Source organism: Mycetohabitans sp. B46, from assembly GCF_037389205.1.
GTDB lineage: Bacteria > Pseudomonadota > Gammaproteobacteria > Burkholderiales > Burkholderiaceae > Mycetohabitans.
Genome location: NZ_JADBGL010000015.1, coordinates 1 through 57,156, shown reverse-complemented (window position 1 = coordinate 57,156; position 57,156 = coordinate 1). Strand labels below are relative to the sequence as shown.

The 57,156-nt window shown below is 62.9% G+C and carries 54 protein-coding genes and 1 pseudogene (1 of these 55 only partly in view); 6 read left to right on the top strand and 49 right to left on the bottom strand.

The features are described from left to right. Positions 1-27: the 3' end of a C40 family peptidase gene (locus tag IHE30_RS13950; protein ID WP_337691458.1), read on the top strand. Its footprint begins 1,014 nt before the window's first position; 27 of the gene's 1,041 nt are visible here — the last part of the coding sequence; the start codon falls outside the window, past its left edge; the stop codon is at positions 25-27. Between the two features lie 179 nt (positions 28-206). Here IHE30_RS13950 and IHE30_RS13945 read toward each other — a convergent pair whose 3' ends face one another. The 13 genes from IHE30_RS13945 to IHE30_RS13885 all read right to left on the bottom strand — a co-directional run bounded on the left by IHE30_RS13945 (position 207) and on the right by IHE30_RS13885 (position 11,496). Next, positions 207-1,217: an inorganic phosphate transporter gene (locus tag IHE30_RS13945; protein WP_337691456.1), complete on the bottom strand. Its 1,011-nt coding sequence runs from the start codon at positions 1,215-1,217 to the stop codon at positions 207-209. 12 nt (positions 1,218-1,229) lie between these two features. Continuing rightward, a complete protein-coding gene (locus IHE30_RS13940) occupies positions 1,230-1,856 on the bottom strand; it encodes a DUF47 domain-containing protein (RefSeq protein ID WP_337691454.1) in 627 nt (208 codons plus the stop codon). A gap of 166 nt (positions 1,857-2,022) precedes the next feature. Then, positions 2,023-3,411 carry a replicative DNA helicase gene (locus IHE30_RS13935; protein ID WP_337691452.1) on the bottom strand — a complete coding sequence of 463 codons (1,389 nt, stop codon included), beginning with the start codon at positions 3,409-3,411 and terminating at the stop codon, positions 2,023-2,025. Positions 3,412-3,523: 112 nt separating this feature from the next. Continuing rightward, positions 3,524-3,976, bottom strand: coding sequence for a 50S ribosomal protein L9 (gene rplI, locus IHE30_RS13930; protein ID WP_337691449.1), 453 nt, complete (start codon positions 3,974-3,976; stop codon positions 3,524-3,526). A 26-nt stretch (positions 3,977-4,002) separates the two neighbouring features. Next, entirely contained in the window at positions 4,003-4,278 is a 276-nt protein-coding gene (gene rpsR, locus IHE30_RS13925; RefSeq protein ID WP_076785003.1) for a 30S ribosomal protein S18, read from the bottom strand. 2 nt (positions 4,279-4,280) lie between these two features. Next, a complete protein-coding gene (gene priB / locus IHE30_RS13920; RefSeq protein ID WP_337691444.1) occupies positions 4,281-4,583 on the bottom strand; it encodes a primosomal replication protein N in 303 nt (100 codons plus the stop codon). 45 nt (positions 4,584-4,628) lie between these two features. After that, the gene (gene rpsF / locus IHE30_RS13915; protein ID WP_041753437.1) at positions 4,629-5,006 is read right to left on the bottom strand and encodes a 30S ribosomal protein S6; all 378 of its coding nucleotides are present in this window, start codon (positions 5,004-5,006) and stop codon (positions 4,629-4,631) included. A gap of 366 nt (positions 5,007-5,372) precedes the next feature. Beyond that, the gene (locus IHE30_RS13910; protein ID WP_337691439.1) at positions 5,373-7,199 is read right to left on the bottom strand and encodes a hypothetical protein; all 1,827 of its coding nucleotides are present in this window, start codon (positions 7,197-7,199) and stop codon (positions 5,373-5,375) included. A 358-nt stretch (positions 7,200-7,557) separates the two neighbouring features. Next, on the bottom strand, positions 7,558-8,658 hold the full coding sequence (locus IHE30_RS13905) for an asparaginase (RefSeq protein WP_443193678.1): 1,101 nt from the start codon (positions 8,656-8,658) through the stop codon (positions 7,558-7,560). After that, on the bottom strand, positions 8,615-10,207 hold the full coding sequence (locus IHE30_RS13900; protein ID WP_337691434.1) for an ABC-F family ATPase: 1,593 nt from the start codon (positions 10,205-10,207) through the stop codon (positions 8,615-8,617). Before IHE30_RS13900 ends, IHE30_RS13905 begins: the two co-directional genes overlap by 44 nt. Positions 10,208-10,217: 10 nt before the next feature. Then, on the bottom strand, positions 10,218-10,445 hold the full coding sequence (locus IHE30_RS13895; RefSeq protein ID WP_337691432.1) for a hypothetical protein: 228 nt from the start codon (positions 10,443-10,445) through the stop codon (positions 10,218-10,220). After that, positions 10,417-10,674, bottom strand: coding sequence for a hypothetical protein (locus tag IHE30_RS13890; RefSeq protein WP_337691431.1), 258 nt, complete (start codon positions 10,672-10,674; stop codon positions 10,417-10,419). Before IHE30_RS13890 ends, IHE30_RS13895 begins: the two co-directional genes overlap by 29 nt. A gap of 246 nt (positions 10,675-10,920) precedes the next feature. Continuing rightward, positions 10,921-11,496, bottom strand: coding sequence for a DUF6013 family protein (locus IHE30_RS13885; RefSeq protein ID WP_337691429.1), 576 nt, complete (start codon positions 11,494-11,496; stop codon positions 10,921-10,923). Between the two features lie 303 nt (positions 11,497-11,799). Between IHE30_RS13885 and serB the strand changes: the two genes are divergently transcribed. After that, on the top strand, positions 11,800-12,639 hold the full coding sequence (gene serB, locus IHE30_RS13880) for a phosphoserine phosphatase SerB (protein WP_337691428.1): 840 nt from the start codon (positions 11,800-11,802) through the stop codon (positions 12,637-12,639). 46 nt (positions 12,640-12,685) lie between these two features. Here the strand turns inward: serB and IHE30_RS13875 are convergent, their stop codons facing one another. Beyond that, entirely contained in the window at positions 12,686-13,891 is a 1,206-nt protein-coding gene (locus tag IHE30_RS13875) for a cystathionine beta-lyase (protein WP_337691427.1), read from the bottom strand. A gap of 17 nt (positions 13,892-13,908) precedes the next feature. Then, complete coding sequence (locus tag IHE30_RS13870) at positions 13,909-14,484, bottom strand: hypothetical protein (RefSeq protein WP_337691424.1); 576 nt, start codon at positions 14,482-14,484, stop codon at positions 13,909-13,911. A gap of 109 nt (positions 14,485-14,593) precedes the next feature. On the opposite strand from IHE30_RS13870, the gene IHE30_RS13865 reads away from it, so the two are divergent. Further along, positions 14,594-14,992 carry a hypothetical protein gene (locus IHE30_RS13865; RefSeq protein ID WP_337691423.1) on the top strand — a complete coding sequence of 133 codons (399 nt, stop codon included), beginning with the start codon at positions 14,594-14,596 and terminating at the stop codon, positions 14,990-14,992. 3 nt (positions 14,993-14,995) lie between these two features. Here IHE30_RS13865 and rimO read toward each other — a convergent pair whose 3' ends face one another. The 7 genes from rimO to IHE30_RS13830 all read right to left on the bottom strand — a co-directional run bounded on the left by rimO (position 14,996) and on the right by IHE30_RS13830 (position 23,921). Further along, positions 14,996-16,333, bottom strand: a complete 1,338-nt coding sequence (gene rimO, locus IHE30_RS13860; RefSeq protein WP_337691482.1) for a 30S ribosomal protein S12 methylthiotransferase RimO — start codon at positions 16,331-16,333, stop codon at positions 14,996-14,998. A gap of 572 nt (positions 16,334-16,905) precedes the next feature. Further along, the gene (gene phaR / locus IHE30_RS13855; protein WP_337691420.1) at positions 16,906-17,481 is read right to left on the bottom strand and encodes a polyhydroxyalkanoate synthesis repressor PhaR; all 576 of its coding nucleotides are present in this window, start codon (positions 17,479-17,481) and stop codon (positions 16,906-16,908) included. 110 nt (positions 17,482-17,591) lie between these two features. After that, positions 17,592-18,332: a 3-ketoacyl-ACP reductase gene (locus IHE30_RS13850; protein WP_337691419.1), complete on the bottom strand. Its 741-nt coding sequence runs from the start codon at positions 18,330-18,332 to the stop codon at positions 17,592-17,594. Positions 18,333-18,378: 46 nt separating this feature from the next. After that, complete coding sequence (locus IHE30_RS13845) at positions 18,379-19,560, bottom strand: acetyl-CoA C-acetyltransferase (RefSeq protein ID WP_337691417.1); 1,182 nt, start codon at positions 19,558-19,560, stop codon at positions 18,379-18,381. A 48-nt stretch (positions 19,561-19,608) separates the two neighbouring features. After that, positions 19,609-21,624 (bottom strand): class I poly(R)-hydroxyalkanoic acid synthase, encoded by a 2,016-nt coding sequence (gene phaC / locus IHE30_RS13840; protein ID WP_337691416.1) that lies wholly within the window; start codon positions 21,622-21,624, stop codon positions 19,609-19,611. Between the two features lie 273 nt (positions 21,625-21,897). Then, positions 21,898-22,803: a peptidoglycan editing factor PgeF gene (gene pgeF, locus IHE30_RS13835; protein ID WP_337691414.1), complete on the bottom strand. Its 906-nt coding sequence runs from the start codon at positions 22,801-22,803 to the stop codon at positions 21,898-21,900. After that, positions 22,800-23,921: an RluA family pseudouridine synthase gene (locus IHE30_RS13830; RefSeq protein WP_337691413.1), complete on the bottom strand. Its 1,122-nt coding sequence runs from the start codon at positions 23,919-23,921 to the stop codon at positions 22,800-22,802. The genes pgeF and IHE30_RS13830 overlap by 4 nt, the downstream gene beginning before the upstream one ends. A 16-nt stretch (positions 23,922-23,937) precedes the next feature. Here IHE30_RS13830 and IHE30_RS13825 point away from each other — a divergent pair, with 16 nt between their 5' ends. Beyond that, on the top strand, positions 23,938-24,747 hold the full coding sequence (locus tag IHE30_RS13825; RefSeq protein WP_337691410.1) for an outer membrane protein assembly factor BamD: 810 nt from the start codon (positions 23,938-23,940) through the stop codon (positions 24,745-24,747). A gap of 141 nt (positions 24,748-24,888) precedes the next feature. Here IHE30_RS13825 and IHE30_RS13820 read toward each other — a convergent pair whose 3' ends face one another. From IHE30_RS13820 to IHE30_RS13810, 3 genes are all read right to left on the bottom strand, one after another. Further along, a complete protein-coding gene (locus tag IHE30_RS13820; protein ID WP_337691408.1) occupies positions 24,889-27,204 on the bottom strand; it encodes an ATP-dependent DNA helicase in 2,316 nt (771 codons plus the stop codon). A gap of 93 nt (positions 27,205-27,297) precedes the next feature. Further along, a complete protein-coding gene (locus IHE30_RS13815; protein ID WP_337691480.1) occupies positions 27,298-27,513 on the bottom strand; it encodes a DUF465 domain-containing protein in 216 nt (71 codons plus the stop codon). Between the two features lie 132 nt (positions 27,514-27,645). After that, positions 27,646-28,680, bottom strand: coding sequence for a hypothetical protein (locus tag IHE30_RS13810; RefSeq protein ID WP_337691406.1), 1,035 nt, complete (start codon positions 28,678-28,680; stop codon positions 27,646-27,648). Positions 28,681-28,772: 92 nt separating this feature from the next. Here IHE30_RS13810 and IHE30_RS13805 point away from each other — a divergent pair, with 92 nt between their 5' ends. Further along, entirely contained in the window at positions 28,773-31,109 is a 2,337-nt protein-coding gene (locus tag IHE30_RS13805; protein WP_337691403.1) for a Tex family protein, read from the top strand. An 89-nt stretch (positions 31,110-31,198) separates the two neighbouring features. On the opposite strand, the gene IHE30_RS13800 is transcribed toward IHE30_RS13805, so the two are convergent. From IHE30_RS13800 to ndk, 17 genes are all read right to left on the bottom strand, one after another. After that, complete coding sequence (locus IHE30_RS13800; RefSeq protein ID WP_337691401.1) at positions 31,199-33,094, bottom strand: potassium transporter Kup; 1,896 nt, start codon at positions 33,092-33,094, stop codon at positions 31,199-31,201. Between the two features lie 232 nt (positions 33,095-33,326). After that, entirely contained in the window at positions 33,327-33,902 is a 576-nt protein-coding gene (locus tag IHE30_RS13795) for a phosphoribosyltransferase (RefSeq protein WP_337691400.1), read from the bottom strand. Between the two features lie 26 nt (positions 33,903-33,928). Beyond that, positions 33,929-35,290: an adenylosuccinate synthase gene (locus tag IHE30_RS13790; RefSeq protein WP_337691398.1), complete on the bottom strand. Its 1,362-nt coding sequence runs from the start codon at positions 35,288-35,290 to the stop codon at positions 33,929-33,931. Between the two features lie 89 nt (positions 35,291-35,379). Beyond that, complete coding sequence (locus tag IHE30_RS13785) at positions 35,380-36,528, bottom strand: ATP phosphoribosyltransferase regulatory subunit (protein WP_337691396.1); 1,149 nt, start codon at positions 36,526-36,528, stop codon at positions 35,380-35,382. 37 nt (positions 36,529-36,565) lie between these two features. Further along, entirely contained in the window at positions 36,566-36,751 is a 186-nt protein-coding gene (locus IHE30_RS13780) for a DUF2065 family protein (protein ID WP_337691395.1), read from the bottom strand. A 63-nt stretch (positions 36,752-36,814) separates the two neighbouring features. After that, positions 36,815-37,732, bottom strand: a complete 918-nt coding sequence (gene hflC / locus IHE30_RS13775) for a protease modulator HflC (protein ID WP_337691394.1) — start codon at positions 37,730-37,732, stop codon at positions 36,815-36,817. Between the two features lie 12 nt (positions 37,733-37,744). Then, complete coding sequence (gene hflK, locus IHE30_RS13770) at positions 37,745-39,109, bottom strand: FtsH protease activity modulator HflK (protein WP_337691393.1); 1,365 nt, start codon at positions 39,107-39,109, stop codon at positions 37,745-37,747. A gap of 30 nt (positions 39,110-39,139) precedes the next feature. Next, a complete protein-coding gene (gene hflX, locus IHE30_RS13765; RefSeq protein WP_337691391.1) occupies positions 39,140-40,387 on the bottom strand; it encodes a GTPase HflX in 1,248 nt (415 codons plus the stop codon). Positions 40,388-40,454: 67 nt separating this feature from the next. Further along, positions 40,455-40,691, bottom strand: a complete 237-nt coding sequence (gene hfq / locus IHE30_RS13760) for an RNA chaperone Hfq (RefSeq protein ID WP_007580427.1) — start codon at positions 40,689-40,691, stop codon at positions 40,455-40,457. 129 nt (positions 40,692-40,820) lie between these two features. Continuing rightward, entirely contained in the window at positions 40,821-42,155 is a 1,335-nt protein-coding gene (gene der / locus IHE30_RS13755) for a ribosome biogenesis GTPase Der (protein ID WP_337691365.1), read from the bottom strand. Positions 42,156-42,227: 72 nt separating this feature from the next. Beyond that, positions 42,228-43,370 carry an outer membrane protein assembly factor BamB gene (bamB, locus tag IHE30_RS13750; protein WP_337691364.1) on the bottom strand — a complete coding sequence of 381 codons (1,143 nt, stop codon included), beginning with the start codon at positions 43,368-43,370 and terminating at the stop codon, positions 42,228-42,230. 50 nt (positions 43,371-43,420) lie between these two features. After that, entirely contained in the window at positions 43,421-44,050 is a 630-nt protein-coding gene (locus IHE30_RS13745) for a YfgM family protein (protein ID WP_337691361.1), read from the bottom strand. 23 nt (positions 44,051-44,073) lie between these two features. Further along, a complete protein-coding gene (hisS, locus tag IHE30_RS13740; RefSeq protein WP_337691359.1) occupies positions 44,074-45,411 on the bottom strand; it encodes a histidine--tRNA ligase in 1,338 nt (445 codons plus the stop codon). Further along, positions 45,408-46,772 carry a flavodoxin-dependent (E)-4-hydroxy-3-methylbut-2-enyl-diphosphate synthase gene (gene ispG, locus IHE30_RS13735; RefSeq protein ID WP_337691358.1) on the bottom strand — a complete coding sequence of 455 codons (1,365 nt, stop codon included), beginning with the start codon at positions 46,770-46,772 and terminating at the stop codon, positions 45,408-45,410. The genes hisS and ispG overlap by 4 nt, the downstream gene beginning before the upstream one ends. A 118-nt stretch (positions 46,773-46,890) precedes the next feature. After that, complete coding sequence (locus IHE30_RS13730; protein ID WP_337691356.1) at positions 46,891-47,958, bottom strand: helix-turn-helix domain-containing protein; 1,068 nt, start codon at positions 47,956-47,958, stop codon at positions 46,891-46,893. A gap of 250 nt (positions 47,959-48,208) precedes the next feature. After that, the gene (gene rlmN, locus IHE30_RS13725) at positions 48,209-49,348 is read right to left on the bottom strand and encodes a 23S rRNA (adenine(2503)-C(2))-methyltransferase RlmN (RefSeq protein WP_337691354.1); all 1,140 of its coding nucleotides are present in this window, start codon (positions 49,346-49,348) and stop codon (positions 48,209-48,211) included. 102 nt (positions 49,349-49,450) lie between these two features. Next, entirely contained in the window at positions 49,451-49,876 is a 426-nt protein-coding gene (gene ndk, locus IHE30_RS13720; RefSeq protein ID WP_337691353.1) for a nucleoside-diphosphate kinase, read from the bottom strand. A gap of 212 nt (positions 49,877-50,088) precedes the next feature. On the opposite strand from ndk, the gene IHE30_RS13715 reads away from it, so the two are divergent. Further along, positions 50,089-50,790, top strand: coding sequence for a Bax inhibitor-1/YccA family protein (locus tag IHE30_RS13715; RefSeq protein WP_337691352.1), 702 nt, complete (start codon positions 50,089-50,091; stop codon positions 50,788-50,790). Positions 50,791-50,971: 181 nt separating this feature from the next. On the opposite strand, the gene rlmD is transcribed toward IHE30_RS13715, so the two are convergent. From rlmD to IHE30_RS15245, 7 genes and pseudogenes are all read right to left on the bottom strand, one after another. Next, a complete protein-coding gene (gene rlmD, locus IHE30_RS13710; RefSeq protein ID WP_337691351.1) occupies positions 50,972-52,495 on the bottom strand; it encodes a 23S rRNA (uracil(1939)-C(5))-methyltransferase RlmD in 1,524 nt (507 codons plus the stop codon). A 133-nt stretch (positions 52,496-52,628) separates the two neighbouring features. Then, positions 52,629-53,405, bottom strand: a complete 777-nt coding sequence (locus tag IHE30_RS13705) for a 3'-5' exonuclease (protein ID WP_337691349.1) — start codon at positions 53,403-53,405, stop codon at positions 52,629-52,631. Then, on the bottom strand, positions 53,402-54,478 hold the full coding sequence (gene rpoS, locus IHE30_RS13700; protein ID WP_337691347.1) for an RNA polymerase sigma factor RpoS: 1,077 nt from the start codon (positions 54,476-54,478) through the stop codon (positions 53,402-53,404). Before rpoS ends, IHE30_RS13705 begins: the two co-directional genes overlap by 4 nt. Before the next feature lie 11 nt (positions 54,479-54,489). Continuing rightward, a complete protein-coding gene (locus IHE30_RS13695; RefSeq protein ID WP_337691346.1) occupies positions 54,490-55,380 on the bottom strand; it encodes a peptidoglycan DD-metalloendopeptidase family protein in 891 nt (296 codons plus the stop codon). Between the two features lie 11 nt (positions 55,381-55,391). Continuing rightward, positions 55,392-56,039, bottom strand: a pseudogene (locus IHE30_RS13690) (protein-L-isoaspartate(D-aspartate) O-methyltransferase); the annotation flags it as partial. A 46-nt stretch (positions 56,040-56,085) separates the two neighbouring features. Beyond that, complete coding sequence (locus tag IHE30_RS15250; RefSeq protein WP_443193676.1) at positions 56,086-56,742, bottom strand: 5'/3'-nucleotidase SurE; 657 nt, start codon at positions 56,740-56,742, stop codon at positions 56,086-56,088. A gap of 90 nt (positions 56,743-56,832) precedes the next feature. Continuing rightward, positions 56,833-57,021, bottom strand: a complete 189-nt coding sequence (locus IHE30_RS15245; protein ID WP_443193675.1) for a 5'/3'-nucleotidase SurE — start codon at positions 57,019-57,021, stop codon at positions 56,833-56,835. Positions 57,022-57,156 lie beyond the last annotated feature (135 nt).

The following is a 57,156-nucleotide window of genomic DNA, read 5'->3' as shown; positions in this document are numbered from 1 at the left end:
GCCCGTTTCGCCCACGGCAATTTCTGAGCGCCAAGCCAGCCGATCAGCATGGCTCGCGCGCAGCCAGCCGCGGCTTGCGCTGGGCTGCTACGCGAGGTTGAACGACATCACCGACGTTGCGCTGTTCCTGGCCAGTGCGCGTGCCAATGACGTGAAAGGTACGATCCTCGCGATGGACGGGCGACAGCGCGGCAGTGATCTAAGCACTACAGCAGCCGCTGACCGAGCCACCAGCCGGCAGCAGACAGCGCGGCGGATGCCGGAATCGTCAGAATCCAGGCCCAGACAATATTGCCGGCGACACCCCAGCGTACGGCTGACAGTTTCTGCGTCGCCCCGACACCGACGATCGCACCAGTGATCGTGTGCGTCGTCGAGACCGGAATGCCAAGCCACGACGCCATGAACAGCGTAATCGCACCACCGGTCTCCGCGCAAAAACCACCGACCGGCTTGAGCCGCGTGATGCGCTGCCCCATCGTGCGCACGATCCGCCAGCCGCCGAACAACGTGCCCAGGCCCATTGACACGTAGCAGCCGGCAATCACCCATGTCGGCGGCGCGGCGGCGCTCACCGACGCGTAGCCGGTCGCGATCAGCAACATCCAAATGATGCCGATCGTCTTCTGCGCGTCGTTGCCTCCGTGCCCCAGGCTGTACAGCGACGCGGACACGAGTTGAAGCCGACGGAAACGCCGGTCAACGCGACTTGGCGGCGTGCGAAAGAAAAACCATGACACGAGCAGCATGAACAGCGACCCGAGCACGAAGCCGAGCAACGGCGACACGAAAATGAAGGCGATCGTCTTCGCCAGTCCATCTACGTTCAGCGCGCCCCACCCCGACTTGGCCAGCGCCGAGCCGACCAAGCCGCCGATCAGCGCATGCGACGAGCTTGATGGGATCCCGTAGTACCAAGTCACGATGTTCCAGCCGATCGCCCCTACCAGCGCGCCGAACACCACGTAGTGATCGATGATGCCGGGGTCGATTGTGCCCTTGCCGACCGTGGCCGCCACCTTCAGATGAAAAATGAAATACGCGACGACGTTGAAGCCGGCGGCAAACGCCACGGCCTGGTGTGGCTTGAGCACCCCGGTTGACACCACGGTCGCGATCGAGTTTGCCGCGTCGTGGAAACCGTTCATGAAATCGAATATCAGCGCGACGGCAACCAGCAGCGCGACCACCCATAGAGCAAGTTGGATCGAATGCATCAGCTGCCCTATCTATGCGTTCTCGAGCACAATGCCTTCGATGATGTTCGCGACATCCTCGCACTTGTCCGTTACGGCTTCAAGCAACTCGAAGATCGCCTTCAGTTTGATCAGCGTCTTGACGTCGTCCTCCTCGCGAAACAGCTTGGACATCGCCGAGCGCAGCAGGCGATCCGCATCGGATTCGTAGCGATCGATCTCCTCGCAGGCCTTCAGGATCGCAGTGGCGCGTTTCATGTCGTGCAGCAGGCCCACCGCCGTCTGCACGCGCTCGCACGTCAGCCGGCAGACATGCGCGAGTTCGTTCGCCTCAGAGGTTACTGCACGCACGTCATACAGCGACACCGCAGTGGCGACATCCTCCATTAAGTCGAGGATGTCGTCCATCGTCGTGATCAGCTTATGCACCTCGTCGCGGTCTAACGGCGTGATAAAGGTTTTGTGCAGCAAATCGATACATTCGTGCGTCAGCTTGTCGGCACGTTTCTCATTCGCTTGCACGTTCTGCTTGTGAACCTCCGCATTGGGCAGGTCTTCGATCAACCGCTCGAGTTCGAGACTGGCGTCGACCATGCATTTCGCGTGGGCGTTAAAAATTTCGAAAAACTTGCCTTCGGTAGGCATGAAGCGTCCGAACATGAATCCCTCGGAAGTAATGGGCGCTGACACAAAAGTGCAATATTGTACCTGGGCGTCGCCACCCTGCGCGATGTGTAATAGGCGTGCCGCTGTGACACGGCGCAGCACAAGCGTGGCGCGCGCGATTGAGCAGACATAAATAGGCGACGTTAAAGACACATCCGGGTTATTCGCTGTCGTAGAACGTCGACACGCCAGCGAAATTATCAAATTTTGTATACGGCCCCAGGAATGTGAGGCGAACGGGCCCAATCGGCCCGTTCCGCTGCTTACCGATAATGATCTCGGCCGTCCCCTTGTCGGGGCTGTCCGGGTTGTAAACCTCGTCGCGGTAAATAAACAAGATCACGTCCGCATCCTGCTCGATCGCGCCAGATTCGCGCAGATCCGACATGACTGGACGCTTGTTCGGCCGCTGCTCCAAGCCCCGGTTTAGCTGAGACAGCGCGATAACTGGCACGTCAAGCTCCTTGGCTAGGCTCTTGAGCGAGCGCGAAATCTCGGAGATCTCTGTCGCGCGGTTCTCACCCGGCGACGAGCCCGTCATCAGTTGCAGATAATCGACAATAATCAAGCCTAGCTTGCCGCACTGACGCGCAAGTCGCCGTGCCCGCGAGCGCAATTCCATCGGATTGAGCCCGCCCGTCTCGTCGATAAAGATCTGCGCTTCACTCATTTTCTGCACCGCGTGCGTGAGCTTAGGCCAATCCTCGTCGGTCAGCCGCCCGGTACGCATCCGGTGTTGGTCGAGCCGGCCAATCGAGCCGAGCATCCGCATCACGAGCTGCGTGCCCGGCATTTCCATCGAAAATACCGCGACTGGCAAACCGTACTCGACCGCGACATATTCCCCGATGTTCATCGAAAACGCGGTTTTACCCATCGATGGCCGTCCGGCAACGATGATCAACTCGCCGCCATGCATCCCAGAGGTCATCCGGTCCAGGTCGATGAAGCCGGTCGGCGTGCCGGTCACATCGCTCGGATTCGCCGTATGGTACAGCGTGTCGATCCGCTCGACCACTTGGGTCAACAACGGCCCGATTTCGAGAAATCCTTGCGTGCCGCGCTGACCCTCCTCCGCGATGGAGAAGACCTTTGCCTCGGCCTCGTCCAGCAGTTGCCGGACCTCCTTGCCCTGCGGATTGAACGCGTCACCGGCAATCTCGTCGGCAACGGTCACTAGCTTGCGCAACACCGCGCGGTCGCGAACGATCTCGGCATACCGTCGGATGTTCGCCGCGCTCGGCGTGTTCTGCGCGAGCGCATTCAGATAGGCAAGACCGCCGACATCGTCCGCCTTGCCCGCGCTGGATAGCGACTCAAACACCGTGATCACATCGGCAGGCCGCGACGTGGCAATCAGCTTGCCGATGTGCTCGTAGATCAGCCGGTGATCAAAGCGGTAGAAATCCTGGTGACCCAGGAAATCCGCAATCCGGTCCCACGCGCCGTTGTCGAGCAGCAAACCGCCAAGCACCGACTGTTCGGCCTCGATCGAATGCGGTGGGACCTTCAGTGACTCAAGTTGCGGATCGTGGTTTGAAGCGTTCATGGGCACCGATTATCGGTCATTCAGCCATTCGCGCAATGGCATGACACAAAAAAAGCAGGAACCGGTTGCCCGGATCCTGCTTGCATGCGACACCCGAAGGTGCGCAGCAGTCTTACGCGTGCTCGCCGAGCACCGACACCGTGATGTCCGTCACCACGTCGGTGTGCAGCGCCACTTGCACCGGATGGTCACCCACAATCTTCAGCGGACCTTGCGACAGGCGCACCTGTGCTTTCTCGACGTCAAAGCCTTGCTGCTTGAGCGCGACGGCGATGTCCTGATTCGTGACCGAGCCGAACAGACGACCATCGACACCCGACTTCTGCGTAATCTGCAGCGTCAGGCCGGCCAGCTTCTCGCCTTGGGCCTGCGCGGCGGCCAGCTTGTCGGCCGCGACCTTCTCGAGTTCCGCACGGCGCACTTCGAATTCGGCGATTGCGTCCTTCGTCGCACGGCGAGCCTTGCGCTGCGGAATCAGGAAGTTACGCGCGTAGCCGTCCTTGACCTTGACGATGTCGCCCAGATTACCGAGGTTGACAACCTTTTCCAACAGAATAACTTGCATTCGAATTCTCCTTGATCGACGCCGGCTTAGGCCTTGTGCAGGTCCGTGTACGGCAGCAGCGCGAGGAAGCGCGCCCGCTTGATCGCCGTGTCGAGCTGGCGTTGATAGTGAGCCTTCGTGCCAGTCAGGCGCGCCGGCGTGATCTTGCCGTTTTCGCCAATAAAGTCCTTCAGCGTCTCGATATCCTTGTAGTCGATATACTCGACGCCGGCTGCCGTGAAGCGGCAGAACTTCTTGCGCTTGAACAGCGGGTTCTGTTGCTGGCGACGCTTGTCAAATTTCTTACCAGTGGGACGAGCCATGATCAGTCCTTTTCTATATCCTGCAATGCTGTGATGTGAAATACCAGGGTTTTCGCGTTACGGTGTCTTCGGGCCAGAAAACCGTCGAAATGCGCGTGAACGCCCAATCCGCACGCCGCCACCTTGCCGCTAACGTCGCCGGCGGCCAACGCCGGAATCGTCAACTCGACGCGGCGGCTGACACCCGCCTCGACAACTTCCGACTCGTGCCGCAATACGCAATTGACGATCGGCACGCCGGCTGGCGTATAACGCACCGGATCGCGCTCGATAACGCTCGCCACGAGCTGCAACCGGTTCGACATGCGCGCGTGACGGCTTGCGCCTGTTCCCTGATATTGCCCGCTACGTTACGCCTGCGCTTCGGAAGCTTGCGGCTGTGCAGCCGCCTTCTTCGCTTCCTCACGCTGCACTTCCTTCATCATCGGCGACGGGCCGGTCTCGGCTTTTTTCATCTTGACGATCAAGTGGCGCAGCACCGCGTCGTTGAACTTGAACGCATGTTCCAGTTCGTCGAGCGTGGCCTGGTCACATTCGATGTTCATGCAGACGTAGTGCGCCTTCGCGAGCTTTTCGATCATGTAAGCCAACTGACGGCGGCCCCAGTCCTCGATACGGTGGATCTGGCCACCGTGGCTGGTGATCGTTGACTTGTACTTCTCGATCATTGCGGGCACCTGCTCGCTCTGGTCGGGGTGCACGATGAACGTGATTTCATAGTGACGCATAGACACTCCTTATGGATAGAAGCCACCCGAGCGTCGAACCGGTGTGGCAAGCGAGAAACGCGCAATTTTAGCCTAACTGCCCCGCATGCGCAATCAGCGCTTGGGTTTCTGACGCAATTTCAATAGGTTATCGCCGGTCGTGTCGTGTCGTGTCGTGTCGTGTCGTGTCGGGTCGGGTCGGGTCGTGTCGGGTCGTGTCGGGTCGGGTCGTGTCGTGTCGGGCCGGGCTGGGCTGTCGGCCATTCAGCCTAATCACGCACCGGCATCGGGCTTGCCATCAAGGCCCGGTTGGGCAGCGCTCACTGGCTCGGTCCGCGCAAGTGAAGTGGGGCCGCACCAGACAACCTGCGGACCCGACTACAAAGCTCAGACGACGACACGGCGCGCGCCATGATTCAGCGATTGCAACTGGCTGCGCACGTCAGGGCTCACCGGGTTGTCTTCCATGTTCAGCGAAGCAAGCCTGTAGGCACGCCTGTGTAGTACGCCGATCAACCGTAACGCGCCTTCGTCGTCGATCTCCGTGTCCGTCAGGTCCAACGACCTCAACCTGCAGTTTGCGAGCCCCAATGGGACGCCCAGATGTTCGACACCCTGCGCGCCGATAGCGTTAGAAGACAGGTTTAGTGACGTGACTTTACAATTCGGATTGGCTAGCGCCCGGCTCACCAGCTCAACCCCTCGGTGGTCGATTGCATTGAACGCAAGATTCAGCGACACAACCTTGCAATTTGCATCGCTGATCGCGCGGGCGATATGCTCTGCCCCGTCGTTGCCGATTGTATTGCTGCCGAGCCCAAGCGACACTAGCTTGCAATTGGGATGACTTAACAGATCGGCCACCTGCTTGGCGCCGTCAGCGCCGATCTGATTGCCCTGCAAATCCAGCGACGTGAGTTGACAACCTGCGTTGCCCAGCGCACGGCCCAAGTGTTCCGCACCTTGCGCACTCATACCATTGGATCCGACGTCAAGTGACGTCAGCTTGCAATTTGAATCAGTCAGCGCGCGCGCGATGTGCCGCACACCGCCATCCGCGATATTATTTTGTCTCAGGCTGAGCCCGACGAGCTTGCAATGTGGGTTGGCGAGCGCCTGCCCAATATGCTCGGCGCCCGCTTCACCGATGCGATTGTTGCCCAAATCCAGCGCCGTCAGACTGCCGCCGGGGTGGGTCAGCGCCGCGCACAGGGACTCAATACTGCGATCGCTGACGCCATTGTCGCGTAGACTCAGCATCGTGAGACCACAACGCTGGTTGGACAACATACGGGCCAAATGCGCAACACCTTCGTCATGGATGTGATTACTGCTCAGGTTCAGCGACACAAGCTTGCAAGCGGGATCGCCCAATACACGACTCAGTTGCGCCGCACTGGCTTCCTGCAGCAAATTGCGTCCCAGGTCGAGCGACTCAAGCTTGCAGTGTTCGTTAGCCAACGCTTGGATCACCGGCGCGGCGCCTTCGTCACCGGTCCGATTGGCGTACAAGCTCAGCGACTTCAACTTGCCATTCGGGTTGGTCAGCGCCCGCCCGAGATGTTGGGCACCTCGCCTGGAAATGCGGCAATGGTTTAGGTTCAACGACGTGAGTTGGCAGTTCGGATCACATAATGCGTCCGCCAGAAACTTCATGCTTTTTGCACTGATCGGATTGTGGCTTAGAACCAGCGAAGTGATCGTACAATCTGGACTACGTAGCAAATCAGTCAACCGTTGAACTTTTAATTCTCCGATGCAGCCTTTTTCGATGCAACCGTCACCAAAGCTCAACGCCTTAATCCGCGGATAACGCTGCTGTTGAATGTCTTTCAGCACCGTACCCATCTCGGACGCGTTCGAGACCGTTATGGAGCGCGTCATCGCGTCGGCGATCGCCATCAGTCGAGTATTTTTCGACCGCTGGAACGGCTGCAGCACATCGTGTCCGCCGACGCTCGCAATGTGATACAAAATCTCTGTTGGCAAGGCAGTCAACGAGCGCGGTTTTGATGACACGTTGCGCAGTGGCTTTTGCGCCAACACGCCACACCATTCGGCCGGCTCATGAGCGCGCGGCAACCCGTTGAGCAGGGAAGCAATGGGCCGCTCGGCGGCGCTGACCGACCCGCGACGCGTCTGCGGCAAGACAGCGGCATGGCTGTCGCCTTCAGCGTTCTGGGCGTGGCTCACGTGACTGATCTTACTGACCATAATAGCCTCCGTTGATAGGGCAGCTATGCAAGAAGCGGGAGCAGCAACCCATGCTCCGCCGATGCGAGCGGCTATTCGTCAGCCGTGGCCGGCGATTCGCTAGGTTTGCTTTGTCTGGCTGCATGCATTGCGCCTGTGCTGGCCGAACCGGTTGAGCCAGGCCCGAGTGCATGTCACCCATGCCCGGGCCGACCTTTGTCAAAGTACCGCAATGGCCGGCCCATCATCGTCGCTACGCGAACTTAGGACAGCACCAGCGACAGCAGCCACGCGCCGCCCGCACCGATAGACGGTGATTAGGATTACATATTGGATCGCGCGCAACAGGATCATCGATCGGTGCAGCACCGGCTAATCATCAGTACTGGTTGAACAGGCTCTGCAGCATCGCAGGCTCGCTCCAGCCGTGCGCGAGCGCGAGCATCAGCAGCACGCGTGCTTTGTACGGGTTCAGCGTGCCAGCGCTAACCAGGCCCAGCGCGTCATCCGGCGCAGCGCCGTTGCGCATCACATGCCCAGAGCCGACGCGCGACGAGCGCACTACCGCGACGCCGCGTGCACGCGCATCGGCCAGTGCCTGCTGCAACGTCGCGTGAATCGAACCATTGCCGGTTCCAGCCACGACGATGCCGCGCACGCCGGCGTCGACCAGCGCGTCAACCACCACCCGCGACGCGCCGGCATGACTGACGACAACCTGGACCGCCGGCAGCGTATGCTGTATATCGATGGCATCGAGCTTGAACACCGATTCAACCGTATGCGCACGTGTCACGCGCCGCTGGAATTCAACCCGCCCATCCTGAACCCAGCCCAGTACCCCACTTTCCGGCGACGCGAATGCGTCGACCGCATACGTGCTGACCTTCGTGATATCACGCGCGCCATGGATCCGGTTCGCGAACGCGACCAGCACGCCGTGCGACGCCGCACCCGGATACGCGGCGAGCGTCACCGCATTGAACACATTCAGGGGTCCGTCGGCCGACAACGCGGTAAACGGCCGCATCGCTGCGGTCAGCACGACCGGCTTCGTGCTCATCACGGTCAAGTGCAGCCAATACGCGGTCTCCTCCAGCGTATCGGTGCCATGCACGATCACAAGCCCATCGATGTCGTCCCGCGCGAGCAATGCATTGACACGGCGCGTCAGCACGATCCACAGCGCATCGTCGATGTCTTTGCTGTCGATGCTGACCACCTGCTCCGCACGGATTGTCGCAACGCTGTCCAGCCCCGGCACGGCAGCCAGCAGCCGGTCCACGCCAACCACGCCGGCCTTGTAGCCGACGGTCTGGGCCGCGTCGGCCGCCTCGCCGGCGATCGTGCCACCGGTCGCCAGTACGGCGACCGTGGGCTGTCTGCGGTACCCCGCCTCCAGGCTCATGCCCGTCTCCGATGCGCCGCGTCCACGCTTATTCGAGCCCCTGGCTGGCAAGGAACTCGTCGTAGCGGCCATTGAAGTCGACGATTTTGCCGTCCGGGCGGACCTCGATGATTCGGTCCGCCAGGCCATTAACGAATTCACGGTCGTGCGACACGAAGATCAGCGTGCCTTCGTATCTCTCGAGCGCGATCTGCAGCGACTCGATCGACTCCATGTCCATGTGGTTCGTCGGCTCGTCCAGCAGCAACACGTTGTGCCGGCCGAGCATCAGCTTGCCCCACAGCATTCGCCCTTTTTCGCCGCCAGAGAGCACCTTGACGGACTTCTTCACGTCGTCACCAGAAAACAGCAGACGCCCGAGCGTGCCGCGCACCATCGTCTCGTCGTCGCCCTCCTGACGGAACGGGTCGATCCAATCGGTCAACGTCACGTCGTCCGGAAAGGCCTCAGACGTGTCCTGCGGCATGTAGCCGACATTCGCGTTCTCGGCCCACTTCACGTGCCCATGATCCAGTGGCAGGTTGCCGAACAACGCGCGCAGCAACGTGGTCTTGCCAGCACCATTCTCACCAACGATGGCAATCTTCTCGCCCGGCTGCACGGACAAGTCCAGGTTCTGGAAGATTGTCCGGTCATATTGCTTCGTGATCTGCTCGGCAAGCACCGCGATGTTGTGCAGCTTCTTATCGAACTCGAAGCGGATGAATGGATTCTGCCGCGACGACGGCTTGAATTCCTCGATCTTGATCTTGTCGATTTGCTTGAGCCGGCTCGTCGCCTGGCGAGCCTTGGACTTGTTCGCGGAGAAGCGGCGCACAAAGTCCTGCAAATCCGCGATGCGCTCCTTGGCCTTCGCGTTTGCGGCGGCTTGCCGCTCGCGCGCCTGCGCCGACGCGAGCATGTAATCGTCGTAGTTGCCCGGGTAGATCTTCAGCGTGCCAAAGTCCATGTCTGCCATGTGCGTGCAGACTTGGTTCAAGAAGTGCCGATCGTGCGAGATGATGATCATCGTCGAATCCCGCTCGTTCAGGACGTTCTCGAGCCAGCGGATCGAATTGATGTCCAGATTGTTCGTCGGCTCGTCCAGCAGCAGCACGTCTGGGTCGGAGAACAGCGCCTGCGCCAGCAGCACACGCAGCTTCCAGCCCGGCGCGATGTTGCTCATCGGCCCGTTGTGGTCCTCGATCGCAATGCCGATGCCCAGCAGCAGTTCACCGGCGCGCGCCTCAGCCGTGTAGCCGCCGTACTCGGCGAACTTCGCTTCGAGTTCCGCGGCGCGCATGTAGTCGTCATCGGTCGCGTCCGGATTCGCATAGATCGCGTCGCGCTCACTCATCGCCTGCCACATCTCGTTGTGGCCCATCATCACGACGTCGAGCACCCGCATGTCCTCATACGCGAACTGGTCCTGGCGCAGCTTACCCAGCCGTACGTTCGGCTCGAGCATGACCGTGCCGGCGCTGGGCTCCAGGTCGCCGCCAAGGATCTTCATGAATGTTGACTTGCCGCAACCGTTCGCGCCAATCAGCCCGTAGCGGTTGCCCTCGCCGAACTTGACGGAAATATTTTCGAATAAGGGCTTGGGCCCGAATTGCATCGTAATGTTCGCGGTAGACAGCACAGGGACGTCCTCAGGGCAGGATTCGGGAGAAAACCGGATATTTTACCACCCTAGTGCCCGCGGCAGGGCCCCCCAAGCGCGGCCGGGTCGGCGCGCAGCGCGGTGGCCAGTGCAGCATCTCGATCGTCATGCCGCGCCGCGGCGCGTCGGCGACGAATGCTTGCAACGTGGCGCGCACCTCCCGATCGACGAAGTCCACCCGCTTCGCATCAATGATCAGCGTCGCGTGGTTCGGCACCTGCGCCAGGCAATGCGTGAGCGTGGCGCGTGGCCACCAGCAGGCTGACCGCGAGCCCGATGCCAATGCCCGCCAACAGGTCGGTCGCTAGCACGCCGACGATAGTCGCGACGAATGGCAACAGCCGGTCCGCGCCCTCACGGGCCGCGGTCACGAATAGTCGCGGCTTGGCTAACGTCGCGGTTTGGCTAACTTGTAGCCGGTGTGAATTAGAATTGTGACCAGGCATGCCAGTGGAATCAGGTTCAGTACACGGGTGGCGAGCACACGCTCGCCCAGCAGGCGACGCGCAATCGCAACACGTTTTCGGAACGAAGGGGATCCGAACTCATGCACTGATTTAGTGCACGGTCACCCAATGACCAAGATGACAGCCGTTCGCAGCCTGCTTGGAGTCGAAGCGCGGCCCGGCGAGACTGGGACTGGAGCGGACCGCATGACCGGGGAGTTAGCCACGCGCCACTAGCACGCGCCACTAATACTGGGCGGACAGCGACAACCGTGTACCGTCCGACAACGTCAACGTTTTGGTTTTGCCATTGATTGGTAACGATAGTTGGGTGACTTGGGTAAACGACACTGCTTTGGGACAGGCCAGCGGCTTGCCATCGACCATCACGGTCGATGTGCCCTGCACCGCGCGGCCGCTGAAGTACAGTTGCAGGTTCGCCACATGATTCTGAACGATTGGGGTGAGCCTGAGTTGGATTTGCCGGATCGGCGCGCCAGCGGCATCGACCGGCATGCCGGTTGCGCCGGGACAACGCGCCGGCACCGAGGCTGGAGCACCGGGAGCGGGCATGCGCCACGTGTAATCATCGATCTGTCCGGAGCGGACGAAGCGCGTTTGCTGCGCATTGCCATACGTTTTCGACGTCACCTTGACGGTATACTTTACCCGCGGCGCAGATGCCTCGGGCAACGGTTGCAGCTGCGCGATGGCGCTCACCGGCACGGCGGCGAGCGCCATGGGCAGCATCAATGGTCCCAGCCGCGCCACGACACGACGGATTGCTGCGCGGCATCGGATGCTCGAGCGGCTTGACATCATGTTATCGACTCCTTGCTATACATGGATGGACCTGTATCTATCAGTGTAGCGCGCATCGCGCATGCTGCGACGGGTGGCCATGCCGCGTTGCCGCTACGGGCTACACGCGCCTGACCTGAGACAAGGTTAGGCGCCACCGCCAAGCCACCGATCGTCCCAACTACACTGAGCCGGCGGCTCCCCGGTGCGCTCGGCGAGGCAAGGCAGTGCCACACGGCGAGCAGCTACAATAGCCGCTTTTGCCGCAACGCACGCGGCCCGGATCGCCGCCGATCCGCCTCGACGACCGACACCTGTAGAACGATGAACCTAGTAATCCAAAGCGCCGCGCCTCTGTCCGACGACCATCTGCGACTGCTGACCGCGCTGGCAGGCGGCACGCATGCCGAGCGCCTCGATGCGCACGCGCTGCGCGTGTGCGAGGCGAGCCCGTCGCAACGCGCCGATATCGCCACCTACTGTGGCATGCACCAGCTCGACTACGCGTATGTTCCACCGCGCCGGCTCGCGGATTTTGGCCTTGTCGCGATGGATATGGACTCGACGCTGATCACGATCGAGTGCATCGACGAGATCGCCGACTTTTGCGGTTTGAGGGCACAGGTGGCGGCCATCACCGAGGCGGCGATGCGCGGCGAGATCAAGGATTTCAATGAGAGCCTAGTGCAGCGCGTCGGTCTGCTCGCCGGCCTGGACGCCAATGTGCTCGCGAACGTGTACGAGCAGCGCTTGCGCCTGTCGCCCGGCGCACAAGCCATGCTCGACGGCGCGCGTGCCGCCGGCCTGCGAACCCTGCTGGTGTCGGGCGGCTTCACGTTCTTCACCGAGCGCCTGAAGTTTCGGCTCGGACTCGATTTCACACGAGCGAACACGCTGGAGATCGTCGACGGCAAGTTGACCGGACGCGTGGTCGGCGAAATCGTCAATGGCGACGTAAAAGCGCGCACATTGCTCGACACCTGCGCCCAACTCGGCATTGAGCCATCATGCGCGATCGCGCTCGGCGACGGCTCGAATGACTTGCCGATGATGGCATCGGCCGGTTGGTCAGTCGCGTTCCGCGCCAAGCCACTGGTGCGTGAGCGCGCCAGCTGCGCGTTCGATCACGTCGGGCTCGACGGCCTGCTGCGCCTGTTCGACTGACGCGGTGGCATGACCGGCGAGCGCGATATCGCCGGCGCGCGCTACATCATCGCAGGTGCCGCGTCAGGCTGCGCTCGATGTCGGCGCGCAAGTCGGCCTCATGCTCCAAGCCGATATAGAAACGCACCAGCACGCCACGATGCGGCCACGTACCGGTGGTACGCATCGCCGCAATGTCATACGGCATCGCGATACTGTGCGCGCCCCCCCAGCTCCAGCCGAGCGCGAATAGCTCGAGCCCCTCGACGAATGCGTCGACCTGCGCGCTCGTATAGCGTGGGTCGAACACCACCGAGAATAATCCTCCCGCACCGGTGAAATCCCGCTTCCAGTATGCGTGGCCCGGGCAGTCTTCACATGCCGGATGCAGTACCGCGGCGACCTCCGGGCGGCACTTCAACCATCCGGCGATCGCCAACGCGCTGCGCTCATGCGCGCGGTAGCGCACTTGCATCGACGGCAACCCACGCAGCACCAGCGAGCAATCGTCGGCCGACACGCCGAGGCCGACGCGCATCCGGGCCCGCTTCATCGCCAGGTACAAGTCGTGGTCCGCCGTGATCGTCGCGCCCATCAGCACGTCGCTGCCGCCAGACTGGTACTTGGTCAGCGCTTGCACCGAGATGTCGACCCCATGCTCGAACGGCTTGAACACGAGACCAGCCGAATAAGTATTGTCGAGCGCCGTCACGATGCCGCGCTCGCGCGCGAGTGCCGTGATGGCGGGCACGTCCGGCACTTCCATCGTTATAGACCCGGGCGCCTCCAGCCAGATCAGTTTCGTATTCGGCCGCAGCAGCGCGGCTATTCCCGAGCCGACCATCGGATCGTAATAGCGAACCGTGATCCCGAAATCCTGCGCGAGCCAGTCGCCATGGTCGCGATTGGGGGAATAAACGTTGTCCGGAACCAGCACGTCGTCGCCCGCCTTCACGAATGCGAAATAGACGTTCGAGATCGCCGACAGGCCGGAGGGCTGCAGCAATGCATAACGCCCGCCTTCGATCGCTGCGATGCGCTGCTGCAAGGCTACCGATGTTGGCGTCGCGTGCAGGCCATAGCGCCACTGCGCATCATTGCGCCAGTCCAGCGCGCGCATCGCCGCCAGGTCCGGGAATATCACAGTCGATGCCCGTGCGGTCGGCACCGAGAACGATTCAAAGCCGGGCTGCACAGGCGCGGCGGGATGAAGCAACTCGGTTTGCGGGTCGCGCGCTGCGCCGGCGGGCGCAGCGGAGAAATCCTTTGTCATCGTTTCAACCTCCTTGTTCATCGGCCTGTTGTCAGGTTCGACACGCCGCCAACGTGGTGCGACGGCACGCCGATGACAGCCCCATGGATCGGAGAACGCGCGCCGCGCGCGGCCGCGTCGGACGGTTGCAACTCGAACGGTTGCGGCTCGGAATCGTCCGGATTCATCCGCTCGCCCTGGATGCTGCCGTCCACGGCCACCTTGCCGACCCAGTTGCCCGTAATGTGTGTGCCGTCGTCCGATTCCTCGATCTGCAACGTGCCGTTGTCTAAATCGCCGGCCACGAGAATGACGCCGACAGCACCGTCGAGGAAGCGGTATTCGCCGTGCACGCCGGTCGGGTCATCGGACTTCGCGCCCAAGCGCATTTCGATGGGCCGCGCGCCGAGCGTGCCGGTGTACAGCGGAAAGTCCGCGTATTGTGGATTAGGCTTGAGCGGCAACTCAGGCGGCGCCAGCGCGCGTACGGCCGCCCGTGATGCACCATCATCCGCGTCGGTGGCGCTGCTACGCGGCTGTGGCGCGCCGCAGGCCGACAACGCGAGCAAAATCACACAGGTAATCGAAATACAAGCAATGGGCTTCATCGGCATGTGTCAGAAAAGTGGCGTTATCAGTATATCGGCGCAAGCGAGTATGATCCGGGTTTTGCCGCCGCGCACGGCGGCAAGGACCGTACAGGCATTGCTTCGAGGAATCGCAATGGCAGCTTTTAAGCGCGCGGCGGGCATCGCCGCCATCGTTTCGGCGAGCACGGTGCTCGCTGCCTGCAGTTCATGGTCGATCCCGTTCGCGCACCGCGAGCCCACCGCGCCGGACCTTGCGCCGGCGAGCCGTTCGGCAGATAACATGGTGCGGCTGGATGCGTCGATGCGCTCCGGCTGTGACAGCGTGCAGAATATCGAGAAGCCCTCCGACGCGGCGCCGACGCCCGGTAAGCCGCAGCGCTGGATCGCGCACACGTGCACCGGGGACATTTCATACGATATCGTCGCGACACAGACCGACCATGGACCTGTCGTCAAGGTGCTGCCGGTCAAGGGGCCGCTGAACAAGCCAATCAATCCCCGCTTCAAGCCGGCGCTGCCCGAGGACGAATAGTGCTCAGACGTCGCCCCACAGGTCGTGCCCGTCCGCACCGGTGATTCTAACGTTGACAAAATCGCCGACCTTATAGCGCCGCGATGCCTTGCTGGCCGGCGACACGTAGACCACGCCGTCGATTTCTGGCGCGTCCGCCGCTGAACGCCCGATGCCCCCGTCGGCGTTGACTTCATCGATCAGCACCTTCAGCGTCTTGCCGACCTTGCGCTTTAAGCGCTCGGCGGAGACCGACTCGGCGACCGCCATGAATCTCGCACGCCTGGCCTCGCGCACGTCGTCCGGCAGCGCACCATCGAGTTCATTCGCGCTTGCCCCTTCGACAGGGGAATAGGCGAAACAGCCGACCCGGTCCAGTTGCGCCTCGCGGATAAAATCTAGTAACACTTCGAACTGCGCTTCGGTTTCTCCCGGAAAGCCGGCGATGAACGTGCTGCGTATCGTCAGGTCCGGGCACGCTTCACGCCATGCCCGCACGCGCTCCAGCGTTTTTTCCGCGTTCGCGGGCCGCTTCATCCGCCGGAGCACCTGCGGATCGGCATGTTGCAACGGCACGTCCAGGTACGGCAGCAGGTGGCTGCGATACGGGCCGTCGGCCATCAGCGGCACGATTTCATCGACGCTCGGATACGGATACACGTAGTGCAGCCGCACCCATGCGCCATACTGGGCGGCCAGTTCGCCGAGCGCCGCGGCAAGCTCGTTCATTCGCGTCCTCAGCGGGCGGCCGTTCCAAAAGCCGGTGCGGAACTTCACATCGACGCCATACGCGCTCGTGTCCTGCGAGATCACCAGCAGTTCCTTAACGCCGGACTTGAACAGGTTCTCGGCTTCAAGCATCACTTCCGCGACTGGACGCGAGACGAGATCGCCGCGCATCGACGGGATGATGCAGAACGTACAGCGGTGATTACACCCCTCGGAGATCTTCAGGTATGCATAGTGTTTCGGCGTGAGCTTGATACCAGCCGCTGGCACTAGATCGACAAACGGATCGTGCGGCTTGGGCAAATGCGCATGGACGGCCTGCATCACTTCACCGAGTGCATGCGGGCCAGTCACGGCGAGCACCTTCGGGTGAACCTGCTCAATCAGACCCGTGCCGCTCGCGTTCTTTTTCGCACCCAGGCAGCCGGTGACAATGACCTTGCCATTCTCGGCCAGTGCTTCACCGATTGCGTCAAGGCTTTCCTGCACGGCCTCATCGATAAAGCCGCATGTATTGACGACGACCAAATCGGCACCGTCATAGGTACCGCAGATCTGATAGCCTTCCGCGCGCAGTTGCGTGATGATCTGCTCAGAATCGACAAGCGCCTTTGGACAGCCGAGGCTGACCATGCCGACTTTGGGCGCGCAATCCGGCTTGACCTTTGCTTCGTGATGGCTTTTCACTAATGTACCGTACTGGTGAGGGTTTCTAGCGCCGTGCGCCGACAAAGCAACATTTTACCGTGCCGGACACAGTCACCTCCTCAGAAGGCTTCGAGTTCCGCTGTGACCACGGCGAGCCGCTGCGCGTGACGTTTGCCCGTGTTCGGAATACGTCGACACAACCGGCCACTTCATTCTTGACACAGCCGCTGCCGAAGATTGATAGACGTCGTTCGTGTGATAGCCGCCGCCTGTAGAGGCGCAATGTAGCACAGCGCCGGAACGGTACGCGCCCGGCGCCCACTCAGCATGCGATCCGATCCCCGCGCGGCGGGCGATCGGGCACCCATCGGCGGGCGATTCGGCACCCGTCCAGCGATTGATCCAGCACCCGCTCGGCGCGCGCTCCGGCACCCGCCCGGCATACGAGCCGGCACCCGTCCAGCGGGCGGTCCAGCACCCATCGGCATACGAGCCGGCACCCGCCCGGCGGCCGATCGAGTACCGGTGGAAAGCGCCACCCAGCGCACTGGCGCCGACTATTTCTTATCACCGCCGGTCGATGACGTGCCGCCACCCGGCGCAAACGGAAAGCTGCTAAACAGGATTTTGGCCTGGTTCTGCATTTGCTCTTGCATCTGCACAAACATGTTCTTCGACTGTTCGATGTAGCTGGTCATCATGCCTTGCATCATCGGCGCTTGCATGTTCATGAACTGCGACCAGATTTCCGGATTCAGCGCATTGTTGTCGTACAGTCCTTTTGATTGCTCGGCAAACTTATTCTGGATGTCGATGAACGCCTGAATATTTTTTTCCAGGTACGCTCCCATCAAGCCTTGCATCGCGTGACCATAGAAACGAATGATTTGCGACAGCATCGATGACGAGAACATTGGCACCCCGCCGCTTTCCTCCTCAAGGATAATCTGCAGCAAGATACTGCGCGTCAGGTCCTCGTTGGACTTGGCGTCGACCACCTTGAACGCTTCCTGATCCAGCACGAGTTGCTTCACGTCGCTCAACGTAATGTACGTGCTCGTCTCGGTATCGTAAAGCCGACGGTTCGGATATTTTTTGATCAAACGTTCGGCAGGTTTCTTTGTAGTCGTCATGTCACGCCTTCAAGGACGAGAATGCAGACGTGCCATCCTCGACGGACAGCATGCCCCTTGTTCTGCGATGCCTGCGCGGCGCGCGTGGGGTCGCGCGCGCCACACACGCATCACCCCATATGCAGACCACCGTTCAGGGAGAAGTCCGCACCTGTCGCAAAGCCCGATTCGTCCGATGCGAGCCACGAGACAATCGATGCAATTTCCTCCGGCGCGCCGAGGCGCTTGACCGGAATGGTCGCGATGATTTTCTCGAGCACGTCTTGACGAATTGCCTTGACCATATCGGTGCCGATGTAGCCCGGCGACACAGTATTAACGGTCACGCCCCTGGTCGCCACCTCTTGCGCGAGTGCCATCGTGAAACCATGGATGCCGGCCTTGGCCGTCGAGTAGTTCGTCTGCCCGAACTGCCCTTTTTGGCCGTTCACCGACGAGATATTGATCACTCGTCCCCAACCACGCTCGACCATACCGTCGATGACCTGCTTCGTAACGTTGAACAGGCTCGTCAGGTTCGTATCAATCACCGCAGCCCAGTCCTCGACAGTCATCTTGCGGAACACCACGTCACGCGTGATGCCCGCGTTGTTAACCAGCACGTCGATATCACCGACTTCGGCCTTGACTTTGTCGAACGCCGCTTTGGTTGAGCCCCAATCGCCGACATTGCCCTCGGACGCGATGAACTCGAAGCCCAATGCCTTCTGGTCGTCGAGCCATTTTATGCGACGGGGCGAGTTCGGGCCACACCCAGCCACCACGCGAAATCCGTCGCGGTGCAGCCGCTGGCAGATCGCGGTGCCAATGCCGCCCATCCCTCCTGTTACGTATGCAATGCGCGGTGTCATCTGTCACGTCCTCCGATATTGATTTTATTGCTTGTGCCAATGCCGCTCAGTCACGTTCGACCGCGAGTGCGACGCCCATGCCACCACCGATGCACAACGACGCTAGACCGCGCTTCGCGTCGCGCCGGCGCATTTCATGCAACAGGGTAACCAGAATACGCGCACCGGAAGCACCAATCGGATGGCCGATAGCGATCGCGCCGCCATTCACGTTGACCTTCGACACGTCCCAGCCCATTGCTTGATGGACCGCCAGCGCCTGCGCGGCAAACGCCTCGTTGATCTCCATCAGGTCCAAGTCGGCAACCGACCAGCCTGCGCGCTCTAGGCAGCGACGCGAGGCGGGCACCGGCCCCATGCCCATCATCTTCGGGTCAACCCCCGCGCTCGCGTACGCCTTGATCCGGGCCAGCGGCTTCAAGCCGAGTGCTTCAGCCTTCTTCGCCGACATCACGACAAGCGCCGCCGCGCCGTCATTGATGCCCGATGCATTCGCCGCGGTGACCGTGCCTTCCGTTGAAAACGCCGGCTTCAGCCCGGCCAGCGATTCTGCGGTCACGCCGTGGCGCACAAATTCGTCGACCGCAAAGCGCACCGGCTCGCCCGTCTTCTGCGGGATATCGATCGGCACGATCTCGTCGTCGAAGCGGCCAGCCTTCTGCGCGGCCTCAGCCTTGTTCTGCGACAGCGCAGCGAACTGGTCCTGTGCCTCGCGCGTCATGCCGTACTCTTGTGCGATGTTCTCGGCGGTGATGCCCATATGGTACTGGTTGTAGACGTCCCATAAGCCGTCAACAATCATGCTATCGATCAGCTTCGCATCCCCCATCCGGAAGCCGTCACGCGATCTGGGCAGCACGTGCGGCGCGGCGCTCATATTCTCCTGGCCACCGGCGACCACGATCTGCGCGTCGCCGGCGATCACCGCGTTGGCGGCCAGCATCACCGCCTGCAGGCCGGAGCCGCAGACCTTGTTGATCGTCATTGCCGGCACGGCAGTGGGCAGCCCGGCGTTGATCAGCGCCTGGCGCGCCGGATTTTGGCCGGAGCCGGCGGTCAGCACCTGCCCCAGGATCACGTCGCTGACTTGCTCCGGCTTCACGCCGCCCCGCTCCAGGGCGGCCCGGATCACCGTTGCGCCAAGCTCAGGCGCGGGAATGTGCGCCAGCGAGCCACCGAATTTGCCAACCGCGGTACGGACGGCGGACACGATCACAACGTCAGTCATTCACTTTCCTTTTTCAAAACCTTCATCCGCCTGCATGCGTCACGGGGTTCATACGTCGCGCACGAGGACATAGCGGCCCGGCGCGGGTTCGATCGGCGGATACATCGTATTGCCGGCCTTCGCGCGCGCCTTGATCCGCTTGCCGCCGTACTGCGCCAGCCATCCAGACCATTCCGGCCACCAGCTTCCGGGCCGCTGCGTGGATTGCTGGAGCCATTGCTCGGGATCGTTTGGCAACGCGCGGGTTTCCCCTTCGATCACCCAATAGCTGCGTTTGTTCTTAGCCGGCGGATTGATCACTCCCGCAATGTGCCCCGATGCGCCGAGCACGAACTGAAGCGGGCCACTGAGCAGCGATGTCGATGCGTACGCGGTACGCCACGGCACGATGTGGTCGTCCCTTGATCCATAGATGAACGTGGGCACGTCAATCTGGTTCAGATCCACCGGCTCCCCGCACACCGTCACGCCGCCCGGCACGCGCAAGCGGTTCTCCAGGTACGTCTCGCGCAGGTAGCGTGCATACATGGGCCCTGGCAGATTCGTCGAATCGCTGTTCCAGTACAGCAGGTCCAATGGCGCCGGCGTGCGTCCCTTCAGATAATGGTCGACCACGTAGTTCCATACTAGGTCGTTCGGCCGCAGGAACGCGAACGTGTTCGCAAACTCGACGCCGCGCATCAGGCCTGGCGCGCCGCCCCCTTTTGCGCCGATCGTCTGCTCGCGCAGCGCGACGTGTGCCTCATCGACGAACACATCGAGCACGCCGGTGTCGCCAAAATCCAGCATCGTGGTGAGCAGCGTCATCGACGACGCCGGATGTTCGCCGCGCGCGGCACGCACGGCCAGCGCCGTCGCGAGCAGCGTGCCACCGACGCAAAAGCCAAGGGTATTGATCTGCTCACAGCCGGCGATGTCGCGCGTGACGTCGATCGCCGCGAGCACACCGTCAGCGATATAGTCGTCCCACGTCTTGTGCGCAATCGACGCATCCGCATTGCGCCACGAGATCAGGAACACGGGGTGGCCCTGGTCGAGCGCGTAGCGCACCAGTGAATTGTCCGGCTGCAGATCCAAAATGTAGAATTTGTTGATGCACGGCGGCACGACCAGCAGCGGCCGCTCGTGGAGCGTCGGCGTGCGTGGCGTGTATTGGATCAGCTGGATCAACTCGTTCTCGAACACGACCCAGCCTTTAGTGCTCGCCAGGTTCTTGCCGACCACGAAACACGATTCGTCGGTCTGCGAGATCTTGCCGCGCTGCAGGTCCGCCAACAGGTTCGCGATGCCCTGCCGCAGGCTCTCCCCCTGGGTGTCGAGCAGCGTCTTTTGCGCTTGCGGATTGAGCGCGAGAAAATTGCTCGGCGAGGCCGCGGCGACCCACTGCTCGACGACGAAACGGATCCGCTCGCGCGTCTTCGCCTCCACCTCCAGCGCATCCACAAGCTTGTTCAGGTAGCGCGAATTGAGCAGGTACCACGCCGCCGTCAACGCGTAGGTTGGCGCCGCCTTCCATTCGTCGGCGCTGAAGCGACGATCGCCCGGCTCAAACAGCGCGTCGATGTCCGCCAAGCCCGGCGTGAATGTCAGCGCGCGCTCGATCCATGTTTGGCACTCGTGCAGGTAGTCATGCTGCAGCGCTTGCAATCGCTGCGGATCGAATCTCACGCTGGACCCCGCACCGAGCGACGCAAACGGGTTCATCAACGCGGCCAGCCCATTCGGCAGCCCGCCGGCGGCATGGGACAGTGCAAGCACAAACGGCGACATGGTCAGCGCGGAGCTGAACGCGCTGACCCATGCTGGACCGAACAGCGTGAGCGGATCGGCGCGGCCCTTGCCGCCCTTTGCCCTACTCGCGCGTTCCTCTGCATCATGCGCCGCTGGCTGTGCAACCATGGCCTGCTGCATGTCCGCCATCCGCTGCTGCCAAGTGGCCGGGTCCGTGAATGGGCGCCATGCGTTCAGCCAGCCGTCGAACACAGATTGGGTATCGCCGACTGGATCACCGCCAGACGAAGCACCAGTGCTGGATTGCTGCGAGGTTCTGGATGAGTCTGCCATACCCGTATGGAGTGACCGGTGCCCTCGTATAGAGTGGCACAGGCAGGCTGTGTATCGGTCGCGCGAACGCACTGCAAGGCCGTCGTCGATCGCCCGCCTTCGGGCATTCTTGCTCCCTCGCACGACGCCTGTCAATCAGGATTCTCGATTTTGCCGCACTGCGCCAATTTTTGAATCGGCATTTTCCCGATGTGGCGGCACGCCACCTCGGCCGTGCGGCATGTGACGGTGCGGCATAGGGCAGTGCGAGCCACCGCCGCGCCGCACACGCGATTAGATCAGCCAGATCAATGCTGCCATGCGGCCCGTCGTGCGGTCCCGTCGATAGGAATAGAAACGCGCGGGATCGCTAAACGTGCACGCGTGGGGCCCGCTCACATGGTGCACGCCGACCCGGGCCAGCCTCAGCCGGGCTAGCGCACCGAGATCGCCGAGGTACTTGCATCGGCCACCGCCGTGCACATCGGCGACGTCATCGACACGCGCGGGCAGCGCGACGAACGCCGCGTCGGTCGCCTCGCGCTCGCCCGGCAGCGACGCGTCGAGGAACGCGGCGCGCACCTCCTCCCCGACTTCGAACGCACATGGCCCGATCGATGGGCCGAGATACGCGTGCAGCACCCCAGGCGCGTGCTTATTGCACGCGAGCAACGCGCGCACCGCACCGACCGTATGCTCGATCACGCCGCCGGCAAGCCCGCGCCATCCAGCATGCGCGGCGCCAACGGCCCGGCCGGCTTCGTCGCAAATCAACACCGGCATGCAGTCGGCCACTAATATCGCGCAAACCGCCCCGGCGCGGTCGGTCACGCTGGCATCGGCCTTCGGCCCCAGCGCATCAGCCGTCAGCCGATCGTGCTTGACCACTTCGTCGGCACTGACCACGCGCGTGCCATGCACCTGCTCGAGCCATGCGACGGGCGCGCCCGCCAGCGCGAGCACACGGCGACGATTCTCGCACACCGCCTCCCTGTCATCGCCGGTATGCAGCCCTAGGTTTAGGCCGCCGGGCGCGCATTGCCGATCGCGCAGTACGCCATATGCGCCGCGGCTCACGCCGCCGGCGCGCGTGGTGATCAGCGCGCGCACGCGGGGACTCACGCGCCAGTGCGGCACGATGCAGCCGGACAGCGTCAACTCGGCAAAACGTTGGAACGCCGGGTCGCCGCTCGGATTCATTCAAACTCGTCCTCTTCATCGTCGGCAACCATGCTGCCACCCTCGTCATCGTATGCGTATTGCCGTGCGCTGTCGATTGTCGCGGCCTCGTCCTCGGGTGTGTCCGCCAGCCCGAGCGCGACGGCCAAGTGCGCCAGATCTGGCGGCATCGCCGAGCGCCACGCCACCGGCGCGTGGGTGGTTGGGTGCACCAGGGCGAGCCGCCATGCGTGCAGCGCCTGGCGCGCGAAGCCGGCGGGCAGCGCGGAACGTTGCCGCGCGTTGCGCCCGCGGCCATACAGCGGGTCGCCGAGCAACGGATGGCCGGTATGGGCAAGATGCACGCGGATCTGGTGCGTGCGCCCGGTCTCCAAATCACAAAGCAGCCTTGATACCGGTTGCCCGGACCACACGCCGGTGGCTACGGTCTTGAAATGCGTGCGCGCGGCCTTGCCGGCGGCCCCGGCGAGCACCGCCATGCGCGTGCGCTCGCGCGGGTCACGCCCGATCGGCGCGTCGATGCATCCATTCGGCGGCGTCGCACCCCAGGCAAACGCGATATAGCGGCGCTTGACCGTGCGCGCCTGCAACTGCCTGACCAGATCCGTCTGCGCGGCCAACGTGCGCGCGACCACCATCAGGCCGGAGGTATCCTTGTCCAACCGGTGCACGATGCCTGCACGCGGCAGTCCGGCAGCGTCCGGATAGCGATACAGCAGGCCGTTGAGCAGCGTGCCGCTCCAATTGCCCGCAGCCGGGTGCACGACCAACCCGGGCGGCTTGTCGATCACCACCAGGGTCTCGTCCTCGTAGACGATCGGCAATGGCACCGGCTCCGGCGCGAACGCCAGCGCTTGCGGCAACAGGTCCGGCACGAGCCGCACGGTCGCACCCAGCGGCACTGGCTGGCGCAGCCGCGCCGGTGCGCCGTCCAACGTCACGCGCCCCGCGTCGATCCACGTCTGCAGTCGGCTGCGCGAGAAAGCGGGGAACAGTCGCGCAAGGACCTTGTCTAGCCGCTCGCCCGCCAGTGCCGGCGGTACCCGCGCAACCTGCTCGTCGAGGCGGGCCGGGCTTGCGCTTGGGCTATAATCGTGTGGATCGACGCCGGCGCTGGACCGGTTATTTGAACGAGTCATCTGGACTTCACTGGAAATGCGAGTGCTGAACACATTGAGGATCGCTGCCGTGGCCATCGCAGCGGCGATCGTCGCCGGCTGCCACGGTCTGCCCGAGAAAACGGACGAAACGGCGGCGTGGACCAATCAGAAATTATACTCGGAGGCCCAGGATGCCTTTACCGCCGGTGACTGGGGCAAATGCTCGAAGTACTTCGAATTGCTGCAAGGGCGCGATCCGTTCGGTCATTTCGCACAACAGGCGCAAATCAACGTCGCGTACTGCCAATGGAAGGACAATGAAACAGCGGCGGCCGAACAAGCGGTGGACCGCTTCATCCAGTTGCACCCCGACCATCCGGATATCGCATACGCGTACTACCTGAAAGGCCTAATTAGCTTTAACGACGACCTGGGCCTGTTTGGCCGCTTCGCCGGCCAGGACATGAGCGAGCGCGACCCAAAGGCGTTGCGTGACTCGTACGATGCGTTCCGCGTCGTCGTCGAGAAGTATCCGAGCAGCAAATATGCGCCGGATGCCGCACAGCGCATGCGCTACATCGTCAACGCATTAGCATCGCACGAAGTGCACACCGCCGACTATTACTATCGGCGCGGCGCGTACGTTGCCGCAATCAACCGCGCGCAACGGGTGCTAAAGGAATACAAGAACGCGCCGGCCACCGAGGATGCGCTGCATGTGATGATATTGTCGTATCGCGCGCTGAACCAGCCACAGCTCGCCGACGATACCCAGCGCGTGCTCACATCGACGTTTCCGGACAGCCCATACGTGACCGGCCACGCACTGCGCAAGGGTGAAAAGCCGTGGTATCAATTCTGGTGAACGGGTAAACTGGGCCCGGCCGCACGCGCCGGTTCTGGCCGCACGCGCCGGTTTTGATGCCGCGTGGCGCCACACCACACCTGTTGTCGAATCGCCCGGCTTACGCCGGGCTTTTTCATGTCCACTCAATGCCCGTGACCGTCACGCCAACTGGGACACTGGGTGTGAATCGACGGGCGGATCCGCTGACACCAAGCCAGTAAAAAAGGTCTGCACCGCATCGATCTCACGGGTGCGGCGGAACGGGGGCAGGCTTTGCCAAATGCGCTTGCCGTACGGCTTATCGACCAGGCGCGGATCGCAGATCATCAGCACACCGCGATCGGTTTCGGCACGGATTAGCCTGCCGGCGCCCTGCTTCAGCGTGATCACGGCCTGCGGCAACTGGTGTACCGCGAACGGGCTCAGCCCCTTGCGCGTCAATGCGTCCAGCCGCGCGGCCAGCACTGGGTCGTCGGGCGGCGCAAACGGCAGCTTGTCGATGACCACCAGCGACAACGCGTCGCCGCGCACGTCTACGCCCTCCCAGAAGCTCTGGCTGCCCACCAGGATCGCGTTGCCGTATTGACGGAAACGGTCCAGCAGCTCGGTGCGGCTAGCCTCGCCTTGCACCAGCAACGGATACGGCCATCCCCGCGCGAGGATCGCGTCGCGCAATCGTGCGGCCATCCGATCGACCGCCCGCAGTGTCGTGCATAGCACGAACACGCCGCCGCCGGACGCCTCGATCGCTGGCAGCGCGGCGTCGAACACCGCGTCGGTGAAATAGGGCGATGACGGTTGCGGCAAATTGCGCGGCACGTACAGTAATGCCTGATTGGGATAGTCGAACGGGCTAGGCAGCGTCATCGAGCGACGCGCGTTCAGGCCCATTTGCGTGGCGTAGTGGTTAAAATCGCCCCGCACGGACAACGTCGCGGACGTGAAGATCCACGCGCGAGGCGCGCCCGCGCGTTGCTTCGCGAATATCGGCGCGACGGACAGCGGTGTCTGATGCAATTGGACTGTGTGGGAAAATACCTCCACCCAGCGCACCCTCTCGTCGCCGAACTGGCTTGCGTCGTCGGGCGGCGCCGATCCCGAAGCGGATTTTGATGCGGATGGCGCGGCTTGCGCCAGCGCGTTGTCCGGCCCGCACCAGCCATCGAGCATCTGCCGCAGTTCTTGGGCACGGCGCAGGCAGTTGGCGAGCGTCTCCGCGCGTTCGGCCTGCTGCGCGAGCGCCGTGATCCATTCGTCGAGCGCCGCTTCGACGCCAACGAGCGCGTCGAACAGCGGGTGCTCGTTGTCAAGTTGCGACTGCGAGATACGTAGCGAATCCTGCTTGAACGCGAGCCTGACGTCGCGCGCGGCACGCTCCAACGTCGCGCCAAGCCGCGTCCATTCGACTGCATCGCGCGCGTTGAGCAGACCTTCGGCGACGCTGTCGCGGGCCAGTTCAAGCAGTTGCGCGGTCGATAGCGTCTCGCCGAAGAACAGCGTCGCGGTCTCGGGCAGTTGGTGCGCCTCGTCAAAGATGATCGTGTTCGCGCTGGGCAGCAACTCGGCCATGCCGGTGTCGCGCAGCATGATGTCGGCAAAGAACAAGTGATGATTGACAACCACGAGATCAGCTTGCTGCGCATCACGACGCGCCTGCATCACAAAGCAGTCCTTGTAATGCGGGCATTCCTGCGACAAGCAATTGTCGCGTGTGGACGTCACCAGTGACCACACTGGCGCGTTTTCCGGCACGCTAGCCAACTCGGCCTTGTCACCGCTGCGCGTGACCCTCGCGAAGCGCACAATTTCCTGCAAATGCGCGGCATCCTGCCGCGACGGCAACCGGCCGTTATCGGCGGTGCGCGCGAGGTAATAGTGACACAGATAGTTCGCGCGCCCCTTGAGCATCGCGATCGATACGGGGACCGCGAGCGCATCGCGCACCGTCGGAATATCGCGCTGGAACAACTGGTCCTGTAAATGCTTGGTGCCGGTGGACACGATCACTTTGCCACCCCACAGCATCGCGGGCACGAGATACGCGAAGGTCTTACCGGTGCCGGTACCCGCCTCGACAACCAACGTATTGTCGCCCGCCGTCGCATCCGCGTCGCGCGACGCGTCGCCGGCGGTCGCGGCGCCCGGCTCACCGCGCAGATCGCCGTGCCGCGCGGCGAGCCGCCGCGATGGACGTTCGGTATGGGCCAGCGCAAGCGCGCCGGCATCCGGCATGCGACCCGTCGCATCGATCGCCGCCGCGACCGCTTGCGCCATGCGCAACTGCGCGTCGCGCGGCCGATAGCCATCGATATGACGGGCCAACATACCGTCCGCGGCAAAGATCGCGTCGAGTTCGGCGAGCCGACGCGGCGCAACGGCGAGTCCGTCCGGGGTCAGCGTCGGTGCGGCCGGCGCACCATCGACCGACGGCGAACTATCCGGTTCGCGCGGACGCGATTCAGGCGTGGATGTCAATGCGGCAATTCCTGCAAAGTCGGTGTGGCGCCGTGCCAGCGCGCGCTGCCTACCGGCGTGTCGCGCGAACGCGGCGGGAACCGCCGCGCTGCATCAATGATCGGTATCAGGCCGCAGCTGCAACTGCAGCAGCGTAATCGTGTCCTTGACCTTCAGCTTGCGCTTTTTTAGCCGCTGCAGCTCGAGGTCACTCATGCCGGGCACGTCAGCCACCCGATTGACCAGGCAGTCCAGGTCATGATGCTCATTCTGAAGTCGAGCGATCTGGCCCTGGATTGCCACCGTGTCAGCGTCGTATGCATGCTGCATGCCCTTTTCCTCCCAATCGATCGGAAGTCGTCGCATCTGCGATACCGGCATCCGATATGAGGTCGCTTTACCCTGATTCTACTGCGATTGACGCGGGAGTTGGGCATTTGGCCGCAAGCCGGGCCTGCGGCCCTACTGTCCACCCGTGCCGGAGGCTGCCGACGCGGCGCTCGGCATGGAAGCGCCCTGCTTTCGCGCGGCGCGGGCCTGACGCTCGCGTACGTCCTGCGCATGCTGCGCCGCGCGCTGCTGCTTCCGCTCAAACTTGCGTGCGTTATCTGCCCGCTGCTGCGCATCCTGGGCCGCCTGCTGCCGCGCCTGCTCGAGCTTGCGTTGGTAGTCGGCCTGCTTTTGATCGTACGCGCGCTGACTCGCCTCGCGCTGTGGCGCTTGCGCGTGACGTCGCGCCTCATCGATCGCATGCTGGCGCTGCTTCTCGTCGTACGACTGTTCATTCTCGCGCTCACGCGCCGCGCGTTGAGGCGCCTCGCGCGCGTGCGCCTCGCGCTTAAGCGCGGCCTGCTCGTCGCGTTGTCGCGCATGCGCAGCCCGACGTTCGTTGTCAAGCGCATTTTGCTCGTCGCGAATCCGCATCTTGTTCGCAATCATTCGGTCACGCGCCTTCTTCAGACAATGATTGACCAGGATGGCGCTGTAGCAATTGTGCTTTGCGACACCATACTCGTATCGATTTAGCTCACTGCGGCGATCGAGCTGCGCCTGTCGAGCACCGAACGACGCATCTCGCGCTCGCCCATCGACGCCGTCCCCATCCGCGGCCTGCGCGTCGAGGCTGCCGGCAGCCGCTACACGTGCGCCCGCGCGGTCGGCATCTGTTGCACGCACGGGTGCCAACAAGGGCTCTTGTGACGTGATAGCTGGCATCGCCGACGCCCCCGCATCGCCGCCCGGCGCGGCGGCCACGCCATTGCCGGCGTCGGATATCGACGACGTCATGGCCTGCGCATGCAACGGCGCGGCTGGCACAATGCTGGCAACACACGCAAGCAGCCATCCAACCAACGGCCACGCCCGCTCGCGTTGTGCAATATAGGTGATCGCCACCGCGCGACGGCGCAGTCGGGAAGATAGGGATTCACTGGGCGGCATCGATTCGCGAGCGCGCTGGCGCGGCGCAGGCGGGGACATCAGTAGGCGGTCATGCATATCGGCATTCTATCATCGCGATCTTGTGTCACGACCGGCCCGCATCGCGCTTATGGCACAATGCCCGGCTCGAACCCGCACAAGCCTCACCCATGACGGACAACGTAGCACTGAAGATCATACAGCGCATCGCCACCGAATTGACTGTTCAGCCGCGGCAGGTCGCCGCCGCCGTACAACTGCTCGACGAAGGATCAACGGTTCCGTTCATCGCGCGCTATCGCAAGGAAGTCACCGGCAATTTGGACGACACGCAACTGCGCCTGCTCGAGGAGCGGCTGCTGTACCTGCGCGAGCTTGAGGATCGTCGCGCGGCGATCCTGCAAAGCATTGACGAGCAGGGCAAGCTGACTGATGCGTTGCGCACCGCGATCCTAGCCGCTGATACGAAACAGACGCTCGAGGATCTCTACCTGCCATACAAGCCCAAGCGGCGCACACGTGCGCAAATCGCGCGCGAGGCGGGGTTGCAGCCTCTGGCGGATGCGTTGCTCGCGGATCCGACGCGCGATCCACACGCGCAGGCCGCCCCTTTCGTCGATGCCGACAAAGGCATTGCCGACGTCAAGGCGGCGCTGGACGGCGCGCGCGACATCCTGTCCGAGCAGTTCGGCGAAACCGCCGAGTTACTGGGCCGGCTGCGCGACTACCTGTGGAACCAGGGTATGGTGATCTCCACTGTCGTCGAAGGCAAGGAAAAAGAGGAAGGCGAGAAATTTCGCGATTACTACGATTACGCGGAGACGATCAAGACGGTGCCGTCGCACCGCGCGCTCGCGCTGTTCCGGGGTCGCAATGCTGGCGTGCTGTTCGTTAAGCTCGGCCTGGGCGAGGAGCTTGATGCACAAGTGCCGCATCCCGGCGAAGCAATGATTGCGCGCCACTTCGGCATTGCCAATCAAGGGCGGCCAGCCGACAAGTGGCTCGGCGACGTGTGCCGCTGGTGCTGGCGTGTGAAAGTGCAACCGCATTTGGAAAACGACCTGCTGACCCAGTTGCGCGAACGCGCCGAGCACGAAGCGATCAATGTGTTCGCCCGAAACTTAAAGGACCTATTGCTGGCCGCACCGGCTGGCCCCAGGGCGGTGATCGGGTTGGACCCGGGACTGCGCACCGGCGTCAAGGTGGCAGTAGTCGATCGCACCGGCAAGCTGCTGGCCACCGATACGATTTATCCGCATGAACCGCGCCGCGATTGGGACGGGTCGCTGGCCCGGCTCGCGCGGCTCGCCCAGGCGACGCAAGCCGAGCTGATCAGCATCGGCAACGGCACCGCATCGCGTGAAACCGACAAGCTGGCCAGCGAGCTAATCGCACGGCATCCCGAATTGAAGCTGCAAAAGATTGTCGTCTCCGAGGCGGGCGCGTCGGTGTACTCGGCGTCGGAGCTGGCGGCGAAGGAATTTCCCGAACTGGACGTCTCATTGCGCGGCGCGGTCTCGATCGCACGCCGCCTGCAGGATCCGCTCGCCGAACTGGTGAAGATCGAGCCCAAGGCGATTGGCGTAGGCCAGTACCAACATGACGTCAACCAGCGGGAGTTGGCACGCACACTGGATGCGGTCGTCGAGGATTGCGTCAACGCAGTGGGCGTCGACGCGAACACCGCATCGATTGCGCTGCTTGCCCGGGTATCTGGCCTGAACGCGACACTCGCACGCAACATCGTCGAGTATCGCGACACCCATGGGCCCTTCCCGTCCCGGGAGCACTTGAAAAAGGTGCCACGCCTGGGCGACAAGACCTTCGAGCAGGCGGCTGGCTTTCTGCGCGTCAACCATGGTGAGAACCCGCTGGACCGCTCGGCAGTGCACCCCGAGGCCTATCCGGTGGTCGAGCGCATCCTCGCGAGGATCAACAAATCGGTGTCCGATGTGATGGGCAACCGTGACGTGCTGTCGAAGCTGTCGGCAGCCGAGTTCGTTGATGAACGCTTTGGCCTGCCCACCGTGCGTGACATCCTGGGCGAGCTTGAAAAGCCGGGGCGCGACCCACGGCCCGAGTTCAAGACTGCGACGTTCCGCGAAGGCGTCGAGACGCTTGCCGACCTGTCGCCCGGAATGATCCTCGAAGGGGTCGTGACCAACGTCGCGGCATTCGGCGCGTTCATCGATATCGGCGTGCACCAGGATGGGCTCGTGCACGTGTCTGCGATGTCAACGAAGTTCGTGAAGGACCCGCACGAGGTCGTCAAAGCAGGCCAGGTCGTCACCGTCAAGGTGCTCGAGGTAGACCTAAAGCGGCAGCGCATCTCGCTGACAATGCGCCTGTCAGACGACGCCGCGGCAGGCGGAGCCGGCGCGGTCAGCACGGCAGCGCGTGACCGGGATACCAGCGGACGCGGCGGTCAGGGCCGCGGCGCACGGACCCGGGAGATGGAACCGCAAGGCGCGATGGCAGCCGCGCTCGCCAAGCTCAAGCTACGCTGACGGATGCAGCGGCTGCAGCGACGTGCCCTGCCCCGCGCGGCCGCTAACAACGAACAGCGGGTAGGTCATGCCACGCGGCAGCGGGCCAATCAAATCTCGATCTTTGTGCCAAGCTCGACGACCCGATTGGCCGGGATACTGAAGAAGTCGCTAGGCTTCGCGGCGTTCTGGTGCATCCAGGCGAAAATCCGCTCGCGCCACACTGACATGCCCGGCAATTGCGTTGGCACGACGGTTTCCCGCGCGAGGAAGAACGACGTGTCCATCAAGTCGAACGACATGTTTTCCTGTTGCTCGAGCAGCTTGAGCACGCCATTCAAGTCCGGTGTCTCGTTGAAACCGTATGTCGCGCGCACCAGGTATAGCCCGCCGCCAAGCTCCTTAATATCAATGCGCCGATGGTCATCGACATACGGTATGTCCAGCGTGATGAACGTCATGAAGATCGTGCGCTCGTGCAACACCTTGTTGTGCTTGAGGTTATGCAGCAAGCTGACCGGCACCAGTGCCTCGTTGCCGGTCAGGTAAATGGCCGAGCCTGACACGCGATGCGGCGGATGGGCAAGCAGCCCCTGCAGGAATGGCATCAGCGGAATACCGTCGGCCGCAGTACGTTCCTTGACGATCTGCCGGCCCTTGTACCAGGTGGTCAATAGGAAGAATAGGAATGCGCCGATCAGCAACGGCAACCAGCCGCCCTCGCGCAGCTTCAGCAGGTTCGCACCGAAGAACGACAGGTCAACCGTGATAAAGCCCAGGATGATCGTGGCCACCCACAGCTTGTTCCAGTTCCAAACGCGCACCATCACGACACACGCGAGTATCGTCGTGATCACCATGGTCGTGGTAACCGCGATCCCGTAGGCCGCCGCAAGATTGTCCGAACTCTTGAAACCCAGCACGATCATGAGGATCACAAACAGCAGCAGCCAGTTCACGATCGGGATGTAGATCTGCCCAATCGCGCGCGCGGACGTGTGCTGGATCTTCATCCGCGGCACGTAGCCAAGCTGGATCGCTTGGCTGGTCAGCGAGAATGCGCCGGAGATCACCGCCTGCGACGCGATCACGGTGGCCGCCGTGGCAAGCACCACCAGTGGCAGCAGCGCCCAGTCCGGCGCAAGCAGATAGAACGGATTTTGGATCGCGCTCGGATCGCTGAGCAACAACGCGCCTTGTCCGAAGTAATTCAGCACCAGCGCGGGCATCACCATTCCATACCACGCGACGCGAATCGGTTTCGCGCCGAAGTGCCCCATGTCCGCGTACAGCGCCTCGGCGCCGGTGAGCACGAGGAACACCGAGCCGAGCACGTGATACGCCTGCACCGCATGGTCGTGCATGAAGCGTATCGCATACCATGGATTGAGCGCCGCAATCACACGAGGCGCAGTGACGATATGGTACAGGCCAAGCAGCGCAAGCGTAACGAACCAGACGATCATCACTGGCCCGAACAGTCGCCCCACGACCTCAGTGCCATGCTTCTGCAGCATGAACAGCGCGATCAGGACCAGCAGCGTAGTCGGCAGCACATATCGCGCGAGCGATGGCGCAGCGATTCCCAAACCCTCGACCGCGGACATCACCGAGATCGCCGGCGTGATCACCGCGTCGCCGTAGAACATGCAAGCCCCAAAGATGCCAAGGGCCATCAGCACGCCAATCCACTTGCCCTCGCGCGGAAACCCGCGCAGCGCGAGCGCCATCAGCGCGAGCACGCCGCCTTCGCCATCGTTGTCGGCCCGCATGACAAAAAGCACGTATTTCAGCGACACCACGACGACGATCGCCCAGAACAGCAGCGAGATCACGCCGAGGATGCTCTCCGGCGTCAACGCGATACCGTGCTGCGGACTGAAAGCCTCCTTCAGCGCATACAGCGGACTGGTGCCGATATCGCCGAACACAACGCCGATTGCGGCCACGGCCAAGGCGGGCAACGGTTGGGTACGGATCGGATGACCGTGGAGAGCATTCGTCATGTCAGGCGTCGTGTCGCGAAAACGAGGCGATATTCTATCCATGCCGGCCCACGCAGTAAGCCGGGGCCCGCGATGTTATTGCCGCACCACGGAAGCTTGCGGCGTCGTTTCGATTGCGATTGCGATTGACTACGGGACAGACCGCGCGCCGCGCCTCTCGTCGATAAAAAAGCGGCTGCCAGAAGCAGCCGCCTGATGTTCGTCCATTGCCGATACCATCACCTGGCGCACATTACGCGCTTGCCGGCGCAGTACCACCCGTGCCACGCTTGATCCACGCGGCCAGGTTGTGCGGACGCACCGTATCCCATTCCTCGAACGGCTGATGGATCCACGGATTGGTCGGCAGGTGCTGGACGAAGTAATCCGGCTTCACCTTCGAGCACGCCTTGTACCATAGTACCGCCGAGCGCACCGCCGTAATGGCCGGATACCGCTCCTTCAAATGCTCTTGCACGCGCGCCAACGTGACGCCCGAATCGACGAGATCGTCAACCAGCAATACATTGCCGGACAACTCGCCGCGCGTCATCGTGATGTACTGCGCGATATCGAGATCGCCCTGCTGCGTGCCCGCAGCCTCGCGATACGAACTCGTGGCAAGAATGGCCAGCGGCAGGTCATAGATCCGCGACAGCTGGTCGCCGACGCGCAATCCGCCGCGCGCCAGGCACAGAATCTTGTCGAATTTCCAACCCGACTCGTGCACCATCAACGCGAGCCGCTCGACTAGCCGATGATAATCGTCCCAGCCGATCCACAGGTGCTGGTCGTCATTGCGCGGGTCCGGGCTCAGTTCTTTCTTCATAGGAATATCGGAATCGCGCAGTCTTATCAAGTCTTAAACGGATGGCGCAGCAGAATCGTCTCGTCACGATCCGGACCGGTCGACACCATATCGATCGGCACGCCAGCCACTTGCTGCAGCCGCGTCAGATACGCACGCGCATTTGCGGGCAGCGCATCCCACGCGTTGATGCCGATCGTGCTCGCCTTCCAGCCGGGGAACGTCTCGTACACGGGTTCGCAGCGGCTCACTTGCGTTGCACCGCGCGGCAGGATGTCAACGTCCTGGCCATCGATCCTGTAGCCAGTGCACAGTCGCACCTCGTCGAGCCCGTCGAGCACGTCCAGCTTTGTGATGCACAATCCCGTCACGCCGTTGATCTGAATCGAGCGCTTGAGCGCGGCTGCATCAAGCCAGCCGGTGCGGCGCGGGCGGCCCGTCACTGAGCCGAATTCCTTGCCGACGTTGGCCAGCGTCAAGCCGACCAGGTCCTGGCGTTGCGGATTGTCCACGTCGTACAGTTCGCTTGGAAACGGCCCAGCGCCCACGCGCGTGCAATAGGCCTTCGTGATCCCGAGGACGTAGTTGAGCTTGTGCGGGCCAATGCCGGCGCCGGCCGCCGCCGCCCCCGAGACGCAATTGCTCGACGTGACGAACGGATACGTACCATGGTCGATGTCCAGCAATGTGCCTTGCGCGCCTTCGAACAGCAGGTTGCGCCCGGCGTTGTTCTCGTCATACAGCCGCCGCGACACATCAGTGATCATCGGCGCGAGCCGGTCCGCGTAGCCGAGCATCGCATCCAGCGTTTGTTGAAAATCAACCGCCTGCGCACCCAAGTATTGGGTGAGCACGAAATTATGGAAATCGAGGTTCTCGCGCAATCGGTCCGCAAACGTGGCCGCGTCGAACAAGTCGTGCACGCGCAACGCGCGCCGGCCGACCTTGTCCTCGTACGCCGGCCCGATGCCGCGGCCGGTGGTGCCGATCTTGCCGGCGCCGCGTCGCGCCTCGCGCGCCAGATCGATCGCAATGTGATACGGCAGAATCAGCGTGGCTGCTTCGGAGATAAACAACCGGTTACGCACATCGACGCCGGCATCCTCAAGCTCGCCGATCTCCTTGAACAGCGCCTCCGGCGACAGCACGACGCCGTTGCCGATATAGCATGCGACGCCATCGCGCATGATGCCCGATGGAATCAACCGCAAGATGGTTTTCTTGCCGCCGATAATCAGCGTATGGCCCGCGTTGTGCCCGCCTTGAAAGCGCACGACGCCTTGGGAATGATCGGTGAGCCAGTCGACGATCTTGCCCTTTCCTTCGTCACCCCACTGGGTGCCGACCACGACGACATTACGTCCGGACTGGGTTGCCGCTTGACCTGATTGAGCTACGCTGGCGGACATGGTGTTACTTGAGCTGGTTAAAAACGTATTCTACCTAGGTTCGTGCGCATGACTGCCGTTTTTTTAGGCAGCCGGCATGTGCACCGTCTTCAGCGCGGCTCGACGGTCCACGCGTCGCCCCGCTGCACGAGCACGCGGTCGCAGGCAAATTCATCCAGCGTATGCTCGTGGCCAGGCAACGCCTGAATCACCGTCTCGCCGCTATCGCGCAAGGCCGCGACAGTGGCCCGCAACGCCGTGTCGTGATTCCACGGCGCCAGAATGGCACTGGAGCGTGCCTGTCGCGGCGAAATCCGTGTCACCTCGCGCAAGTCCAGCGAAAAACCGGTCGCCGCCCGCGCACGCCCATACGCATGGCCAACATGATCATAGCGTCCGCCGCGCGCCACGGCGTTTGGCACGCCATCGACATACGCGCAAAACATCACGCCGCTGTGATACGCGTAGCCACGCAGGTCGGCTAGGTCGATCGCCACGTGCGCATCGCCGATCTGCGCGGCAAGAAACGCAAGCTCATCGAGCGCGCGCGTGAGCGCCGGCCATGCGGGAAGTTGCGCGCGCGCCTCGTCGATTACCGACGCGTCGCCATACAGGATCGGTAACGCGAGCAGCGCGTCACGCACCGGCTTCGCCAGATCGCGCGTAAGCTCGTCCAGCCGGGGCACATCCTTGCCAGCCAGCGCCGCGTACAGCGCAGGGCCCAGCCCGGCCGCGCGCGCGTCGGCGTCCAGCAGTGCGGCCAGCACGCCCGCATGGCACAGGTCCAGTCGCACCGGCCCGAGACCGGCGAGCCGCAGACTGTCGAGCATCAGTTGCTGGATTTCGACATCCGCCTCCAAGCCTGCATATCCATAGATTTCGGCCCCAATCTGGATTGGCTCGCGCGTCGCATGCAACCCGCGGGGACGCGTGTGCAGCACGTGCCCCGCATAGCACAGCCGCGTGACGCCCTGCCGGTTCAGCAAGTGCGCGTCGATACGCGACACCTGCGGCGTGATGTCCGCGCGCAGCCCCAGCGTGTGGCCGGACAACTGATCGACCAGCTTGAATGTGCGCAACGCTAGGTCGCTGCCGCTGCCCGTCAGCAACGACTCGAGGTATTCGAGCAGCGGCGGCATGACCATCTCGTAGCCATACGATCGGAAACGGTCGAGCAGCACGCGACGCAACTCCTCGAGCTTGCGTGCCTCGGCGGGCAACACGTCGGCGATATTCTCAGGCAATAACCAGGTCGGCATCAGCTTAAGTCCGGTAGCGCGACGCAGCGCGGCGCGATCAGGCCGCCACCATCAGCAGGAGCAACCCAAGGCCGATTGCGATCAACCCGCCGAGCCGCACCTGTGCCGGCGGCAGTTGCGTTATTTTACGAAACGTATCCAGCCACAGCGTCGGCGACACGAATGGGAACATCCCTTCGATGATTAACATCAGCGCAATGGCAAGCAAGAGTGTGGCGGCCATGGGCCTGCTTCTTTTTTTTCGCGCGGGCACACACGCCGCATGCCCGCGCGGCGCTCGTGGCGCCTAGTGTCTGCGACCCGGCGCGGCAGGCGTGGCTGCAGCGCCGCCCACCGCCGCGCCGGCAGGATTTTTCATGAAGCGGAAGAATGCGCTGTTCGGATCCGCGACCACGATATCCCCGTTGCCGATGCTGCGCCGATAGACCTCCAGGCTCTGGTAGAACGCATAGAATTGCGGGTCACGACCGAATGCGTTCGCATAGATTGCCGCAGCCTTGGCATCGCCATCCCCTTTGATCTCCTGCGCCTGCTTATACGCATCGGCGATCACCACTTCACGCTGCTTGTCCGCATCGGCACGAATGCGTTCTGCCTCGGCGGCACCCGTGGAGCGCTGCTCGTTGGCGACTTGCTGGCGCTCCGCCTTCATCCGCTGGTAGACCGATTCGCTGATGTTCTCGAGCAAATCGACGCGGCGCAGCCGCACGTCGACGATGTCGATGCCCAGGTTCGATGCGTCGCGCTCGACCTTCTTGCGCACCGCCTGCATCACGACCTCGCGCTCGTTAGAGACCACTTCCGAGACCGTGCGTTTCGTGAACTCCTCGTTCAGCGCCGCGCGGATGACTTGGGTCAACCGGTCCTGCGCGAGTGACGCGTCGCCGCGGAAACTGATGTAGAACTTGCGCGGATCGACAATCCGCCATTTGACGAACAGGTCAACCAGCAGGTTCTTCTTTTCCGCAGTGATGTAGCGGTCCGCTTCCGGGTTGTCGATCGTCTGGATGCGCTTGTCCATATAGATCACGTTCTGGAACGGCGGCGGCGCCTTCAAATGCAGTCCGGGCGCCGAGATGATCTGCTTGACCTCGCCGAACGCGAACACGATCGCGTACTTGCGCTGGTCGACGACAAAGATCATCGAGGAGCCGACGAACAACACGACGAGCACGGCAACGACGAGGGTGATGATTCGATTCATGAGCTACCCCTCTTATTGACCGTCGTCGCGGCCGCGACGGCGAAACAACTCCCGGGAACGGCTCGCGTCGTCGCCGACGGACGCACCCGGCATCGCCTGCGCTGGCATGGCTGGCCCACCGGCCGAGCTGCCGGCCGGCGACGCCCCACCCTGCACGCCGTTGTCCGAGGCACTCGGGCGCGCGCCCCCTTGCGCGTGCGCGCGATGCTGTGCCAATACCTTGTCCAGCGGCAGATACAGCAGATTGCTGCTGGCTTTGCTGTCCACGATCACCTTCGTTGCGTTTGAGTAGACTTGTTGCATCGTGTCCAGATACATTCGTTCGCGTGTGACAGCCGGCGCCTTCGCGTACTCGGCTTGCACTTGCTTGAAGCGTGCGGCGTCACCCTCGGCTTGGGCCACCACGCGTGCGCGATAGCCGTGCGCGTCTGCCACCATCCGCGCGGCAGTGCCCTGCGCGAGCGGCACCACGTTGTTCGCATAGGCCAGTGCCTCGTTCTTCGCGCGCTCGCGATCCTGCCCGGCCTTCACTGCGTCGTCAAACGCGGATTGCACCTGCTGCGGCGGCTGCACGCTTTGCATCGTCACGCTGCTCACGATAATGCCCGTCTTGTACTGGTCCAGGATTCGCTGGATCTGCTGCGACAATTGCAGCGCGACCTGCTCGCGTCCCTCGTATAGCACGTAGTCCATCGTGTTCTTGCCGACGATCTCGCGCACTGCGGTCTCAGCGGCCTGCGTCACTGTGCCTTCCGCGTCGACGTTATTGAACAGGAACGCGGCCGGATCCTTCACGCGATACTGGACCGCGAAACGCACGTCGATGATGTTCTCGTCCTTGGTCAGCATCGACATGTCCTTCAAGTTCGTCGAGCGGATCATGTTGTCACGGCCGATCTCAACCGAGCGCACCTGCGACATGTTGACAATCTCATTGCTCTGGAACGGATACGGCAACCGCCACTGGATCCCCGAGCCGGTCGTGTACTTGTATTTGCCGAACTGCAGCACGACACCGGCCTGCCCTTCCTGCACGATATAGACGCCACTGGCCAGGTAGATCGCGACCAGCACGCCGACGACGATCCCCAGACCCAGATGCCCACCGCGGCCATTATTCAAGTTCGCTGGGCCCGGGCTGCCGCCGTCGCCGCCACCCTTGCGACCGAGCAGCCGGTTGATTCGGCGATTGAAGTCGCGCCACAACTCGTCCAGGTCGGGTGGACCTTCCTGGCCGTCCTTGCCACTATTGCGCGGATCCTGAGGACGTCGGGACGCATCATCCCCCCCCTGGCCTCTGCCCCAGCGCGGATCATTGATTGAAAAGACGGCACGCGCGCGCTGCCACGTACTTCGGATGTTCTTGTCGTTCACCATGTCACAGCCGGTTATTGCGGAATGCAGTTGTCAGATACGCTGTTGGTGGACGCTGCGGCTCGCTTGGCGAACGCGCTCGTCGTCGGACGCATTGGCACCAGCCGTCGCCCCGGCCTCGTCCGAGTGCAAACCATCGGCGTCGCAACGCGGGTCGTGATCGTCGGCGCCCATGCCGTCCGGGTCCCGCTTGAACGCCTGCGCGCCGAGCGCCACCTCGGCCACCGCGTCACGCAACGCGTCGAGTCCCTGACCGGTTCGCGCACTCAAAAAGACGCGCGTGATATTACCATACTCGTTCCTTTCAACCCGATCAGCCCGGCTCGCCAACTCAGGCACCTGGTCGATCTTGTTGAACACGAGAATCTGCGGGATCGAGGCCGCGCCGATCTCGCGCAGCACGTCGTTGACCTGCTCGATCTGATCCGCGCGCACTGTGCTGGACGCATCGACGACATGCAGCAGCAGGTCCGCATGCACGGTTTCCTCCAGCGTGGCACGAAACGCTGCGACTAACTGGTGCGGCAAGTCGCGGATAAAGCCGACCGTGTCGGACACCACGACATTGCCCGCTTCGCCAAGATAGACGCGGCGCGACGTCGTATCCAGTGTCGCGAACAACTGGTCAGCCGCATAGGCTTGCGCCTTGGTCAGCGCGTTGAACAGCGTTGACTTGCCAGCGTTCGTGTAGCCAACCAACGACACCGACAGCGTGCGATTGCGCTCACGCTGGCGACGCTGCGTGCCATGCTGGCGCTGCAGCTTGCGCAGCTTGCCGCGCAACATCTTGATGCGTTCGCCGATCAACCGCCGGTCGGTCTCCAGCTGCGTCTCGCCTGGGCCGCGCAAGCCGATCCCGCCTTTCTGCCGCTCCAGGTGGGTCCACGCTCGAACCAAGCGCGTGGACAGATATTGCAGTTGCGCCAACTCCACTTGCAGCTTGCCTTCATGGCTGCGCGCGCGTTGCGCAAAAATATCGAGGATCAGACTGGTGCGATCGACAACACGCCGCTCAAGCTCACGCTCCAGGTTACGCTGCTGTGCGGGCGACAATGTGTGGTTGAAAATGACAATATCGACGTCGTTGGCCTGTGCGCCGAGTCGAAGCTCCTCGACCTTGCCGCTGCCGATGAAGTGCGCGGCATCCGGGCTCGAGCGCCGGCCCGTCAGCGTCAGCACCGGGTGAGCCCCGGCACTGGTGGCGAGCAGGCTCAGCTCTTCAAGACTGGCCTGAAAATCGATCTTTCCGAAATCTATGCTGACAAGCGCTGCGTTGATCAAATCGATAAAACAGTTAGAGTGAAGGACAGGCGCCAGGCCGGCTGGCTGCGCCCGCCAGACAATCGGATTACGAGCTTTCCGAATCGGGATGAAAGTTCACTGGACGTGCGGGCACGACGGTTGAGATCGCGTGCTTGTACACCATTTGCGTCACAGTATTGCGGAGCAACACCACATATTGGTCGAACGATTCGATATTGCCTTGCAGCTTGATGCCGTTGACGAGATAAATCGACACCGGCACATGCTCCTTGCGCAATGCGTTCAGGAACGGGTCTTGTAACAGTTGCCCTTTGTTGCTCATAGCAAACTCCGAGTTGTTTTTTGCAAATTAATCATATCGGCGACGAGAAAAAAGAAAACGCCGCCAATCGCTACACTATAGCCGAATTTTCGAAGCCGTAAAGTTGCCGACCGGACTATCGCCGCAGATTTAGTCTTTGTCCGCATAAGGGTTCCGACTCGAACGAAACTCTATGCGCAATGGAGTGCCGGCGAGACCAAAAGTTTCGCGAAACCGGCCTTCGAGGTAACGTTTATACGTATCGGTAATCGCATCCAACGCATTGCCGTGGATCACAATGATCGGCGGATTCTGCCCCCCTTGGTGCGCATAACGCAACTTTGGGCGGACTGGACCGCGGCGCCGCGGCTGCTGGAACTGCACGGCGTCGATCAGCGCCCGCGTGAGCTTCGGCGTCGGCAGCTTGGCCATTGCGGCCGCATAGGCGGCATCCACCGAGCGCATCAGCGCACCAATCCCCGTCTTTTCCGCCGCCGAGATGTAATGTGACTTCGCGAAGTCGAGGAATTTGAGCTTGCGAGCCAAGTCGGCCTTGGTGCGCTCGCGCACGTGCTCATCCAGGCCGTCCCATTTGTTCACACCAATCACGAGCGCGCGGCCCTGCTCGACGACAAAGCCGGCAATATGCGCGTCCTGCTCCGAGATGTCCTGCCGCGCGTCGAGCAGCAGGATCACCACGTTGGCGTCGGCGATCGATTGCAGCGTCTTGACCACCGAGAACTTCTCGACCGCCTCGAACACCTTGCCGCGCTTGCGCAGCCCGGCCGTGTCGATCAGCGTGTACGGGCGGCCCTGGCGCTCGAAGTCGATGTAAATCGAATCGCGCGTCGTGCCGGGCAGGTCGAACGCAATCACGCGCTCCTCGCCGAGCAACGCATTAACCAACGTCGACTTACCCACATTGGGTCGCCCGACGATGGCGATTTTCACACCGTGGCCCGCGTGCGCTTCATCGTGCGGCGCACGATCCGCATAGGCGACGGCGAGCGCCTGTCCAATCATTTCGCTGACGCCGTCGCCGTGCGCGGCAGAGATCGCGCGTGGGTCGCCTAGGCCGAGTTCATAGAAGTCCGCGGCCACCGCGCTGTATTTCATGCCCTCGGCTTTGTTGACGACCAGAAAAATCGGGCGGCCCGTCTTGCGCAGATAGTCGGCGATCGTCTTGTCCTGCGGCGCAAGGCCGTTGCGGCCATCGACCACGAACACGACCACGTCGGCCTCCTCGACCGCCTGGCGCGTCTGCCGAGCCATCTCATGCAGGATACCGTCCTTAGCGACCGGCTCGAAGCCACCCGTATCGACGACCAGGTACGGCCGCTCGCCAACGCGGCCCTCGCCATAATGGCGGTCGCGCGTGAGCCCGGGCAGATCCGCAACAAGCGCATCGCGCGAGCGCGTCAACCGGTTAAACAGCGTGGATTTCCCCACATTAGGGCGCCCCACAAGGGCGATTACGGGCTTCATGTTGCTTTTTCCAAAAACGCACGCGCGCCGGCCGGCAGCGGCCGGCGGCGCGCGTACGCGAATGCGGCCTGCCTATTGCGGCCGGAAACCGTACAGATTGCCGTTGCGGCTCTGCACCACCAACGTGTTACCGGCAACGACCGGTTGCGCGGTGATCGCGCCCCCCGTTCTCGTCCGTGCGACGAATTCACCGGTATCACGCGATAGGAAATGCACAAACCCCTTATAGTCGCCGACCACCACCGCACGGCCGACGATCGCCGGCGCACTGACGTTGCGGCTCTTCAGCTGCGTGTTTTGCCACAAGGGCTTGCCGGTCATCAAATCGTACAGCGACACGACCGACCAGTCGTCCGTCGACGCCACAGTACGATCATCCTGCGCCAATCCGCCATAACTGGAGAACGGCTGCTCCCACAGCGCGCGTCCGCTCAACACGTCAAAGCAACCGATCCGGCCCTGGAACGTCACCGCACAGGTCTGCGAGCCAACCAGCGTCGGCGCGCCGGCCACATCGTTGATCCGCTCGACTTCGGTGACACCGCGCGGATACGAAACCGGCGTTTGCCAGTACGCATCGCCGCTTTGCAAATTAATCGCGGCAAGCGAGCCACCCGGGAACCCCGCCAGCACCGCACTGTCGCCGGCGAACGTCATGCCGGCCACAGTCCGCAGGTTCAGCGGCACCGCGCGGTTCACGTAGACCCATTTCTGCTCGCCGGTCTGCGCATTGAATGCCGTGATACGCCCATCGATCGTGCGCACCAGCACGAAGCCCTGGCCCACTGCCGGCGGTGTGACGATCTCACCGGATGCCTTCGCCTTCCACAGCACCTGGCCATCGCCGCCGAGCACAAACACGTCACCCTTGAGCGTGCCGACCGCGGTCAGCGTGCCGTCGCTGCCGACACCGGCCGACAGCTCCGCGCCCACCTTCGTGCGCCAGACCGCCTTGCCATTGGTCGCGTCGATCTTAACCACGGAGCCGTTCGCACCGGCCGCGTACACATAATCGCCGACGGCGGCGGGAGCGAGCAGGTAGCGGCCGGACTGACCCACGCTGACCTTCCACGCCTCGCGCACCTCGAGCACGGTCTGGATCGGGGTCAATTCGGTCGGCACGCGACGCACATCCTTTGTGGATGAACACGCGACCAGCACAGTCAGCGAAAGCAGGCACGCGAGCGGCCGGACGTAGCGAAAAACAAAATTCATGGATCAGTGACGCATTGACGAGTCAATTGGAAATCGAACTGCACGGGGCTTTAGCCACCGAGCGCATCGAGCTTGAACTGGATCAGCTGACGCACGGACGACTCACCGTGCTCGAGCGCCGCCAGCGCGGCCTGGTACGCGGCGCGCGCCTCGTCACGCTTGCCTTGCGCGGCCAGCAGATCGCCGCGGCGATCCGCGTACAGACCGCCGAACGCCTGCGGCGGCGGGTCAGACAACAGCTTCAAGCCCGCGTCATAAGCCTTTTCGTCGATCAACAGCGCGGCGAGCCGCAACCTCGCGACCGCCTTGAACTCATCGCCACGTGCCTGATCGACGACCCACTGCAACTGCCCTTTCGCGCCGGCCACGTCTGCGGCCGCATACAACGCCTTGGCTGCCGCCAGCGCGCTAAGCGGTGCATACGCGGTGCCACCGAAGCGCGCTTCCATGTCCGCCGTGACGCGTGCGATCTGCGCCTTGTCTCCCGATGCCACTGCCTGCTGGACCGTGTCATAGAATACCGCAGCCTGCGCCGCCTGGCGCCGCTGCCACCAGTTCCAACCGTTATAGGCGACCCCTGCCAGCAGCGCGGCGAGCACGACCCCGGTCAGCGCATTGCCCCACTTCGCCCACCAGGCCTGCAGGTTATCGAGGGTTTCTTGTTCGTGATGGTAGCTCATCTAGTGGATACTCGCCTGGTCATTCATTCGTCGCCTTCGTCGGCGGGTGCAACCATCGCATCGATCAGGAATTCGGTCAAGCGTTCGGCCGGCACCCGTTGCTGCACGCCATCCGCGCCCGCCGGATCGCCACGCAACGCCTTGATCGACACCTCGTCGCGCTGGACTTCGTCGTCGCCAAGGATCACCGCATACGCGGCACCGCTCGCATCGGCACGCTTCATCTGCGACTTGAAACTCGCCGGTGCGCCGTCGGCGCTGCAGTGCAGGATCACATCCAGCCCCGTGTCGCGCAGCCGCTCGGCGATCACGAACGCACGCTCACGCGCCGCGTCGCCCTGGTGCACGATGTACACGTCGCAGCCGTCATCAGGCGGCACCCGTTGCTCCTCGCGCAGCAGCTCCAGAATGCGCTCGACGCCCAGGGCCCAGCCGCACGCCGGCGCCGGCTTGCCACCGAGTTGCTCGATCAGCGGGTCATAGCGGCCGCCGCCGGCAACAGTGCCTTGCGCGCCAAGCTTGTCGGTCACCCACTCGAACACCGTCAGATTGTAGTAGTCCAGCCCCCGCACGAGCCGGGGGTTGATCGTAAACGGGATGTTGTTTGCGCTCAGCAACCGTTGCACGCCTTCGAAATGCGCGCGCGACGCCTCCCCAAGAAAGTCGATTAGCTTAGGCGCATTCGTCACAATGTCCTGCATCGCGGGGTTCTTCGTGTCGAGCACGCGCAACGGGTTCGTGTACAGCCGGCGCTTCGCATCATCGTCGAGCCACTCGACGTGCCGCTCCAGGTACGCGATCAACTCGTTGCGGTGAGCGGCGCGCTCCTGTGCCTGCCCGAGCGAATTGAGTTCGAGCCGGATGCCCGTGAGGCCCAGATCGTCCCAAAGCCGTTGACACATCAGGATGATCTCGGCATCGGCATCCGGGCCCGCGAAACCGAGCGCCTCGACGCCGACCTGGTGGAACTGCCGGTAGCGACCGCGCTGTGGGCGCTCGTGGCGGAACATCGGTCCGATATACCAGAGCCGCTTGGGACCGTCGTACAGCAGGTTGTGCTCAATCGCCGCACGCACCACGGCAGCGGTGTTCTCTGGACGCATCGTCAATGGCTCACCGTTCAGTGAATCGACGAAGCTGTACATTTCCTTCTCGACAATATCGGTCACTTCGCCGATACCACGAGTGAACAATGCCGTATGCTCGACGATCGGCGTACGGATATTTTGGTATCCGTAGGCACGCAGCATCGATTTGACCGTGCTCTCGAAAAACTCCCACAGACCGGCATCGCGCGGCAGGATGTCGTTCATTCCCTTGACGCCAGTCAGCTTCCCTAGTTTACGTTTCTGTTCTGTCATGTCGATTCAATGATTCCGGGCTGGGACCGGGCTTCGCACGCCACTGCACTCGCCGCCGTCGCGCCATAGGTGCGCTGGACGTAGTCGTTGACGATATCCTGAAACTCCTCCGTGATGCGTGCGCCGCGCAGCGTGGTCGTCTTCACGCCGTCGATAAACACGGGCGCGGCTGGATTCTCGCCGGTTCCCGGCAGGCTGATGCCGATATTCGCGTGCTTGGACTCGCCGGGACCATTGACGATACAGCCCATCACCGCGACATTCATCGTCTCCACGCCCGGGTACTGCTTGCGCCACACCGGCATCTGCGTGCGCAGATAGTCTTGAATTCGCGCCGCCAGCTCCTGGAACACGGTGCTCGTCGTGCGGCCGCAGCCCGGACACGCGATCACCATCGGCGTGAACGAGCGCAGCCCCATCGTCTGCAAAATTTCCTGGGCGACGACAACCTCACCGGTGCGCGAGGCGCCCGGCTCCGGCGTCAGCGAGACCCGAATCGTGTCGCCGATGCCCTGCTGCAGCAGCACCGACAGCGCAGCGGTCGACGCGACAATGCCCTTCGAACCCATGCCCGCCTCGGTCAGCCCCAGGTGCAACGCAAAGCTACAGCGCAGCGACAGCGCCTGGTAGACTGCGATCAGGTCCTGCACGCCGCTGACCTTGCACGACAGCACGATACGATCGCGCGCTAGGCCAAGCTCGACAGCCCGCTCGGCCGAGCCGATCGCGGACTGGATCAGCGCCTCGTACATCACGCTTTGCGCGTCCCATGGCGTCGCACGCTGCGCATTCTCGTCCATCATCCGCGCAAGCAGATCCTGGTCTAGGCTTCCCCAGTTCACGCCAATACGCACCGGCTTGTCATGGCGGATCGCCGCCTCGATCATCTGCGCGAATTGCGTGCCGCGCTTGGCGCCCTGACCGACGTTGCCCGGGTTGATTCGGTACTTCGACAGCGCCTGCGCGCAATCCGGATAGTCGCGCAGCAGCACATGGCCGTTGTAGTGGAAGTCGCCAACCAGTGGCACGTTCACACCCATGCGGTCAAGCTGCTCACGGATCGCCGGCACCGCGGCGGCCGCTTCGGGCGTGTTAACCGTGATGCGCACCAACTCGGAGCCGGCCTGCGCAAGCGCCTTAATCTGGATCGCGGTACCGATCGGATCTGCAGTATCGGTGTTCGTCATCGACTGCACGCGCACCGGCGCGCCACCGCCGATCGTCACCGTATGGTCCTGCCAACGCACCGTCACCGCATGCGTGCGACGCCTTGGTGCAGCGCCGCCGAACAGCGGCTCCTCCGACGCGACCCGGCTCGCTACCGGCGCACTATCGGATTCAAACAGAATAGTAGACTGCATCGAATTACCCGATTGCATGACACCCTGATTCTATTGAGCACCGCACCCGCGCTGCGACAGGCCCACGGCTGCACGGGGCGGCCCGTCACTGGCTTTGCCGCGCTCACCCTAACCTGCGTTACGGCAGACTGAAGCGCGCGACGTTGCCCTGCGCGCCCTCGTATTTCACGGACGGAACCGGCTTGCCATCAAACGCCATCGCGTCGATGCCCGCCTTGTTGCCCACGGTCACGCGAAACGGCGCAATGCCTTGTACACGCTTCTCGTCCCCCGCGTACAGCAAGCCAGAAAATAACGGCTTGCCATCACGCTGCCGCACACTGAACCAACTGTCCTGCGACACCTTGATCGTGACCGCCACCTCGCCGTCGGCCAGCACCGGTGCGGCCCCCGGCGTCGGCAAGGCATCGCCCGCCCCCGCATTGGCCGCGATCGCAGGCGAGGCCGGCGCTGACGCGAGCACCGCGGCCGTCGATGCCGCAGCCGTCGATGCCGCTGACAGCGTGTCCGCGCCCGACGACGCATCAAGCGCCGCGGGCCGCGGCAATTCAGTCAGCGTGCTGGTTGCCGACGCCGGCTGCCCACCCGCCGGCGCGGCACCACCGAGGTTGCCGGTCTGCCCCACGGCGTCCCGCGATGCGGCACCGTCGTGCTCAACTGCATCTGCGCCACCGGTCTTCAGGCGGGCGATCCAGCCTGCGCCCGGTTCGCCACCGGTGCGCCATACTGCGATGACCGCCACCAACACAATCACGAACGCGACGATCCACCCCCATGGCCGGCGCCTGGGGGCGCCCCCCAGATTCATCACGACACGACCCCGCGGCAGTCCCGCGCCACTGTTCGACGGCAGCGATAGTTCGGGCTCAATCGGCCCACTAGTGCGTCGCAGCGTATCGGTCAGCGGCGTCGGATCGGCACCGAGCATCTTCGCATAGCTGCGCACCACGCCGATTGCAAACGTCGTATCCGGCAGGTGACTGTAATCGCCTGACTCCAACTCACGCAACTTGTGCGGCGCGACTTTCAGCCGCGCGGACACATCCTCAATCGACCATTTTTTGGCCTCGCGCAGCTTTTCGAGTTGCGCACCGACCTGCCGCGCGGACTCCGCCGCGGCGCCCGGATCCGGCCGTCTGGCCGTGGCGCTCGAGTCGTGCGGTGTCGGATGCTGCTGGTCACTCATCCCTAATTCCTCACTGGAATTCTTTTCATTGCTCGCGGCGCCGCCGCGAGCTGGTCTCGCCTAAACGATGAGCCCAAATGGAGCAAGGCCGGCAAACCGCTGTTCGCCGGCGCCGGCATAACTCAAAATCATGCGTACGACCGCGGCGCACGACACACAATCGTGCGACGCACGCGCGCGCCACGATCGTCGGCATCTTCCTGCGAGGCAAGTCCCCATTTTTGCCCTGTCCCGCCTGCCCCACCATACGTCATACCGCGCGCACCCCGATCGACGCGAGACCGGTGCGCGCGTCGCGCCGCATGCGCTCCGCCACGCGGGTACGGTCGCGGACCTCGCCGGCCAACTGCCCGCAGGCCGCATCGATATCGTCGCCGCGCGTCCGGCGCACAGTCGTCACGACGCCGGCATCGATCAGGATCTGCGCGAACTGCTTGATCCGCTCCGGATGGGAGCGCAACAGCCCGGACTCCGGAAACGGATTGAACGGTATCAGGTTAAATTTGCACGGCACGTCGCGCGTCAGCGCGAGCAGTTGCCGCGCGTGCTCATCCCTGTCGTTGACACCGTCTAGCATGCAATACTCAAACGTGATGAAATCGCGTGGTGCAACACGCAAATACCGATTACATGCCGCCATCAATTCCGCAAGCGGGTACTTTCGGTTCAGCGGCACCAATTCGTCGCGCAACGCGTCGTTGGGTGCGTGCAGCGACACGGCCAGCGCCACCGGCAATTCGGCCGCCAGCCGGTCGATCATCGGCACGACGCCCGATGTGGACAGCGTCACGCGGCGACGTGACAACCCGTACGCGTGGTCGTCAAGCATTAGCCGCATAGCCGGCACCACCGCATCGAAATTCAGCAGCGGCTCGCCCATGCCCATCATCACGACGTTCGTGATCACCCGCTCACCGGGAATCAGGCCACCGCGCGCCGCGCGCAGCGCGAACTCAGCCATCCACAGCTGGCCAATGATTTCGCCGACGCCGAGGTTACGCGAGAAGCCCTGCTTGCCCGTCGAGCAGAAGCGACAGTTCACCGCGCAGCCGGCCTGCGACGACACGCACAGCGTGCCGCGCCCCTGCTCCGGGATATACACGGTCTCAACCGCGTTGCCTTCGCCCACGTCAAGCAGCCACTTGCGCGTGCCGTCCGCGGACGTGTGGTCCTGCAGCACTGCAGGATGACAGATCGATGCGCGGGTCTTCAGCTTATCGCGCAGCGATTTCGCGAGATCGGTCATCGCGTCAAAATCGCTGACGCCACTGTGATGGATCCACCGCTGCAACTGGCGCGCGCGAAACGGCTTCTCACCGAGGCTCGCGCAATACGCGACGAGGCCCGCAGCATCGAAATCCAGAAGATTGACCGTGTCAGTCATTGTCATGCCTGCCGTCTCAAATGGCACCCGCAGCGGCGGCACACCGCGCCGCCCCTCCGCCCGTGCCCGCAGACGCGAGCTTGGCCGGCGCGGCCGGCTTACCGCCACTTAGCGCGAGTAGACGTTCACTTCCGGAAAGAAGAAGGCGATTTCAACAGCCGCCGTTTCCGGCGCATCGGAGCCATGCACTGCATTGGCGTCGATGCTGTCCGCGAAATCGGCACGAATCGTGCCCTTTTCCGCCTTCTTCGGATCAGTCGCGCCCATCAGTTCACGATTTTTTGCGATCGCGCCCTCGCCCTCGAGCACCTGAATCATGACCGGGCCCGACACCATAAACTCGACCAGATCCTTGAAGAAAGGCCGCTCCTTGTGCACCGCATAGAACTTTTCCGCGTCCGCGCGCGACAGATGGACCATGCGGGCCGCGATGATTTTCAGCCCAGCATGCTCGAACCGGCTGTAGATTTGACCGATCACGTTTTTTGCGACAGCATCGGGTTTAATAATCGACAGGGTGCGCTCGATCGCCATGAAAAAAACTCCGGGAAAATGAGGAAGTTACGAAGTCCATCGAATTCGCCATTCTAGCATGAGCCGGTGTATCATTGGCAGGGAACCCTTACGGCATTGTAAGGCTCTAATATCACGTGTCGTTCGGCCGTCGGGCCGCCGCGATGAGGCGGCGGGCGATGCCGACACCGTCTGCAATTCAAGTGCAAGTCAAGATAACGCAAGGAGAAACCATGGCTGACTCTCGTACCTACGGGTTTGGGCGTACCGGCACCGTCGTGTCGGCCGAAACGCGCAATAGGGTACTGCGCAACACGTACTGGCTGCTGGCCCTGTCGATGGTTCCGACCGTGCTCGGCGCGTGGATCGGAGTCGCAACCGGCTTTTCGCTATTCGCCGCCACGTCGCCGATGATGAGCGTGCTGGCTTTCCTCGCGATCGCGTTCGGCTTCATGTTCGCGATCGAGCGGACCAAGCACAGCGCCATCGGCGTGCTCGTGCTGCTCGGCTTCACGTTCTTTATGGGCCTGATGCTGTCGCGTCTACTGAGCTTCATTCTCGGCTTCACGAACGGCCCGTCGCTGATTATGCTTGCCTTCGGTGGCACCGGCCTGATCTTCGCGGCAATGGCGACAGTTGCCACGGTCAGCAAGCGCGACTTTTCCGGTTTGGGCAAGTGGCTGTTCGTCGGCGTGCTCGTGCTGCTGCTGGCCTCGGTCGCAAATGTGTTTTTGCACCTGCCGGCATTGATGCTGACGGTGTCGGTTCTGGCGATCGTCATCTTCTCGGCCTACATGCTGTTCGACGTGCAACGCGTGGTCAACGGTGGCGAAACGAACTATATTAGCGCGACGCTGATGATCTACCTGGATCTGTACAACGTGTTCACGCACCTGCTGGCGCTGCTTGGTATTTTTGGCGGCAACCGCAACTAAGCCATCGCGACCCCGGCGCTACAGCAGCGCACGGGGCGCGTCTAAACTAGCAAGCGCGGGGGCGGTGCCTGTGCATTTTTTGAGCAGCGTACCCTAGCGCCGCCCTGTTGCGCGCACGCTGCCCACCAGCGTGCCCCTACCACCGCCCCTGCCAACCTTTCCGCTCGCTCGCCACTGCGGGTCACGCACGCTCGAAACAGGCGACCGACTCGACGTGCGACGTATGCGGAAACATATTCACGACGCCCGCGCCAACCAGCCGATAGCCAGCCTCGTGCACCAGCAGCCCGGCATCGCGCGCCAGCGTGGCCGGATTGCACGACACATAGACGATTCGTCCAGGCAAGCACGCCGCGTCACCGGTCTGTGCCAACTCGGCCAGCGCCTTGGCCACGGCCAGCGCACCTTCGCGCGGCGGATCGATGAGGAACTTGTCAAACCGGCCGAGCGCGCGTAAATCGGCGGCGCTCACCTCGAACAAATTGCGCGTGGCAAACGATGTGCGGGCCTCGAGACCATTGACACGGGCATTGGCCTGTGCGCGCTGCGTCAGCGCGTCACTGCCTTCGATGCCGACCACCTCGCGCGCGCGCCGTGCCAGCGGCAACGTGAAGTTGCCCAGCCCGCAGAACAAATCCAGCACGCGATCGGTTCGTGCTGGCGCAAGCAGCCGCACCGCCCTACCGACCAGCACCCGGTTGATCTGGTGGTTGACCTGCGTGAAGTCGGTCGGCTTGAATGGCATCCGGATATCGAACTCTGGCAGCGTGTAGGCCAGTTCGACATCGACCGGATAGAATGGCGTGACGCTGTCGGGACCCTTGGGCTGCAGCCAGAATTGCACGCCGTGCTGGTCAGCAAACGCGCGCAGCAGTGCCTCGTCCTGCTCGGTCAGCGGCTCAAGCACCCGCAGGACCAGCGCGGTGAGCGCGTCGCCGATCGCCAACTCGATTTGCGGCATCCGGTCTCGGATCGATAGCGACTCGACCAGCCGGCGCAACGGCACGAGTAGCGCCGATACGTGCGGCGGCAGCACCTCGCACCGCGTCATGTCAGCCACGTAGCTGCTTTTCTTTTCATGGAATCCGACCAGCACGCCGCCCTTTTTCACAACGTTACGCACGGTAAGCCGGGCGCGATAGCGGTATCCCCATGACGGGCCGCCTATCGGCCGATAGATCTGTTCCGCGCGCAGCTTGGCCAAGTGCGATAGATTGTCTTCCAACACTCGCTGCTTGACCGCGATCTGCGCGCGCGTGTCCAAATGCTGCATCGAGCATCCGCCGCAGGTGCCGAAGAACGGGCATTGCGGCGTGGTGCGCATACCGCTGGCGCGCAATATCTCGACGATTTGCGCCTGCTCGTAGCTCGGCTTCTTGCGAAAGCTCGAGTACGACACCGTTTCGCCCGGCAACGCACCTTCGACAAAGATGACCTTGCCGGGTATGCCCTGCTCGTCGATCTGCCGCCCCACACCGCGCGCTTCCATATCGAGCGACTCGATCTCGATCACGGGCGCAACACGCGGCGCAGTCGCCGCGCTCGACAGCGTTGCGCGGGCATGTCTTGAGCTAATCGACACCACATCGGTTGACGCGGCGTCGGCCGGCGTGGCGGCCTTCGGCTGTACGGTGTGAACCACCTTGAAACTTCCTGGTTTGTGACGAAAGGCAAAATTGTAGACGAGTGATGCTGGGCCCCGCATCTTTACCTATCCTAGCCAAGCCCCTCGATGCTAATGATGGACAGGCGTATCCGATGGGGTACGGTATTGACGCACATGCTCGAGCGCAATTGAAGCGTGGCCACAGCGCGCCTCGCGCGGCACGGCAGCGCGGTCAACCGGCAAAGCCCGCCAGATAGTCCCGCCAATGAGGCGCGCTTTCGCGGGCCAATGCGTCGCGCACCAACGTGACTTCGTCCTCGTAGTCCGCCGCGCTCAACACGCCGCGCATCAGCTGGAAGCGGCAATACAGTAGATACGTGTTCACGACGTCCGTCTCACAGTAGTGGCGGATCTCGGCGATGCGGCCCTGCTGGAACGCGTCCCATACTTGTGAGCCGTCCATGCCCATCTTACCCGGAAACCCGCACAGCTTGGCCAACGCGTCCAGCGGTGCGTTCGCGCGGGCGTTGTACATCGCTAGCACGTCCATTAGATCAGTATGACGGGCATGATACCGGCTGATGTAGTTATTCCATTTGAAGTCCCGATTGCAGTCACCGAGGTCCCAATATTTCGGGGCGACGACACCATTGACCAGCGCACGATAGTGCAGCACCGGCAAATCAAAGCCGCACCCGTTCCACGACACCAATTGCGGCGTGTACTTCTCAATCACCCGATAAAACGACTGGATCAGCGCCGCTTCCGGATCCTGCGGCGTGCCCAGCGAACGTACGCGGAACCCGTCCCGGTCACGAAATACGCACGAGATCGCAGCCACCCGCTGCAAATGCAGTGGCAAGAAATCAGAGCCTGTTTTCTCGCGGCGCGCGGCAAACGCGCACTTAGCGACGTCAGCATCGGACATCGTCGCGGACCATGACTCCAGCTTGCGAATGCCGGCCACGTCGGGAATGGTCTCGATATCGAAGACGAGTACCGGGATCACAGCACGGCGTCCTTCGGTACGCCGTTGGAAGCGAAATAGCGCTTCAGGCGCGCCAATGCCTCTTGCTGAATCTGCCGCACACGCTCACGCGTGAGCCCCATCTCATCGGCCAGCTCCTCGAGCGTGGCCGGCTCGATATGGCTCAACCCGAAGCGCCGCTCGATCACGTGGCGATGCTTATTAGGCAGGCGCGAGAGCCATACCCGCGTGAGCGTTTCCAGTTCGCGGTGCTGCACCTCGGCGTCCGGCGACTGGCTTTGCTCGTCCGACAGCAGATCTAGCAGACTGCTGGCCGGGTCCAACTCCAGCGGCGCGTCCAGCGACGCAGTATGCTCATTCAGCGCGAGAATGTCCGCCACCTCCTCAGGTGTCTTGCCAATCAGGTAGGCGATATCGTCGGCGCTCGCGTCACGGTGCTCGTCGGCGCCGCTCGCCGGTGCACTGGCGCTCCGCTCCAAATGGCGCTTAGCACGCAGCACCTGGTTCAACTCGCGGATCACGTGGACCGGCAGGCGCACGGTGCGCGCCTGGTTCATGATCGCGCGCTCAATGCTCTGGCGGATCCACCACGTTGCATAGGTCGAAAAGCGAAAACCGCGCGTCGGGTCGAATTTCTCAATCGCGTGCATCAATCCCAGATTACCTTCCTCGATCAGGTCCAGCAACGGCACGCCGCGATTCAGGTAGCCCTTCGCAATGCTGACGACCAGCCGCAGATTGCGCTCGATCATCATCTGCCGAGCGTCGAACTCGCCCGCCTTGGCCAGCCGCGAATAGCGCTGCTCCTCCTCAACCGTCAGCAACGGTTTTACGCTGATGCGGTTGAGGTAGTGCTGGATCGTATCGGCGGTCAGCTCAGCCTGCAGCAGCGTGCGGAAATCGTCCGGATCGGGCTCTGCGACCGCCGCCTCTTCCGCAGCACCTTGCTTCGACACGGGCTCATCGTCCAGTCCGTATTCGACAGGTGGCTCGTCGGCAGGTCGCGCGAAGCGCTCGCCGTCGTCCAACTCACCGGAGGTATCGCCAACGGGATCCGACATGTTGGTCGAAGGACGGCGGTTCGCTTTGGCCATGGTAGTTCGCTCTATTGCGGCGGAAGATACTTCATGGGATCGACAGGCTTGCCCTGCTTGCGGACCTCGAAATGCAGCATCACCTTGTCCGCATCGCTACCACCCATCTCGGCAATCGTCTGGCCCTTGGTTACCGGGTCACCTTCCTTGACCAGCAAAGTACGATTGTGCGCGTACGCGGTCAGGTACGTCGTATTATGCTTGATAATAATGAGATTGCCGTATCCGCGCAGCCCATTTCCCGCATAAACGACGCGCCCATCGGCCGCCGCCTTCACCGGCGCACCGAGCGCGCCGCCGATGTTCACGCCTTTGTTCTTCGCTTCGTCGAACGCATTGAGCACCGGGCCGCGCACCGGCCACGCGAAATTGAGGGTGCCGGCCGCCGCTTCCGGCTGGAGCGGAATCGAGGCGATCGCCGGCGCTGAGCCATAAGGCGGCGCGGTCGTCGACGGAGTCGACGCGGCATCGGGTGCGGCCGCGCCACCAAGCGGGCGCGACTGCACCGCCGCGCCACCAAGCGGCGCTGTCGCGACACCGGGCGGCGAAGCGGCAACGCTGGCCCCCGGCGGCACGACCCGCAGCAGCTGATCGACTTCGATCTGGTTCGGGTTCGTTAGGTTGTTCCACGCCGCGATGTCGCGGTAGTTCTGCCCATTCTCGAGCGCAACCCGATACAGCGTGTCACCTGGCTTCACACGGTAGTATCCGGGCGGCGGGGGGCCCAATGGCACGCCCAACGCCGCCGCACCGGTGGTAGAAAGCGGCGCGCCGCTGCGGTCGATGACGGGAGCGGGCTCCAGCCGGGTCGAACACGCCGTCAGCATGGCTAGCGTGGCGGCCACACAAACCGTTCGCTGGATCGTCACCAGACTCGCATTCACGCTCTCACTCCGCAACATGCTGTTCAACGTCAAATCACTCCCGATTTTAAGGGGACAAAGAAAACACGATCAAGCTGTGACTCCCGCCACTGCGCGCTGGACACGCGCTCGACCAACGTGAGCACCTGTTCGTTGCCACTGCGTGAGCCCACCGGCGCCACTAGACGGCCGCCGATGGCCAATTGCTCGAGTAGCGCGGCCGGCACATCGAAGCCCGCGGCGGCGATCACGATGGCGTCGAACGGCGCGGCGCTTGGCAAGCCGAGCCGCCCATCGCCGTAATGCAGCCGAATGTTCGGCACGCGCAATGGACGCAGGTTCGTTTTCGCCCGCTCGTACAATGGCTTTACCCGTTCGACCGAATACACGTCGCGCGCCAGGTGGCTCAGCACTGCCGCTTGATATCCGCAGCCCGTGCCAATCTCCAACACTTCTCCAGTGCACGCCCGGCTGCCGCCAATTCCAGCATGCGCGCGACCACCGACGGCTTGGAGATCGTTTGCTGATGCCCGATGGGCAGCGCGGCATCCTCATAGGCCCTGCGCGGCAAGCCCGGGATCGACGAACTGGTGCCGAGGTATCGCCGCGAGCGCGGCAAGCACGCGTGCGTCGGCAACGCCGCTCGCACGCACGCGTTCGACCATCCGTTGCCGAACGCGTTCCGAGGTCAGCGCCAATTGCGTCGACAAGGGCATGGGCACGGGCGCGGCCGGCACCATTCTGTCAAAACCGGCTGCATCCGCTCGACGCCTTCGCGCGGGCGCGTGCCACCCGGCATGGGCTTGGCCGCAGTGCTGGCGAACGCGGAACCCGGCCACGCCGGGCAGAACTGGCGCACCGCGCGGCTCGCGCATCACGTCGGACAGCCCGAGCGGGAACCGCTTGGCGCGCCCGGCGCTCATGCAGGCTGCTCCGGCTGCGCCAACCACGCGTCCATTCGTGTAGCGCCGGAAGCAATCGCGTATCAGTCAAATCCAATTGCAGCGGCGTCAGCGAGACATCGCCGGCCGCCACCGCGTGAAAGTCCGTGCCTTCGCTCGCATCGAGCGCAGCGCCAGCCGCCCCGATCCAGTAGACCGGCTCACCATGCGGATTGCTCGCGCGGATCACCGGCTGCGACAGATGCCGCTTACCGAGACGCGTGACGCGCCAACTGCCCATTTCGGCGTACGGCCGGTTCGGAATATTCACATTCAGCAGCGTATGCGCGGGCAATGGCGCGCGCAAACAATGCTGCCACAATATCCGCGGCCACGCGTGCGGCGCATCCAGATGCGCCCAATCCTTATCGACCAGCGAGAATGCTATCGACGGCACGCCGAATAGGAAGCCTCGGTGGCTGCCGCGACGGTACCCGAATAGAGCGTGGTCCTCGCCCATTCTGTCCATTATTGATGCGGACACCACCAGTCTGGCTTGCCGTCGAGCAGCCGGTCAGCGCCACGTGTACGCAGTCAGTCGGTGTGCCGTTCACGTAGCGAAAGCGTTTGCGGCGGTGAAAACGGACAGGGGCCGCCACAGCGTCAGCGAGTTTGATGCGCCACTGCAATTGTGCTCCGGCGCCACCACGACCACCTCGCCCAATGGTGCGAGTGCGTGGTGAAGCGCCGCGAGCCCGGGCGCCAGATAACCGTCATCGTTGCTCAGCAGGATCTTCATCAAGCGATTGTAACCGAGGATGTTTTGCTACGGATGGCAATCGGGCGCACAGGTGGTCGCGGCAGCCTCCAGCGAGACAAGCTCGCGGTATGCCGTGCGCACGGTGCCGACGAGACGCTGAATTATTTTAGACCG

Excerpts from the sequence above, each read along its gene's own strand:
- IHE30_RS13695 (WP_337691346.1), bottom strand. The coding sequence starts at position 55,380 with ATGTTGCGGAGTGAGAGCGTGAATGCGAGTCTGGTGACGATCCAGCGA.
- hfq (WP_007580427.1), bottom strand. The coding sequence starts at position 40,691 with ATGAGCAACAAAGGGCAACTGTTACAAGACCCGTTCCTGAACGCATTG.
- hflK (WP_337691393.1), bottom strand. The coding sequence starts at position 39,109 with ATGGTGAACGACAAGAACATCCGAAGTACGTGGCAGCGCGCGCGTGCC.
- ispG (WP_337691358.1), bottom strand. The coding sequence starts at position 46,772 with ATGCAGTCTACTATTCTGTTTGAATCCGATAGTGCGCCGGTAGCGAGC.
- IHE30_RS13730 (WP_337691356.1), bottom strand. The coding sequence starts at position 47,958 with ATGAGTGACCAGCAGCATCCGACACCGCACGACTCGAGCGCCACGGCC.
- bamB (WP_337691364.1), bottom strand. The coding sequence starts at position 43,370 with ATGAATTTTGTTTTTCGCTACGTCCGGCCGCTCGCGTGCCTGCTTTCG.
- IHE30_RS13945 (WP_337691456.1), bottom strand. The coding sequence starts at position 1,217 with ATGCATTCGATCCAACTTGCTCTATGGGTGGTCGCGCTGCTGGTTGCC.
- phaR (WP_337691420.1), bottom strand. The coding sequence starts at position 17,481 with ATGACGACTACAAAGAAACCTGCCGAACGTTTGATCAAAAAATATCCG.
- hflC (WP_337691394.1), bottom strand. The coding sequence starts at position 37,732 with ATGAATCGAATCATCACCCTCGTCGTTGCCGTGCTCGTCGTGTTGTTC.
- IHE30_RS13845 (WP_337691417.1), bottom strand. The coding sequence starts at position 19,560 with ATGACTGACGTTGTGATCGTGTCCGCCGTCCGTACCGCGGTTGGCAAA.
- IHE30_RS13815 (WP_337691480.1), bottom strand. The coding sequence starts at position 27,513 with ATGCAGCATGCATACGACGCTGACACGGTGGCAATCCAGGGCCAGATC.
- rlmN (WP_337691354.1), bottom strand. The coding sequence starts at position 49,348 with ATGACAATGACTGACACGGTCAATCTTCTGGATTTCGATGCTGCGGGC.
- IHE30_RS13910 (WP_337691439.1), bottom strand. The coding sequence starts at position 7,199 with ATGGTCAGTAAGATCAGTCACGTGAGCCACGCCCAGAACGCTGAAGGC.
- IHE30_RS13830 (WP_337691413.1), bottom strand. The coding sequence starts at position 23,921 with ATGACTCGTTCAAATAACCGGTCCAGCGCCGGCGTCGATCCACACGAT.
- IHE30_RS13865 (WP_337691423.1), top strand. The coding sequence starts at position 14,594 with ATGGCAGCTTTTAAGCGCGCGGCGGGCATCGCCGCCATCGTTTCGGCG.
- der (WP_337691365.1), bottom strand. The coding sequence starts at position 42,155 with ATGAAGCCCGTAATCGCCCTTGTGGGGCGCCCTAATGTGGGGAAATCC.
- IHE30_RS15250 (WP_443193676.1), bottom strand. The coding sequence starts at position 56,742 with ATGGGCGAGGACCACGCTCTATTCGGGTACCGTCGCGGCAGCCACCGA.
- IHE30_RS13780 (WP_337691395.1), bottom strand. The coding sequence starts at position 36,751 with ATGGCCGCCACACTCTTGCTTGCCATTGCGCTGATGTTAATCATCGAA.
- IHE30_RS13885 (WP_337691429.1), bottom strand. The coding sequence starts at position 11,496 with ATGATGTCAAGCCGCTCGAGCATCCGATGCCGCGCAGCAATCCGTCGT.
- IHE30_RS13870 (WP_337691424.1), bottom strand. The coding sequence starts at position 14,484 with ATGCCGATGAAGCCCATTGCTTGTATTTCGATTACCTGTGTGATTTTG.
- IHE30_RS15245 (WP_443193675.1), bottom strand. The coding sequence starts at position 57,021 with ATGAAGATCCTGCTGAGCAACGATGACGGTTATCTGGCGCCCGGGCTC.
- IHE30_RS13800 (WP_337691401.1), bottom strand. The coding sequence starts at position 33,094 with ATGACGAATGCTCTCCACGGTCATCCGATCCGTACCCAACCGTTGCCC.
- pgeF (WP_337691414.1), bottom strand. The coding sequence starts at position 22,803 with ATGAATCCGAGCGGCGACCCGGCGTTCCAACGTTTTGCCGAGTTGACG.
- hisS (WP_337691359.1), bottom strand. The coding sequence starts at position 45,411 with ATGACAGAACAGAAACGTAAACTAGGGAAGCTGACTGGCGTCAAGGGA.
- IHE30_RS13890 (WP_337691431.1), bottom strand. The coding sequence starts at position 10,674 with ATGCCTGGTCACAATTCTAATTCACACCGGCTACAAGTTAGCCAAACC.
- IHE30_RS13875 (WP_337691427.1), bottom strand. The coding sequence starts at position 13,891 with ATGACAAAGGATTTCTCCGCTGCGCCCGCCGGCGCAGCGCGCGACCCG.
- phaC (WP_337691416.1), bottom strand. The coding sequence starts at position 21,624 with ATGGCAGACTCATCCAGAACCTCGCAGCAATCCAGCACTGGTGCTTCG.
- IHE30_RS13715 (WP_337691352.1), top strand. The coding sequence starts at position 50,089 with ATGGCTGACTCTCGTACCTACGGGTTTGGGCGTACCGGCACCGTCGTG.
- IHE30_RS13795 (WP_337691400.1), bottom strand. The coding sequence starts at position 33,902 with ATGAAGAAAGAACTGAGCCCGGACCCGCGCAATGACGACCAGCACCTG.
- IHE30_RS13935 (WP_337691452.1), bottom strand. The coding sequence starts at position 3,411 with ATGAACGCTTCAAACCACGATCCGCAACTTGAGTCACTGAAGGTCCCA.
- rlmD (WP_337691351.1), bottom strand. The coding sequence starts at position 52,495 with ATGCGGGGCCCAGCATCACTCGTCTACAATTTTGCCTTTCGTCACAAA.
- IHE30_RS13805 (WP_337691403.1), top strand. The coding sequence starts at position 28,773 with ATGACGGACAACGTAGCACTGAAGATCATACAGCGCATCGCCACCGAA.
- rpsF (WP_041753437.1), bottom strand. The coding sequence starts at position 5,006 with ATGCGTCACTATGAAATCACGTTCATCGTGCACCCCGACCAGAGCGAG.
- IHE30_RS13825 (WP_337691410.1), top strand. The coding sequence starts at position 23,938 with ATGCGAGTGCTGAACACATTGAGGATCGCTGCCGTGGCCATCGCAGCG.
- priB (WP_337691444.1), bottom strand. The coding sequence starts at position 4,583 with ATGTCGAACCGGTTGCAGCTCGTGGCGAGCGTTATCGAGCGCGATCCG.
- ndk (WP_337691353.1), bottom strand. The coding sequence starts at position 49,876 with ATGGCGATCGAGCGCACCCTGTCGATTATTAAACCCGATGCTGTCGCA.
- IHE30_RS13905 (WP_443193678.1), bottom strand. The coding sequence starts at position 8,658 with ATGGCCGCTACGACGAGTTCCTTGCCAGCCAGGGGCTCGAATAAGCGT.
- IHE30_RS13790 (WP_337691398.1), bottom strand. The coding sequence starts at position 35,290 with ATGTCCGCCAGCGTAGCTCAATCAGGTCAAGCGGCAACCCAGTCCGGA.
- rpoS (WP_337691347.1), bottom strand. The coding sequence starts at position 54,478 with ATGGCCAAAGCGAACCGCCGTCCTTCGACCAACATGTCGGATCCCGTT.
- IHE30_RS13785 (WP_337691396.1), bottom strand. The coding sequence starts at position 36,528 with ATGCCGACCTGGTTATTGCCTGAGAATATCGCCGACGTGTTGCCCGCC.
- IHE30_RS13940 (WP_337691454.1), bottom strand. The coding sequence starts at position 1,856 with ATGTTCGGACGCTTCATGCCTACCGAAGGCAAGTTTTTCGAAATTTTT.
- IHE30_RS13745 (WP_337691361.1), bottom strand. The coding sequence starts at position 44,050 with ATGAGCTACCATCACGAACAAGAAACCCTCGATAACCTGCAGGCCTGG.
- rimO (WP_337691482.1), bottom strand. The coding sequence starts at position 16,333 with ATGGTCAGCCTCGGCTGTCCAAAGGCGCTTGTCGATTCTGAGCAGATC.
- serB (WP_337691428.1), top strand. The coding sequence starts at position 11,800 with ATGAACCTAGTAATCCAAAGCGCCGCGCCTCTGTCCGACGACCATCTG.
- rplI (WP_337691449.1), bottom strand. The coding sequence starts at position 3,976 with ATGCAAGTTATTCTGTTGGAAAAGGTTGTCAACCTCGGTAATCTGGGC.
- IHE30_RS13850 (WP_337691419.1), bottom strand. The coding sequence starts at position 18,332 with ATGACACCGCGCATTGCATACGTAACAGGAGGGATGGGCGGCATTGGC.
- rpsR (WP_076785003.1), bottom strand. The coding sequence starts at position 4,278 with ATGGCTCGTCCCACTGGTAAGAAATTTGACAAGCGTCGCCAGCAACAG.
- IHE30_RS13810 (WP_337691406.1), bottom strand. The coding sequence starts at position 28,680 with ATGCATGACCGCCTACTGATGTCCCCGCCTGCGCCGCGCCAGCGCGCT.